The sequence below is a fragment of the Streptomyces sp. NPDC058872 genome, assembly GCF_042743065.1.
Classification (GTDB): domain Bacteria; phylum Actinomycetota; class Actinomycetes; order Streptomycetales; family Streptomycetaceae; genus Streptomyces.
In genome coordinates, this window is the sequence record NZ_JBHYMK010000025.1 from 1 (window position 1) to 56,032 (window position 56,032).

The 56,032-nt window shown below is 72.8% G+C and carries 53 protein-coding genes; 28 read left to right on the top strand and 25 right to left on the bottom strand.

What is annotated here, in order from left to right; genetic code table 11:
• Positions 1-599 precede the first annotated feature (599 nt).
• Positions 600-878 (top strand): response regulator transcription factor, encoded by a 279-nt coding sequence (locus ACFW22_RS17895; protein WP_386405006.1) that lies wholly within the window; start codon positions 600-602, stop codon positions 876-878.
• 17 nt (positions 879-895) lie between these two features.
• On the opposite strand, the gene ACFW22_RS17900 is transcribed toward ACFW22_RS17895, so the two are convergent.
• From ACFW22_RS17900 to ACFW22_RS17925, 6 genes are all read right to left on the bottom strand, one after another.
• Positions 896-2,182, bottom strand: coding sequence for a geranylgeranyl reductase family protein (locus tag ACFW22_RS17900; RefSeq protein ID WP_386405009.1), 1,287 nt, complete (start codon positions 2,180-2,182; stop codon positions 896-898).
• 68 nt (positions 2,183-2,250) lie between these two features.
• Positions 2,251-2,943 carry a demethylmenaquinone methyltransferase gene (locus ACFW22_RS17905; protein ID WP_386405012.1) on the bottom strand — a complete coding sequence of 231 codons (693 nt, stop codon included), beginning with the start codon at positions 2,941-2,943 and terminating at the stop codon, positions 2,251-2,253.
• Positions 2,944-3,019: 76 nt separating this feature from the next.
• Complete coding sequence (locus ACFW22_RS17910; protein WP_386405015.1) at positions 3,020-4,336, bottom strand: ABC transporter permease; 1,317 nt, start codon at positions 4,334-4,336, stop codon at positions 3,020-3,022.
• The gene (locus ACFW22_RS17915; RefSeq protein ID WP_386405019.1) at positions 4,333-5,085 is read right to left on the bottom strand and encodes an ABC transporter ATP-binding protein; all 753 of its coding nucleotides are present in this window, start codon (positions 5,083-5,085) and stop codon (positions 4,333-4,335) included. Before ACFW22_RS17915 ends, ACFW22_RS17910 begins: the two co-directional genes overlap by 4 nt.
• Positions 5,082-6,614 carry a peptidoglycan-binding protein gene (locus ACFW22_RS17920; RefSeq protein WP_386405022.1) on the bottom strand — a complete coding sequence of 511 codons (1,533 nt, stop codon included), beginning with the start codon at positions 6,612-6,614 and terminating at the stop codon, positions 5,082-5,084. The genes ACFW22_RS17915 and ACFW22_RS17920 overlap by 4 nt, the downstream gene beginning before the upstream one ends.
• Positions 6,611-6,925: a hypothetical protein gene (locus ACFW22_RS17925; protein ID WP_386405025.1), complete on the bottom strand. Its 315-nt coding sequence runs from the start codon at positions 6,923-6,925 to the stop codon at positions 6,611-6,613. Before ACFW22_RS17925 ends, ACFW22_RS17920 begins: the two co-directional genes overlap by 4 nt.
• Before the next feature lie 462 nt (positions 6,926-7,387).
• Between ACFW22_RS17925 and ACFW22_RS17930 the strand changes: the two genes are divergently transcribed.
• From ACFW22_RS17930 to ACFW22_RS17955, 6 genes are all read left to right on the top strand, one after another.
• Positions 7,388-7,780: a hypothetical protein gene (locus ACFW22_RS17930; RefSeq protein ID WP_386405028.1), complete on the top strand. Its 393-nt coding sequence runs from the start codon at positions 7,388-7,390 to the stop codon at positions 7,778-7,780.
• Positions 7,781-7,898: 118 nt separating this feature from the next.
• Positions 7,899-8,858 (top strand): hypothetical protein, encoded by a 960-nt coding sequence (locus ACFW22_RS17935; protein ID WP_386405031.1) that lies wholly within the window; start codon positions 7,899-7,901, stop codon positions 8,856-8,858.
• Between the two features lie 188 nt (positions 8,859-9,046).
• On the top strand, positions 9,047-9,835 hold the full coding sequence (locus ACFW22_RS17940; RefSeq protein WP_386405034.1) for a DUF3152 domain-containing protein: 789 nt from the start codon (positions 9,047-9,049) through the stop codon (positions 9,833-9,835).
• Positions 9,836-10,536: 701 nt separating this feature from the next.
• Positions 10,537-10,809, top strand: a complete 273-nt coding sequence (locus ACFW22_RS17945; RefSeq protein ID WP_386405037.1) for a helix-turn-helix transcriptional regulator — start codon at positions 10,537-10,539, stop codon at positions 10,807-10,809.
• 136 nt (positions 10,810-10,945) lie between these two features.
• A complete protein-coding gene (locus tag ACFW22_RS17950) occupies positions 10,946-11,491 on the top strand; it encodes a SigE family RNA polymerase sigma factor (RefSeq protein ID WP_386405040.1) in 546 nt (181 codons plus the stop codon).
• A gap of 8 nt (positions 11,492-11,499) precedes the next feature.
• Positions 11,500-12,336 (top strand): hypothetical protein, encoded by an 837-nt coding sequence (locus ACFW22_RS17955; protein ID WP_386405043.1) that lies wholly within the window; start codon positions 11,500-11,502, stop codon positions 12,334-12,336.
• A gap of 58 nt (positions 12,337-12,394) precedes the next feature.
• On the opposite strand, the gene ACFW22_RS17960 is transcribed toward ACFW22_RS17955, so the two are convergent.
• The 3 genes from ACFW22_RS17960 to ACFW22_RS17970 all read right to left on the bottom strand — a co-directional run bounded on the left by ACFW22_RS17960 (position 12,395) and on the right by ACFW22_RS17970 (position 15,356).
• The gene (locus ACFW22_RS17960) at positions 12,395-12,994 is read right to left on the bottom strand and encodes a hypothetical protein (RefSeq protein WP_386405046.1); all 600 of its coding nucleotides are present in this window, start codon (positions 12,992-12,994) and stop codon (positions 12,395-12,397) included.
• 7 nt (positions 12,995-13,001) lie between these two features.
• Positions 13,002-14,216, bottom strand: coding sequence for a cyclic dehypoxanthinyl futalosine synthase (mqnC, locus tag ACFW22_RS17965; protein ID WP_386405049.1), 1,215 nt, complete (start codon positions 14,214-14,216; stop codon positions 13,002-13,004).
• A 267-nt stretch (positions 14,217-14,483) separates the two neighbouring features.
• Complete coding sequence (locus ACFW22_RS17970; RefSeq protein WP_386405052.1) at positions 14,484-15,356, bottom strand: menaquinone biosynthetic enzyme MqnA/MqnD family protein; 873 nt, start codon at positions 15,354-15,356, stop codon at positions 14,484-14,486.
• A 260-nt stretch (positions 15,357-15,616) separates the two neighbouring features.
• Here ACFW22_RS17970 and ACFW22_RS17975 point away from each other — a divergent pair, with 260 nt between their 5' ends.
• The 6 genes from ACFW22_RS17975 to ACFW22_RS18000 all read left to right on the top strand — a co-directional run bounded on the left by ACFW22_RS17975 (position 15,617) and on the right by ACFW22_RS18000 (position 20,634).
• Positions 15,617-15,820 (top strand): cold-shock protein, encoded by a 204-nt coding sequence (locus ACFW22_RS17975; protein ID WP_030208785.1) that lies wholly within the window; start codon positions 15,617-15,619, stop codon positions 15,818-15,820.
• Positions 15,821-15,968: 148 nt separating this feature from the next.
• Positions 15,969-16,373 (top strand): DUF1992 domain-containing protein, encoded by a 405-nt coding sequence (locus tag ACFW22_RS17980; RefSeq protein ID WP_386405055.1) that lies wholly within the window; start codon positions 15,969-15,971, stop codon positions 16,371-16,373.
• Positions 16,370-16,876 carry a DUF664 domain-containing protein gene (locus tag ACFW22_RS17985; RefSeq protein ID WP_386405058.1) on the top strand — a complete coding sequence of 169 codons (507 nt, stop codon included), beginning with the start codon at positions 16,370-16,372 and terminating at the stop codon, positions 16,874-16,876. The genes ACFW22_RS17980 and ACFW22_RS17985 overlap by 4 nt, the downstream gene beginning before the upstream one ends.
• Positions 16,877-17,040: 164 nt before the next feature.
• Positions 17,041-19,314, top strand: a complete 2,274-nt coding sequence (locus tag ACFW22_RS17990) for an FG-GAP repeat domain-containing protein (RefSeq protein ID WP_386405061.1) — start codon at positions 17,041-17,043, stop codon at positions 19,312-19,314.
• A gap of 250 nt (positions 19,315-19,564) precedes the next feature.
• Positions 19,565-20,179, top strand: coding sequence for an HAD family hydrolase (locus tag ACFW22_RS17995; protein WP_386405251.1), 615 nt, complete (start codon positions 19,565-19,567; stop codon positions 20,177-20,179).
• Positions 20,180-20,370: 191 nt separating this feature from the next.
• Positions 20,371-20,634 (top strand): hypothetical protein, encoded by a 264-nt coding sequence (locus tag ACFW22_RS18000; protein ID WP_386405063.1) that lies wholly within the window; start codon positions 20,371-20,373, stop codon positions 20,632-20,634.
• 404 nt (positions 20,635-21,038) lie between these two features.
• Here the strand turns inward: ACFW22_RS18000 and ACFW22_RS18005 are convergent, their stop codons facing one another.
• Positions 21,039-21,623, bottom strand: a complete 585-nt coding sequence (locus ACFW22_RS18005) for a S1 RNA-binding domain-containing protein (protein WP_386405254.1) — start codon at positions 21,621-21,623, stop codon at positions 21,039-21,041.
• A 400-nt stretch (positions 21,624-22,023) separates the two neighbouring features.
• On the opposite strand from ACFW22_RS18005, the gene ACFW22_RS18010 reads away from it, so the two are divergent.
• A complete protein-coding gene (locus ACFW22_RS18010) occupies positions 22,024-24,117 on the top strand; it encodes a protein kinase (protein ID WP_386405066.1) in 2,094 nt (697 codons plus the stop codon).
• 120 nt (positions 24,118-24,237) lie between these two features.
• Positions 24,238-24,870, top strand: a complete 633-nt coding sequence (locus ACFW22_RS18015) for a hypothetical protein (protein ID WP_386405069.1) — start codon at positions 24,238-24,240, stop codon at positions 24,868-24,870.
• Positions 24,871-24,993: 123 nt separating this feature from the next.
• Here ACFW22_RS18015 and ACFW22_RS18020 read toward each other — a convergent pair whose 3' ends face one another.
• Positions 24,994-25,401, bottom strand: coding sequence for a Zn-ribbon domain-containing OB-fold protein (locus tag ACFW22_RS18020; protein ID WP_386405072.1), 408 nt, complete (start codon positions 25,399-25,401; stop codon positions 24,994-24,996).
• Entirely contained in the window at positions 25,401-25,850 is a 450-nt protein-coding gene (locus tag ACFW22_RS18025) for a DoxX family membrane protein (protein WP_386405074.1), read from the bottom strand. Before ACFW22_RS18025 ends, ACFW22_RS18020 begins: the two co-directional genes overlap by 1 nt.
• A gap of 171 nt (positions 25,851-26,021) precedes the next feature.
• Between ACFW22_RS18025 and ACFW22_RS18030 the strand changes: the two genes are divergently transcribed.
• The 4 genes from ACFW22_RS18030 to ACFW22_RS18045 all read left to right on the top strand — a co-directional run bounded on the left by ACFW22_RS18030 (position 26,022) and on the right by ACFW22_RS18045 (position 31,129).
• Positions 26,022-27,191 (top strand): flavin-containing monooxygenase, encoded by a 1,170-nt coding sequence (locus ACFW22_RS18030; RefSeq protein ID WP_386405077.1) that lies wholly within the window; start codon positions 26,022-26,024, stop codon positions 27,189-27,191.
• A gap of 191 nt (positions 27,192-27,382) precedes the next feature.
• Complete coding sequence (locus ACFW22_RS18035; RefSeq protein WP_386405080.1) at positions 27,383-29,605, top strand: acetate--CoA ligase family protein; 2,223 nt, start codon at positions 27,383-27,385, stop codon at positions 29,603-29,605.
• A 75-nt stretch (positions 29,606-29,680) separates the two neighbouring features.
• The gene (locus ACFW22_RS18040) at positions 29,681-30,400 is read left to right on the top strand and encodes an enoyl-CoA hydratase/isomerase family protein (RefSeq protein ID WP_386405257.1); all 720 of its coding nucleotides are present in this window, start codon (positions 29,681-29,683) and stop codon (positions 30,398-30,400) included.
• Positions 30,401-30,529: 129 nt separating this feature from the next.
• A complete protein-coding gene (locus ACFW22_RS18045; RefSeq protein ID WP_386405083.1) occupies positions 30,530-31,129 on the top strand; it encodes a flavin reductase family protein in 600 nt (199 codons plus the stop codon).
• Between the two features lie 51 nt (positions 31,130-31,180).
• Here the strand turns inward: ACFW22_RS18045 and ACFW22_RS18050 are convergent, their stop codons facing one another.
• A complete protein-coding gene (locus ACFW22_RS18050) occupies positions 31,181-32,485 on the bottom strand; it encodes an MFS transporter (RefSeq protein WP_386405086.1) in 1,305 nt (434 codons plus the stop codon).
• A gap of 296 nt (positions 32,486-32,781) precedes the next feature.
• Between ACFW22_RS18050 and ACFW22_RS18055 the strand changes: the two genes are divergently transcribed.
• Entirely contained in the window at positions 32,782-33,759 is a 978-nt protein-coding gene (locus ACFW22_RS18055; RefSeq protein ID WP_386405089.1) for a GlxA family transcriptional regulator, read from the top strand.
• On the opposite strand, the gene ACFW22_RS18060 is transcribed toward ACFW22_RS18055, so the two are convergent.
• The 3 genes from ACFW22_RS18060 to ACFW22_RS18070 all read right to left on the bottom strand — a co-directional run bounded on the left by ACFW22_RS18060 (position 33,723) and on the right by ACFW22_RS18070 (position 37,147).
• Complete coding sequence (locus ACFW22_RS18060; protein ID WP_386405092.1) at positions 33,723-35,036, bottom strand: MFS transporter; 1,314 nt, start codon at positions 35,034-35,036, stop codon at positions 33,723-33,725. The genes ACFW22_RS18055 and ACFW22_RS18060 overlap by 37 nt on opposite strands.
• A 132-nt stretch (positions 35,037-35,168) precedes the next feature.
• Positions 35,169-36,218 carry a Zn-dependent alcohol dehydrogenase gene (locus ACFW22_RS18065; protein WP_386405095.1) on the bottom strand — a complete coding sequence of 350 codons (1,050 nt, stop codon included), beginning with the start codon at positions 36,216-36,218 and terminating at the stop codon, positions 35,169-35,171.
• Positions 36,215-37,147, bottom strand: a complete 933-nt coding sequence (locus ACFW22_RS18070) for an SDR family NAD(P)-dependent oxidoreductase (RefSeq protein ID WP_386405098.1) — start codon at positions 37,145-37,147, stop codon at positions 36,215-36,217. Before ACFW22_RS18070 ends, ACFW22_RS18065 begins: the two co-directional genes overlap by 4 nt.
• Before the next feature lie 100 nt (positions 37,148-37,247).
• On the opposite strand from ACFW22_RS18070, the gene ACFW22_RS18075 reads away from it, so the two are divergent.
• On the top strand, positions 37,248-38,174 hold the full coding sequence (locus tag ACFW22_RS18075; protein WP_386405101.1) for a cyclase family protein: 927 nt from the start codon (positions 37,248-37,250) through the stop codon (positions 38,172-38,174).
• Positions 38,175-38,329: 155 nt separating this feature from the next.
• Here ACFW22_RS18075 and ACFW22_RS18080 read toward each other — a convergent pair whose 3' ends face one another.
• From ACFW22_RS18080 to ACFW22_RS18095, 4 genes are all read right to left on the bottom strand, one after another.
• Entirely contained in the window at positions 38,330-38,767 is a 438-nt protein-coding gene (locus tag ACFW22_RS18080) for an ATP-binding protein (RefSeq protein WP_386405104.1), read from the bottom strand.
• Between the two features lie 352 nt (positions 38,768-39,119).
• Complete coding sequence (locus tag ACFW22_RS18085; protein WP_386405107.1) at positions 39,120-39,995, bottom strand: acyl-CoA dehydrogenase family protein; 876 nt, start codon at positions 39,993-39,995, stop codon at positions 39,120-39,122.
• A 6-nt stretch (positions 39,996-40,001) separates the two neighbouring features.
• The gene (locus ACFW22_RS18090; RefSeq protein WP_386405110.1) at positions 40,002-41,135 is read right to left on the bottom strand and encodes an acyl-CoA dehydrogenase; all 1,134 of its coding nucleotides are present in this window, start codon (positions 41,133-41,135) and stop codon (positions 40,002-40,004) included.
• Positions 41,135-42,337, bottom strand: coding sequence for an amidohydrolase family protein (locus tag ACFW22_RS18095; RefSeq protein WP_386405113.1), 1,203 nt, complete (start codon positions 42,335-42,337; stop codon positions 41,135-41,137). The genes ACFW22_RS18090 and ACFW22_RS18095 overlap by 1 nt, the downstream gene beginning before the upstream one ends.
• Positions 42,338-42,497: 160 nt before the next feature.
• Here ACFW22_RS18095 and ACFW22_RS18100 point away from each other — a divergent pair, with 160 nt between their 5' ends.
• A complete protein-coding gene (locus ACFW22_RS18100) occupies positions 42,498-44,012 on the top strand; it encodes a class I adenylate-forming enzyme family protein (protein WP_386405260.1) in 1,515 nt (504 codons plus the stop codon).
• On the opposite strand, the gene ACFW22_RS18105 is transcribed toward ACFW22_RS18100, so the two are convergent.
• The gene (locus ACFW22_RS18105) at positions 43,984-44,358 is read right to left on the bottom strand and encodes an STAS domain-containing protein (protein WP_386405116.1); all 375 of its coding nucleotides are present in this window, start codon (positions 44,356-44,358) and stop codon (positions 43,984-43,986) included. The genes ACFW22_RS18100 and ACFW22_RS18105 overlap by 29 nt on opposite strands.
• Positions 44,359-44,543: 185 nt before the next feature.
• On the opposite strand from ACFW22_RS18105, the gene ACFW22_RS18110 reads away from it, so the two are divergent.
• Together ACFW22_RS18110 and ACFW22_RS18115 are read left to right on the top strand one after the other, a co-directional pair.
• On the top strand, positions 44,544-45,125 hold the full coding sequence (locus ACFW22_RS18110; RefSeq protein WP_386405119.1) for a sigma-70 family RNA polymerase sigma factor: 582 nt from the start codon (positions 44,544-44,546) through the stop codon (positions 45,123-45,125).
• Positions 45,122-46,423: a maleylpyruvate isomerase N-terminal domain-containing protein gene (locus tag ACFW22_RS18115; protein ID WP_386405122.1), complete on the top strand. Its 1,302-nt coding sequence runs from the start codon at positions 45,122-45,124 to the stop codon at positions 46,421-46,423. The genes ACFW22_RS18110 and ACFW22_RS18115 overlap by 4 nt, the downstream gene beginning before the upstream one ends.
• 73 nt (positions 46,424-46,496) lie before the next feature.
• Here ACFW22_RS18115 and purU read toward each other — a convergent pair whose 3' ends face one another.
• Together purU and ACFW22_RS18125 are read right to left on the bottom strand one after the other, a co-directional pair.
• Positions 46,497-47,348: a formyltetrahydrofolate deformylase gene (gene purU / locus ACFW22_RS18120; RefSeq protein WP_386405125.1), complete on the bottom strand. Its 852-nt coding sequence runs from the start codon at positions 47,346-47,348 to the stop codon at positions 46,497-46,499.
• A 60-nt stretch (positions 47,349-47,408) separates the two neighbouring features.
• On the bottom strand, positions 47,409-47,852 hold the full coding sequence (locus ACFW22_RS18125) for a hypothetical protein (protein ID WP_386405263.1): 444 nt from the start codon (positions 47,850-47,852) through the stop codon (positions 47,409-47,411).
• 224 nt (positions 47,853-48,076) lie between these two features.
• Between ACFW22_RS18125 and ACFW22_RS18130 the strand changes: the two genes are divergently transcribed.
• Positions 48,077-49,357 carry an ABC transporter substrate-binding protein gene (locus tag ACFW22_RS18130; RefSeq protein ID WP_386405128.1) on the top strand — a complete coding sequence of 427 codons (1,281 nt, stop codon included), beginning with the start codon at positions 48,077-48,079 and terminating at the stop codon, positions 49,355-49,357.
• Between the two features lie 15 nt (positions 49,358-49,372).
• Here ACFW22_RS18130 and ACFW22_RS18135 read toward each other — a convergent pair whose 3' ends face one another.
• A complete protein-coding gene (locus ACFW22_RS18135; protein WP_386405131.1) occupies positions 49,373-50,764 on the bottom strand; it encodes a hypothetical protein in 1,392 nt (463 codons plus the stop codon).
• Between the two features lie 276 nt (positions 50,765-51,040).
• Positions 51,041-52,423: a transcriptional regulator gene (locus ACFW22_RS18140; RefSeq protein ID WP_386405134.1), complete on the bottom strand. Its 1,383-nt coding sequence runs from the start codon at positions 52,421-52,423 to the stop codon at positions 51,041-51,043.
• Positions 52,424-52,701: 278 nt separating this feature from the next.
• On the opposite strand from ACFW22_RS18140, the gene ACFW22_RS18145 reads away from it, so the two are divergent.
• The 3 genes from ACFW22_RS18145 (at position 52,702) to ACFW22_RS18155 (ending at position 55,970) form a co-directional block, all read left to right on the top strand.
• A complete protein-coding gene (locus ACFW22_RS18145; RefSeq protein WP_386405137.1) occupies positions 52,702-53,367 on the top strand; it encodes a bifunctional DNA primase/polymerase in 666 nt (221 codons plus the stop codon).
• A 75-nt stretch (positions 53,368-53,442) separates the two neighbouring features.
• Positions 53,443-54,336: an ABC transporter ATP-binding protein gene (locus tag ACFW22_RS18150; RefSeq protein WP_386405140.1), complete on the top strand. Its 894-nt coding sequence runs from the start codon at positions 53,443-53,445 to the stop codon at positions 54,334-54,336.
• Positions 54,333-55,970 (top strand): transporter, encoded by a 1,638-nt coding sequence (locus ACFW22_RS18155; protein WP_386405143.1) that lies wholly within the window; start codon positions 54,333-54,335, stop codon positions 55,968-55,970. The genes ACFW22_RS18150 and ACFW22_RS18155 overlap by 4 nt, the downstream gene beginning before the upstream one ends.
• The last annotated feature ends 62 nt before the right edge of the window (positions 55,971-56,032 follow it).

Consider the following 56,032-nt stretch of genomic DNA (forward strand, 5'->3'; position numbering starts at 1 on the left):
CGCCCCGGGGGGGGGCGCGCCGGGCTGGGGTGGGGCCCCCCCCCGGGGGGCCCCCCCCCCCCCCCCCCCCCCCCCGGGGGGGGGGGGGGGGGGGGGGGGGGGGGGGGGGGGGGCCCCCCCCCCCCCACGGCAGGCGCACGGCCGGCGCCGAGAGAGCAACCGCGCCCGACCGGAGCGATCCGCGTGGGGGCCGGGGCCTCCCCCCTCCCCCCACCGGTCTCGACGGCCCGGACCCGACCGGCACGGACCAGCCAACCCCCGGGAGGTGCCGGCCACCCGTCCGAGCGGACTTCCGGCACCGAGCACCACTCCGCCCGTGCCCGCTCCTCCCCAGCTCAGTCCGCGGTCCATGACACCGGGGGCATCGGCACGGGCGGGCACGGCGGGCGCCGCCCGTGGAGTGCGCCCGTTCTCCCACGGTGCTTTTCTGCCAGTCCCGGGGGCCGACCGGGATTTCCCCGGGAATTCCTGCCCTGTTCGCGCCGTTTGGGCCTAGCGTCTTGCTGTCCTGGGGGGGGGAGACAAGCATGCTCCGACGTTGTCGGCTCTGCGCACCGGAACGAGAGTTCGAGGCCGCCAGGGAGGGGGCGGCGTGCCGAGTGAACCCGGTGATCGACGCCTGTCGGCGCCTCGGCACCCTCACCGAGCGGGAACGGGAGGTGCTCGCCGCCATGCCCGGCGGTGAGTCGAACGCCGACATGGCGCTCGCGCTCGGCATCTCCGAGCGCACCGTCAAGTTCCACGTGATGAACCTGCGGGAGAAGCTCGGCGGTCTCTCCCGGCTCCAGCTCCACCTGCTCGCCCTGCTCGCCGAGACGGTGATGCCCGCGATGTTACGGGTGCCCCACGGCGACTCCACCGCCGCGGGGCACCCGTGACCCGGCCCGGTCCGGGCTCAGGCCTTCGGGGCCACCTTCGACAGGCCGTTGATGATGCGGTCCATGGCGTCGCCGCCCGTCGGGTCCGTGAGGTTCGCCAACATCTTCAGGGTGAACTTCATCAGGAGCGGGTGGGTGAGGCCGCGCTGGGTCGCGATCTTCATGATCTTCGGGTTGCCGATGAGCTTCACGAACGCACGGCCCAGCGTGTAGTAGCCGCCGTAGGTGTCCTTCAGGACCTGCGGGTAGTTCCGCAGGGCCAGCTCCCGCTGCGCCGGGGTCGCGCGTGCGTGCGCCTGGACGATGACGTCGGCCGCGATCTGGCCCGACTCCATGGCGTAGGCGATGCCCTCGCCGTTGAACGGGTTGACCAGGCCGCCGGCGTCGCCGACGAGCAGCAGGCCCCTGGTGTAGTGCGGCTGGCGGTTGAAGGCCATCGGCAGGGCGGCACCGCGGATCGACGTCGTCATGTTGTCCGGGGTGAAGCCCCAGTCCTCCGGCATCGAGGCGCACCAGGCCTTGAGGACCTCGCGCCAGTCCAGCTCGCGGAAGGCCGAGGAGGAGTCGAGGATGCCCAGGCCGACGTTGGAGGTGCCGTCGCCCATGCCGAAGATCCAGCCGTAGCCGGGGAGCAGCCGGTCCTGCGGGCCGCGCCGGTCCCACAGCTCCAACCAGGACTCCAGGTAGTCGTCCTCGTGCCGCGGGGTGGTGAAGTACGTGCGGACGGCGACGCCCATCGGGCGGTCCTCGCGCCGGTGCAGGCCCATGGCGAGGGAGAGGCGGGTGGAGTTGCCGTCGGCGGCCACCACGAGCGGGGCGTGGAAGGTGACCTCGCGCTTCTCCTCGCCCAGCTTCGCGTGGACGCCGGTGATCCGACCCGTGCGGTCGTCGATGATCGGGGCGCCGACGTTGCAGCGCTCGTACAGCCGGGCGCCGGCCTTCTGCGCCTGGCGGGCGAGCTGCTCGTCGAAGTCGTCGCGCTTGCGGACGAGTCCGTAGTCCGGGTAGGAGGCGAGCTCCGGCCAGTCGAGTTCGAGCCGGACGCCGCCGCCGATGATCCGCAGGCCCTTGTTCCGCAGCCAGCCGGCCTCCTCGGAGATGTCGATCCCCATGGAGACCAGCTGCTTGGTGGCGCGCGGGGTGAGGCCGTCGCCGCAGACCTTCTCGCGGGGGAAGGCCGTCTTCTCCAGGAGCAGGACGTCCAGTCCGGCCTTCGCCAGGTAGTACGCGGTGGTGGAGCCGGCCGGGCCTGCCCCGACGACGATCACATCTGCGGTGTGCTCGGAGAGGGGCTGCTCGGTCACGGCGGATCTCCCGAAGGGGTCGAGGGAAGGACGGGGGGAAGTCTATGGGCGGCGGAACGGGGCGGGAGCTACGCCTTGAAGCCGCGGTGCAGGGCGACGATGCCGCCCGTCAGGTTGCGGTAGGCCACCTTCGACCAGCCGGCCTTCCGGAGCATGCCCGCCAGGGTCGGCTGGTCCGGCCAGGACTGGATCGACTCCGCGAGGTACACGTAGGCGTCGGGGTTGGAGGACACGGCACGGGCCACCGGCGGCAGCGCGCGCATCAGGTACTCCTCGTACACCGTGCGGAACGGCGCCCAGGTGGGGTGCGAGAACTCGGAGATGACGACCCGGCCGCCGGGCTTGGTCACCCGGTACATCTCGCGCAGGGCCCGTTCGGTGTCCTGGATGTTCCGCAGCCCGAAGGAGATGGTGACCGCGTCGAAGGCGTCGTCGCGGAAGGGCAGCTTCGTGCCGTCGCCGGCGGTGAACGGCATCCACGGGTGGCGCTTCTTGCCGACCTGGAGCATGCCGAGCGAGAAGTCGCAGGGGACGACGTACGCCCCGGCCCGCGCGAAGGGCTGTGAGGAGGTGGCCGTGCCGGCGGCCAGGTCGAGGATCTTCTGCGCCGGGCGGGCGTCGACGGCCTTCGCGACCTCCTTGCGCCAGCGGCGGTCCTGACCGAGCGAGAGCACGTCGTTGGTGAGGTCGTAGTTGGCCGCCACGTCGTCGAACATCGAGGCGACTTCGTGCGGCTGCTTGTCCAGGGATGCTCGGGTCACGTCCCCATTCAAGCAGCCCGGTCCCGGGCGGCTGCCGACGGCCGGCCCACGGGTCGTGCACGGCCTTCCGGGCCGCTCAGCGGCGCAGTGCCTCGGCGGGTTCGATGCGCGCGGCGCGCCAGGCGGGATAGAGGCCGGCCAGGACTCCGGTGACGAGCCCGACCACCGGGGCGGCGGCGACCGTCGTCGGGTGGACCACGGGCGTCCAGTCCCGCACCACCGCCACCGTCACCACGGTCAGGGTGCCCAGTGACGTGCCGATCAGACCGCCGAGCGCCCCCAGGACCCCCGATTCGGCGAGGAACTGCACGGTGACGTGCCGGCCCCGGGCACCCAGCGCGCGGCGCAGGCCGATCTCCCCCGTGCGTTCCAGGACGGCGACGAGGGTGGTGTTGGCGATGCCGACGGCCCCGATGACGAGACAGATGCCGGCCAGGACGAGGAAGAGCTGGTTGAGGTCGGAGGTGACGTTCGTGCGCAGGCTCTTCGGGTCCGGCGGTGCGACCGCCTTGAGGTACTCGGGGTGGTCGGGGCGCAGTGCCGTCGGGGCGAGCAGGGCCACCTGCTGCGCGGCCCCCAGGTCGGTGGCGATGAGCATGTGGGTTTCCGGGCGTCCGGGGACGTCGCTCCACACCTCGTCGGCCGTGGTCAGCGGCACGACCACGGACAGCAGCAGATCGGCCTTGCGCTCGACGTCGCCGATGATCCCGACGACGGTGAACGGCTCGTCGCCGATGAAGACGGCCGGCTGCGTCTCGAGGGTGGTGACGCCGAGCCGCGCCGCCGTGGACGCGCCGAGGACGGCCACCCGCTGCTTGCTGCGGGAGTGGTAGGCGTCGTACAGCCGCCCTTGGACGAGCGTCGGTACGGCGGCGCTCAGGACGCCGGGCGACGCGGCGACCACGTCGATGGCCTCGCCCCCGGCAGCCGCTCCGACCGGCGCGGCCCGGACGGCGTCCGCGGCGTCGAGGCGCACCTTGTAGTAGACGCCGGCGTGCCGGACGCCGCCGAGCCGTTCGACGCGCGCGTCGGCGTCCTCGGGGAAGCCCGGACCCGCGAACTCGTTCCGTTCGGTGGCGACGTCCTCGATCTCGACCTGGGTGGCACTGAGGACGTTGAAGCGCGCGTCGATCTGTGAGGAGGTGGTGGCGGTCAGGCCGAGGACGGCGACGAACGTCCCGACCCCCAGGACCGTGCCCAGGGTGGTGAGGGCGGACCGGGCCGGGCGTTGGAGGACTCCCGCGAGCGATTCGGCCAGGGCGTCGCGCGGGGCGAAGCGGGACGGTTCGACCGTACGGGCCCGGCGCCCGGTCGTACCGGCCCGGGCGCGACGGCCGGCGCGGAAGCGGTCGGCGAGGGAGCGCCGGGGGCGATCGGGACGCCGGGGGCTCATGCGACGGCCGTCCGCTCGTCCAGTCGGCCGTCGCGGATGGCGACCGTACGTCCCCCTCGGCGTGCCACGTCCGTGTCGTGGGTGATGACGAGCACGGTCATTCCGTCGCGGTGGAGTTCGTCCAGGAGTTCCAGCACGGTGTCGGCGTTGGCGGAGTCGAGGTTTCCGGTGGGCTCGTCGCAGAGGAGCAGCGAGGGGCGGGCCACCAGGGCCCTGGCGATGGCGACCCGCTGGCGTTCTCCGCCGGAGAGGCGGGTGGGCGCGGCGTGGACGCGATGGCCGAGGCCGACGCGTTCGAGGGCCTCGTGGGCGGGTCCGGTGCGCTCGCGACGGCGGAAGCCGTTGTAGACCATGGCCAGGGTCACGTTCTCCAGGGCCGAGCGGTGCGGCAACAGGTGGAAGGACTGGAACACGAAGCCGATGCGGCGGCCCCGCAGCGCGGTGCGGTCACCGTCCCGGAGCGTTCCCGTGTCGATGCCGTCGAGCAGGTAGGTGCCGGTCGTCGGGGCGTCGAGCAGTCCGGCGATGTTGAGGAAGGTGGACTTGCCCGATCCCGAGGGGCCGACGACGGTGACGAACTCCCCGCGTTCGATCCGGAGGTCACACGGGGCGAGGGCCGGCACGGGGGGCGGTCCGGGATAGGTCAGGCCGACCTGCCGGAACTCGATGACGGGCGGCTCGGGCACGGGTGCCGGCGGAGCGGTCGGGCGGCTCCGGCCGGTCGGGTCGGTGGGGGGTCGGGACGTCATGTGCCGGCCTTCCCGACGCCGCCCGACATCCCGGGGTTGATGCCGGTGATGACGTTGTCCCCCTCCTCGATGCGGCCGGAGCCGACCGGCTTGATCTCGACGAAGCCGTCCCCGGTGGTGCCCGGCCGCACCTCCACCCGGCGCCGCGTCGAGCCCTCGACCACGGTGACCGTGGTCCGTCCGTCCGCGCCGGCCGAGACCGCGCTGACCGGGACGACCAGCGCGTCCCCTCCGGTGGCCGCCGCCTCGATCGTCAGCCGCACGTCCTGTCCCGCCAGTTCGGGATCGAGCGGGCGTTCGGGCCGCACGGTCATGGCGTAGCCGCGCTCTCCGGCTCCCTGTCCGCCCTGTCCTCCTCCGGTGGCGTCGGACTGGCCGGGGGCCTGCAGCTGGGACATCGCGTCGGCGACCGACTGCACCTTCGCAGAGGCGGTCACGCCGCTCACCTCCGACCGGATCTCCACCTTCTGTCCGGCCCTGACCAGGCCCTTCTGGTGCTCCTGGAGCAGGGCGCGGACGACGAGGGCGCCGGCCGAGAGCGACATGACCGGGCCCGAGACCAGCGAGCCGGTGTGCGCCGAGATCGAGTCCACCCGGGCGGGGAAGCCCTCCAGGAAGACCACTTCGCCGGCGGGCAGCATGGGGCCCGTGACCGCACGCGCCCCGGCGAGGGCCGTCCGGGCCTTGGTGAGGTCCTCGCGCGCCCGCTGCACGGAGCGCGCGGCATCGGCGCCGGAGGCCCCGGTGCCCGTCGCGGTCTTGCCGCCGTCCGTGCCGACGCCCGTGCCCGCGCCACCGCCCGTGCCCGCTCCTTCGGCGGCGGGGCCGGCGTCGACGGCGTCCTGCGCCGCCCGCGCGTCCTCCAGCGCGCGCTCCGCCGCGGTGACCGCGTCCTCCGCCGCCGCGACGGATGCGCCGCCGTCGGCGACGGCCGGCAGGGGGTCGTAGCCGATGGAGGAGTAGAAGGCGGTGAGCGCCGCCTTGGTCCCGGCGCCGAACGTGCCCGAGGGGTCCGGTCCGGTGCCGTGGCCGCGCCGTGCGAGGGCCTTCTGCAGCTGCTCGACGTCCTCTCCGGTCGCCCCGGGTTTGAGGTCGCGGTACACCGGGAGCCTGCCGGGCAGGACGAAGACCGGGCGCCCGGAGACCTCCAGCAGCACGCGCCCCGCCGTCACCCGGTCCCCCACCGCGACCGGCAGTTTGGTGACCACGGGGCTCCCCCCGCCCTCGACCGACGTGACCGGAGCGACCTGCACCGTCTGGGCCGCCGTCGCCGTGCCGCGCACGATGACGGTGTCCCGCAGCACGCGCTTCTCCACCCGGGCGACCAGGAGGTCCATGGGCGGCGGTCCGGCCTCGGCCGCCGCTTGGGCCGGTGACTTGACCAGCCGCGACGCCCCGATGCCCAGGCCGGACAGCACCACGGCGCCGACCGCGACGATCGCGACCCAGCGGCGGCGGCGCGCGAGCCCGGACGCGGGGGCGGGGGCGACCGCGGGCTCGAGGAGGTGGGTGCTCTCCGGCTCGGTCATCCGCCGACCTTGCCGTCGGTCTTGCTGCGGTCCTCCAAGCCGCACTTCTTCATGGCGGCCACCGCCTCCGGGGAACCCTTCAGCCGGATCGACTCCAGGTCGTGGTCACCGGTCTTCGGGTCCGGGTCGGGGAACTCGGCGATGCCGTTGCGCCGCATGCACGCCGTGAGCTCCCGCGCCTCGGCCAGTTCCTCCGCGCCCGCCTCGGGGATCGCCAGTTCGTCGGCGCAGGCCGTCTCGGCCTCCTTCACCTCGGCGGGGTCCGCCCGGGCGGTGTCCACCACCGGTACGCCGGAGTCGGAGTCCGTCATCGGCAGCCCCCGTTCGGCGAGGCAGGAGAAGTACGCGGCTTGCTTCGGGTCCGCCTCGCCCTTCCTCGACGCCCCGTCCGCCGGGGCGGAGGCGGACGACGATCCCGTCGTACCGGTCGGGGCAGGACCCGCCGCACCGGTCGTACCGTTCGAACAACCCACCGTGAAAAGGGCGATCGACAGCAGAGCCGGGCAAAGCGCCGTCCGGACTCGTCGAAGAACCACAGGAGAACCCCTTCGAGGAAGCCCCCGGCGCAGAGCGGCACCGGGGCCCGGCGCGGACCGACGCCGCGCCTCGCAAGCACCGTAGGCCATCGCCGGATCTGCGGCCACTGTCCCAAAGGACAGTAGTAGAAGGCGAGTTGCTCGTGTTCACTGAACGGCGGCCCGGACCGGATCAGGTCGGACGATCCACCGGAGCCCGTCCGACGGTACGTCTTCCTCGACACCGAAAGGCACCCCATGAACAAGCTCCTCCGCGTCGCCGCCACCGCCGGCCTCCTCCTCGGGGCCGTCGCCGTCTCCACCGGCAGCGCCAACGCCGCCGGCAAGGACGGCTGGCTGACGAGCGGCGAGTTCGGCCTCTTCTGCCTGCAGAACCAGCAGAATTCGGTCTTCGACCTGTACGTCTCCGACACGAACTTCGCGGACGACTACTTCAAGGGCTCGCAGAGCTGCGCCGGACACACCACGAACGACTACACCGAGTCCTACCTGAACCTCGACAGCTACCAGTGGAGCGTGCACACCAACTCGGGCGGCGGCGGCAGCGACGGCTACATCCCGGCCGGCTACCGCGGCAACGCGAGCAGCACCTTCAAGAACACCATCTCCTCCTCCTACATCCAGTTCTGACGGCAGGGTGCTCGCCCCCTGAGCACCGCACGCGCCAGACGAGGAGTCACTGCTCCGCCCGTTCGCGCCGGGCGGAGCAGTGGCCGTGGATGTTATCCGAATTCACAACGGAGCCACCATGCCCCTGTTCCGCGTCCGCTCGACCGCCCACCCGCTCGCGCTCGCGACCGCCCTCGCGCTCGCCCTCGCCGGGTGCTCCTCCTCCGACGGGCAGACCGGAGCGGACCGGCCGGAACCGGCGATCGGTGACGTCCCGGCGCTCCTGGACAGCACGTCGATCCGGTTCCCGCTCGACGCGTACCTCCCTTCGGGAGAGCAGCGCAAGGCGCTCGGCGAGGCCCAGGACGTCCTGATCGACCAGTGCATGAAGCGCTACGGCTACCGGTTCCCGCTCCGCAGCAACCACCTGGGCGGCGGCGACAACGCACGGAAGTACGGGGTGAGCAGCATCGCGACGGCCACCCGGTACGGCTACGACAACCCGGAGGTGGCCGCCCTGCCCCCACGCCCTCCGGAGAAGGCCATGGGCCCCAACGAAAAGCTCGTGCTCAACGGCGAGGAGCAGGTCGACCCCTCGGTCCCGGTGCCGATGAGCCAGGAGGAGGCGGAGGACTCCGACCAGGGCGTGATCACGGTGGCCGGCAAGAAGGTGCCCGCCGGCGGCTGCATCCGCGAGGGCTTCCTCAAGCTCTACGCGCCGACCAGGGACTCCGTGGACATCATGGTCCCGCAGAACTTCGGCTTCGACGCCTACGGCCGCTCCCGCGAGGACAGCCGGGTCCGCAAGGCCATCGAGGCCTGGTCCGCCTGCATGGCGGAGGGCGGCTACCGGACGGAGGATCCGGTGAGCCCGCAGAACGACCTCGGCTTCGGCGACACGACGCTCAACAGCCCGAAGGCCGTGACCGCCGCCAAGCAGGACGTCACCTGCAAGGAGCGGACGAACCTGGTCGGCATCTGGTCCACCGTCGAGATCGCCTACCAGGAGCGGCTGATCGAGCAGAACGCCGAAACGCTGGCCGCCGTGAAGGAGCAGTTGGAAGCCCGACTGCGGCTCGCCGCCGAACTCACCTCCTGAGAGCCCCGCCCTCCCACCTCCCGAGCCCCGCCGCACCGACGAAGGACTCCCCCGTGCCCCTCCTCACGCCGGCGACGCCCGGCACGTCCCCGCACGCCCTCGACTGAACCGGACCCATGACGCACCGCGCCACCCGTAGGACACGCGCCGCCGCGAGACGACGGCGCCGACGACGGAGGAACGTGCTCGTGGCCGCCCTCGCCGCGCTCGGTCTCGGTGCGGGCGGCACGGCCGCACTGCTCCACGAGGACGGGAGCCCGGCCCGGGCCGCCGAAGACCGGGCGGCGACGCCCTCGCGGCCCGGGCCGGGCGAGGACCGCAGCACGCCTCCGCCGCCGGAGCCGACCTCCCCGACGACTCCCCCGACGGGCACCCCGCCCCCGGTGACCACACCTCCGACCCGCATCCGCGTGCCGCCGACCGGCCCGGGCACCTTCACCCGCTCCCGGGTCGACGGCGAACGCCAGGGCGGCGGGCCCGTGCGCACCTACCGGGTCGAGGTGGAGGACGGGATCGAGCTGGATCCGGACGATGCCGCCCGAACGGTCTCCGCGATCCTCGGCCATCCCCGGGGATGGACCAGGAACCCGCGGTACGGCTTCCGTCTGGTCGCGTCCGGACCGGTGGACTTCGTCATCCGGGTCGCCACTCCCGGCACGACCGACCGGCTCTGCTACGTCACCACCCCCAGCAGCAAGGGGAACGTGAACTGCAGGATCGACCACACCGTGGTGGTCAACCTGAAGCTGTGGACGGTCGGTTCGCCGCAGTTCGACGGCCCGATCGAGGAGTACCGCGCCCTGATCGTGAACCACGAGGTGGGGCACGAGATCGGCCGCGGCCATGAAACCTGCCCCGGGCCGAACCAACCCGCGCCCGCCATGATGCAGCAGATCAAGGGGCTGCTCGGCTGCGTGGCGAACGCCTGGCCGTACGACGCGAACGGCAGGTACCTGGCCGGTCCCCCGGTGTCCTGAGCCGCCCGGTGCGGCCGGCCGGCCGCCGGTGACGACCGTGCGGCACCGCTCGACGAGCCCCTCCGATCCCCTCGGACCGGCCGCACCGACCACCTGAATCGCGCCGATCCCGCGCCGCCGCACGGCCCCGTGCGCACCGGCGCGACGGCCCTGGCGCAGGTGGGGCGACGCCCCCCGGGCAGGCTCCGGGGGCCGGCGGGCGGGCACGGGGGCGCCACCCCGTGCGCCCCTCCATGCCACCGGCGCACACCGGACCGACCGGCGCCCCGGGGAGGCGATTGCTCCAGGGAATCCGACGGGGGGCCGCAGCGCCCGTCCCCGCGGACGGAGACCGCAGGCCACCCCCTTTTCCCAAAGCAAACAAAATGCATTCACATATGCATACATTCGTGATCTTCGGTTCGCCCCGGGACGCCTACCCGGCCTCGGCAGGACCACCCCCGCCCCCGACCGTTCGAGGCCGGTCGCCACGACGGGTCCCGCCGACCCACCCCCCGGAACGAAGCACCCTCCACGCCACGGCCACCCCCGCACCGCACGCCCCCGCGCTGGCCGATTCCCTCCCCCGGGACCGACCGGATCGCGTGCTAGATTCCGACGCCGAAGCCGGCACGCTGGGGGTACTCATGCGACTTCATTGTCTCGTCTGCGCTGATCACAGCCCTGTCATTCGACGAGAAGGCGCGAGGGGAACACCACTCGTGCATACGCCGCTCCACCACCTGACGGCCATGGAGCAACGGGTCTTCACCGCCCTGCGCGGCGGCCCGTCGACCGAGGACCTGGCACTGCAGTTGCGCGTCACCCCCCGCACCGCAAAGTTCCACGTGACCAACCTGCGCGCCAAGCTGGGCGGGCTGAGCCGTCTGCAACTGTGCCTGCTCGCGACCATGACCGGCATGCACATCCCCACCATTTGCCCTTCCTGCGCCTGCACCTTCGCAAAGTCACCCGGGTTCACCGGAACCAGATAGCAAGGGTTTGAGCCATCGGACCGGCAATCTCCGGCCAATCCCACTTTCCTTTCAACCTTTCCGCCGCGGACGCGCTCGGACTGGGTCGGAGGTCGTCTCCGGCACGCGGAACGATCTGGTCGAGAAGGGAGGGCAGATGTCGGAGGAGCCGTCGAAGCGGTCGTGGTCCGCGCGCCGCGATCACGGGAGCACCGGCTTCGAGGAGTACGCGGCGGTCGGTCAGCGCAGGCTCTACCGCACCGCCTACCTGCTCTGCGGGGACGTCGAGGCGGCCCGCGACCTGACCCAGACCGCGCTCGCCAAGCTGTTCCAGCACTGGCACAGGGCCAGCGCCGCGGACAACCTCGACGCCTATGCGAAGACCGTGCTGATCCGGACCTTCGTCACCGAACGCCGACGGTCCCTGCGGGACCTGCTCGCCCAGGTCCGCAGTGCGCCCCGGACCGAGGCGCAGGACGCCGTGCCCTCCGACCTCCGGGTCACGCTCCTGGCCCTGCTCGACGAGCTCCCGCCCCGGGCCAGGGCCATCGTCGTCCTGCGCTACTGGGAGGACCTCAGCGTCCAGAGCGTGGCCTCCCTGCTGCGCTGCAGCGAGTCCACGGTCAAGAGCCAGTGCTCGCGTTCCCTCGCCCGGCTGCGCGCCCAGCTGGGCGACGTCCACGTCTACACCGTCGGGAGCTGACCCCCACCATGCACCTCACCGATGCACCGGCGGACTCGCCCGAGGAGCGCGCCCTGCGGGGAGCCATGGCCGAGGCGACCGACACGCTGCCGCCGCTGCCCGACCTCGTCCCCACCGCCGTGCGCCTCGGCCGTCGCCGCCGGGCCAGGGCGAGGGCCGCCAAGGCCGGCGGGGTCTTCGGCCTGGTCACGGCCGTCGCCCTGGGCCTGACCCTGCTGAACTCCTGGCGCGGCGGCGAGCCGACCCTCCCTGCCGCGCCCGTGGGGCCGACCGTGACCAGCACGGGACCGGGTCGGGAACCCGTCCACGTCGAACCGAGGCCCGGGGAGACCTTCCCCCACGCCCGGCTCCCCGAGAAGCAGCGGGCGCGCCTCGACGCCTTCCAGCAGCAGGCGGCCGTCGTGCTGGACGAGGTGCTGCCGGCCGCCGTGGGCACGATCCGCCCGCTCGACAACGACGTCCGCTTCTACCGGGGGGAGCCCGGGGGCCTGCCGTACTCCGTGCAGTTCTCCGTGCGTCCGGCCGCCGACGGGGACCCCGACCGCTGCCGCGACGAAGCGGAGAAGCAGGTGAGCTGCCGGCCCGTGGAGCTGGCCGACGGCACCGCCGCCCGGGTGACGCTCGCGCCGTCGAACGCGCACGGGGCACTGGAGGTCTCCCTGGCCTTCCGGCACGGGGGGAGCGACGTGCTGCTCTCCGTGACGCCGGACGCCGCAGCGACCGCAGCGGCCCCCGTGTCCCCCACCGAGCTGGTGGGCGCGGCGGACGACGACCGCTTCATGGAGCTCGTGCGGTACGCGGACGAGCACCCGATCCTCGGGCAGTACGGGTACGGGGCCTCCTGATCGAGGGTGTGCGCGGGTGGGGCGTGCCCCCGTTGGCACGCCCGCCGCCGGTCCCGCCCTAGCGGGCCCGGAAGACCAGACGGCCCCCGATGACGGTGGCGACGCAGGTGCGGGCGCCGAGGCGGACCAGGGCCGCCCGGTCGGGCACGTCGAAGACGGCGAAGCGGGCGGGGCCCCCGACCGTCGGGCCGGGGAGCAGGACCAGCGGCACCGGGGAGAGGGCCGGGGTGCCGGGGAGCCGGTCCGGGCGGCGGCCGACGGCGAGGCCGGCCCGGCGCACGGCGTCCAGGGCGGCCCGCTCGCGCAGTTCGCCGGCGACGGCGACCGTCCCGTGCGCGAGGAGCCGCTGCACGCCGCGCCGCGCGGAGGCGCCGCGGCGGGCGGGGTCGGTGCGGAAGACCTCCCGCGCCCGCTCCCCGGTGATCGGCTCCGTGCCGAACTCGGCGGCCTCCCGGGGATCCGGGTGGTAGGCGGCCTCGAGGAGCTCGGGGGCGAACGGGTTGAGCAGCCCGCCCGTGAGGATGCCCGGCCACCGGCGCACCCGTGCCCCGGGGTGGGCGGCGGCCAGCTCCTCGTACGGCCCGACGGCGGCGATGACGGCGCCGTCGATCAGGACGGCGGTGCCGGGAGTGGCCTCGGCGACGTGGAGGGTGAGCACGGCGTCGTCAGTTCGCGTCGAGGAGCTTCAGCTCGGGGTGGGCGGTTCCGCCCTCGATCGCGACGGACGAGATGTGCGAGGCGACGCGCTCGTCGACCGGGTCGTTCGCCGGGTCCTCGTGGACGACCAGGTGCTCGTAGGTGGTCGCGCGCTGTGCCGGGACCCGTCCCGCCTTGCGGATCAGGTCGATGATCTCCATGCGGTTGGAGCGGTGCTTGGCGCCGGCGGAGGAGACCACGTTCTCCTCCAACATGATGGAGCCGAGGTCGTCGGCGCCGTAGTGCAGGGACAGCTGGCCGACCTCCTTGCCGGTGGTCAGCCAGGAGCCCTGGATGTGGGCGACGTTGTCCAGGAAGAGCCGGGCGATGGCGATCATGCGCAGGTACTCGAAGAGGGTGGCCTGCGTGCGGCCCTTGAGGTGGTTGTTCTCGGGCTGGTAGGTGTACGGGATGAAGGCCCGGAAGCCACCCGTCCGGTCCTGCACCTCGCGAATCATGCGGAGGTGCTCGATCCGCTCGGCGTTGGTCTCACCGGTGCCCATCAGCATGGTGGAGGTGGACTCGACGCCCAGCTTGTGGGCGATCTCCATGATCTCCAGCCAGCGCTCGCCGGACTCCTTCAGGGGCGCGATCGCCTTGCGGGGGCGCTCGGGGAGGAGCTCCGCACCGGCGCCGGCGAAGGAGTCGAGGCCGGCGGCGTGGATGCGGGTGATCGCCTCCTCGACGGAGACGCCGGAGATGCGGGCCATGTGCTCGACCTCGGAGGCGCCGAGGGAGTGGATGACCAGCTGCGGGAAGGCCTTCTTGATGGCGGCGAAGTGCTCCTCGTAGTACTCGACGCCGTAGTCGGGGTGGTGGCCGCCCTGGAACATGATCTGGGTGCCGCCGAGCTCCACGGTCTCCGCGCAGCGGCGCAGGATGTCGTCGAGGCTCCGGGTCCAGCCCTTCTTCGTGTCCTTCGGGGCGGCGTAGAACGCACAGAACTTGCACGCCGTCACGCAGACGTTCGTGTAGTTGATGTTCCGCTCGATGATGTACGTCGCGATGTGCTCGGTCCCCGCGTACCGGCGACGGCGCACCGCGTCGGCGGCGGCGCCCAGCGCGTGCAGGGGCGCCGAGCGGTAGAGGTCGAGCGCCTCCTCGGGGGTGATCCGTCCGCCCGCGGCGGCGCGGTCGAGAACGGCTGCGACATCAAGAGACGTGAGTTCGGCCTTCTCGGTCACCGGATGCGTCCCTTTCGGAGGGGTGTAAGACAGACCGACCCAGCGTACGCCAGCGCTCTTCGCGACTTCCGCAGGGTGCCGGCCCGGGGCCGGGGAGTACGCGGGGAGGGTGAGCGGGAAGCGTTCAACCGGCGAATGTCCGGTGAATTGCAGGTTGGCTGAATAGTGCCCCTCGGGAGCGCCCCGCATTCACCGGGGCGCCCGGAAAGGCGCCTCCGGAACGCCCCGCTGCATTTCCTCTTGCGCACCTTTCCCCGCGGTGTCGGACTATCGGATCGCGGCCGGCAGGAGTTCCACCGCCACGTCCGCCGGGAAGCCGGTCGTGGGACCGGTGCGACGGGCGAACTCCCTTACCCCCGCGAGCTGATCGGGGCCGAAACGGAAGTCGAGCGTGCGGAAGTAGCGCTCCAGGAGTTCGGCGTCGAAGGTCTCCCAGCGGGCGGCCTGTTCGGCGACCTTGGCGACCTCTTCGAGGGAGAGGTCGCGGGAGGCCAGGAACGCCCGGTGCACCTCGTGCACGGTTTCCGGCTCGCGCTCCAGGTAGTCCTTGCGCGCCGCCCACACGGCGAAGACGAACGGCAGGCCCGTCCATTCCTTCCACATCAGCCCCAGGTCGTGGACCTGCAGGCCCAGCCGGGGGGCGTCGTGCAGGGAGGCCCGGAGCGCGGCGTCGCCGATCAGGACGGCGGCCTCCGCCTCCTGCATCATCAGGCCCAGGTCAGGGGGGCAGGTGTAGTAGTCGGGTGCCACCCCGTACTGCTCGGCGAGGAGCAGCTGGGCGAGGCGCACCGAGGTGCGGGAGGTGGAGCCGAGGGCCACGCGTGCGCCGTCGAGCTCCTCCAGGGGGCGCTGGGAGACGATCACGCAGGACATGACGGGGCCGTCGCAGCCGACCGCGATGTCCGGGAGGGCGACCAGGTCACCGGCGTTGCGGAGGTACTCGACGAGGGTGATGGGCCCGATGTCGAGATCGCCCCGGACGAGTCGCTCGCTGAGCTTCTCCGGGGTGTCCTTGGTGAGCTCGAGGTCGAGGAGCGTCCCGGTCCTCGCCAGCCCCCAGTAGAGGGGGAGGCAGTTCAGGAACTGGATGTGCCCGACGCGGGGCCGGCTGCGCTGCTGCTCGTCGGTTGCTTTGTCCACATCGCGAGGCTAGACCCGTCTCACGGGTCGGGCATCGGCGGGGCGGACGCGTCAGCGCACGGAACGGAATCAAACGTGCGGGTGAAGTGATCTTTCCCTCTACCGCCGCGAGCATCCTGCGTGCTACGCTCAACGCAAGTTGCAGTTTGGTTTCCCTTGCAGTACAGAGCCTGCGGAGCATGTGACCCGCAGGCTTTTGTAGTTTTCAGACTTGTTTGCAGGTTCTGGAGCAGGGCAACCCTTTGGCCCAAGGAGGGCTTATGGCTACCGGAACCGTCAAGTGGTTCAACGCTGAAAAGGGCTTCGGCTTCATCGCCCAGGACGGCGGCGGCCCGGATGTCTTCGTCCACTACTCCGCGATCAACGCGAACGGCTTCCGTTCGCTCGAGGAGAACCAGCTCGTGACCTTCGACGTCACGCAGGGCCCGAAGGGCCCGCAGGCGGAGAACGTCACCCCGGCCTAAGTTGCCCGGGTCGGCGATCGTGCACGACTAGAGCAGTACCCAAGGAGCCCCGCTCCGTGCCTCGCGGCACGAGCGGGGCTCCTGCCTCTTTCCGGGGCCGCCCCGCGCGGGCCACGCGCGCTTCCCGGCGCGTACGTAGTCTGGAGGCATGACCGAACGCAAGCCGCCCGGAGTCAGCTTCGAGTCGTTCGTGGACCAGCAGATCCGCGAGGCCGCGGAGCGCGGCGAGTTCCGGAACCTGTCCGGCTTCGGCAAGCCGCTCCCGGACGACTCGGCGCCGTACGACGAGCTGTGGTGGGTCAAGGGGAAGATGCACCGCGAGGGGGCTTCCGTGCTCCCTCCCTCGCTCGCCCTGCGCAAGGAGGCCGAGGACGCCGAGGCGGCCGTGGCCCGGGCCGTCTCGGAGGAGCAGGTCCGCCGTGTCCTGGAAGAGGTCAACGCGAAGATCGCCGAGGCCCTCCGCCGCCCGCCCGCCGGGCCGCCGCTGCAGCTGAGGCCCTTCGACGTCGAGGCGGCGGTGGAGCGGTGGAGGGCGGAGAAGGAGCTCCCGTGAACGGCGCCGGACTGCTGGTCGACTCCTTCGGGCGGGTGCGCGAGGCCGTCCACGGTGCCGTGGAGGGGCTGACGGAGGAGGAGCTCGCCGTACGCGTCGATCCCGACGCCAACTCGATCGCCTGGCTCGTCTGGCACCTCACCCGGATCCAGGACGACCACCTCGCGGACGCGTTCGGCAGAGAACAACTGTGGACCTCGGAGGGCTGGGCGGCCCGCTTCGGGCTGCCGTTCCCGCAGCGGGCCACCGGCTACGGGCAGACGAGCGCCCAGGTCGGGGCGGTCCGGGCCGCGGCGGACCTGCTGCTCGGCTACCACGACGCCGTGCACTCCCGGACCGAGGCGCTGGTCGGCGCGGTCACGGAGGCGGACCTGGCACGGATCGTGGACACCGCCTGGGACCCGCCGGTCACCCTCGGGGTGCGCTTGGTGTCGGTGATCGCGGACGACCTCCAGCACGCGGGACAGGCGGCTTACGTGCGGGGCCTGGTCGAGCGGCGCTAGCGGCGCCCGGACGGCGCTGCGGCGCCGTTGTCGAGCGGCACCGTTGTCGAGCGTCCGCGGACAGCCGTCACGAGTGCGGGACTCCTGTACAACCCTCGGCCCCCATCAGGTGTCCAAACGGGCGTGGCGATCGCCACGCCCGTTTGGACGAGGGGGAGTTCAACTTGCAGCACCAGCCATCCGCCCGTCGAATCGCCGCCGCCCTGGCCGTCGTCCTCGCTGTCACCGGTACGGCCCTGACGTCCGTTCCGGCAACGGCCGCCCCCACCGCCGTGCGAGCCGCGACCGGGACGACCGGGGCCGCCGCGATCTCCGTCGGCGACGGCTTCGCCCACGAGTACGGCTGGACGAGCGGCAGCACCCAGGTCCTCGACGCCGACGCCGAGGTGGTCAGCGCGGGCCCGTCCGGTTACCTCACGTCGCGCAAGGACGAGGGCGGCGCCACGGTCCTGGAGTGGCACAAGGCCTCCGACGGATCGATCACACCGATGGGCTCCGGTCCCCGGGCCTACGACACCAACTCGGACATCGTGGTGACGGGCGACGGCACCGGCTTCTCGCTGCGCGACATGAAGGACGGGTCCGTCTGGTCCGCGTACCTCAACATCGCGTACGAGTTCAAGCCCGGGACGAAGCTCGTCGGCGTGGTCCGGGACGCCCTCTTCGTGAGCGTTCCGACCACCGAGGACTACGACGAGCTGTGGCAGCTCCGGAAGGTCAACGGGGTCAGCCAGAAGGTCAAGCTGTCCTCCCGCCCCAAGAACGTCGACTACAAGGTCGTCGCGTCCGCCGGCACCGACCTCATCGTCCTGGGCGCCACCCGGGAGCCGTACATACCCACCGACCGGATCGTGTACTGGTGGGCCAAGACGAACATCAACAACAACGCGGTCGTCGACTGGGGCGGCAGCTCGGGCACCCTCGCGTGGGACCAGTCGTCCACCGGCGCCCTCACCGGCACGTACCGGGCATGGGTCAACATGTCGCAGTTCGACGGGACCCCCGAGATCAGCGTCTCCGGCGGTGCTGACCGCCGGATCCCCCTGACCGGTGGACTGACCGGCGCCGTCGTCGCCGGCATCGTCGGCGACACGATCCTCTACGGCGTGCCGGGCACCGCCACCGGCGAGACGCCGCGCCCCCTGTACGCACAGAGCCTCACGGACTCCGCCTCGGCGCCCTACAAGGTCCTGGACAACTTCTCCACCACCGCCCACGACCCCGACGGGTCCTTGCTGGTGCGCGGCTTCGGCGCCGCGGGCGACGGCGTCTTCCGGATCTCCGACTCCGGTGGCGCCCGTCCGGCCGTCTCCCTGGAGGCGTCCACGGGCCGGTCCCTGGCCGTGCAGGTGACCGGGACGAAGGTCCCGACCTCGGCCAGCCTGGAGAAGCCGGGCAGCACGGTCCCGATGGAGTGGACGCTGTCGCGCAGCGCCACCGTCGACCTCACGCTCACCCACACGGCCACCGGCAAGAAGCTCACCCAGCGGCTGCAGCCCACCTCCGGCTACCGGTACGCCTTCGCCTGGAACGGCGTCCTGGGCGGCGCCAGCGCACCGAACGGCACCTACCTCTGGGAAGTCACCGCCACCCCGACCGACGGTGTGGGCGGCCCGGCGACCGCCAGCGGAAAGCTCCAGGTGACGCGCACGACCAACCCGCACGACTACGGCAACAACGGCTCGACCGATGTGCTGGCCCGGGACTCCTCCGGCGTGCTGTGGCGCGACGACCTGTACGACTGGCCGGTGAACGGCCAGGTCAAGACCGCCGGGCGCGCCAGGATCGGTGGGGGCTGGAACACCTACGACCAGGTGGAGGCCGTCGGCAACATCGGGGGCGCTGCGGTCGGTGACCTGGTCGCCCGTGACAAGGACGGCGTGTTGTGGGAGTACCTGGGCAAGGGTGACGGGACCTTCGCTCCCCGGACGAAGATCGGTGGCGGCTGGAACGCCTACCGACAGATCGCCGGCGGCTCCGACCTCGACGGCGACGGCAAGGCCGACCTGGTGGCCTTCGACGCCTCCGGCGACCTGTGGTTCTACCACGGCACCGGCGACTGGAAGTCGCCCTTCGCCCCCCGCAAGAAGGTCGGCTGGGGCTGGAACATCTACAACCAGATCACCGCGGTCGGCAACATCGCCGGCACCGGCGCCGGCGACCTCGTCGCCCGCGACAAGGACGGCGTCCTCTGGCTCTACCAAGGCACCGGAAACGGCACCTTCGCCACCCGCACCAGGATCGGCGGCGGCTGGAACGCCTTCACCCACCTCGTCGGCGCCGGCGACGCCGACGCCGACGGCCGCCCGGACCTGATCGCGTACGGGGCGGGCGGCACCTACGTCTACCACTCCACCGGTTCGACCAGCGCCCCCTTCACCCGCACCACGACGGACCTCTACGCGGGAGAGGGCACCGCATTCAGCTCGGTCTCCTGAGACCCGGCGACGAGGACGCCCCCGGTCCGACCGGGGGCGTCCTCGTCCTCAAGGAGGACCCCGAAGCATGCGCACCGGACGGCTTCAGGGGCACGGCCCTCGTCGGGACGGTCGCCCGGACGCCTCGCCGGCCCACCGGTCCCGCACCGCCACCGTCCGCGTCCGCGGACCGAGCACCCCGACGGGCCCGTCCGCGCCCTCCCCGCCTGCCCGGCCGCTCGCCGGACGTAGTCTCTGGCACGTGACCCCCATGAAGTTCGTCCTCTTCGACGTCGACGGCACGCTGATGGACGCCGTCGAGAACCAGCGGCGCGTCTGGCACGAGTGGGCCGCGCGGCACGGCCTCGACGGGGAGGAGGTGTACGCCGTCGCGCTGCGGACGCGGCCCGTGGAGACCTTTGCGACGGTCGCGCCCGACGCGGACCCGGACGAGTGCCTCGCCCTCCTCCACGCGCTGGAGGACGAGGACGTCCGCACCGGCTCGTACGCGGCCTTCGCCGGGGCGGCGGAGCTGCTCACCGGGCTCCCGGCGGACCGGTGGGCCCTGGTGACGTCGAACTACGAGCACCGGGTGCGGGGGCGGTTCGAGCGGACCGGCCTCCCGCTGCCGGCACTGGTGGTCGACGCCGCCTCGGTGGCGGAGGGGAAGCCGTCCCCCGTGCCGTACCTGACGGCTGCCGAGAAGCTGGGCGCGGACCCGGCGGAGTGCCTGGTGGTCGAGGACGCACCGTCCGGGGTCCGCTCGGGGCTGGCCGCCGGGATGACGGTCTGGACCGTGAACACCCCGGCCCCGCACCCGGACGCCCACGGCCACTTCCCGTCCCTCGCCGAGGCGGCCCCGCACATCCGGGCCGCACTGGGCTAGGTGTCCTGCCCGCTGCGGTGGGAAGCGCGGCCGGCGACCGGGCCCCGGGGAGGACCTGCCCACCGGCGCACCCGACGCCCCGGCCCGTGAGGCTTCCCGTCACCCAGGGTGCCGACGATCTCGATGAACCGACCGGCGACCGCGTCCGCCTAGGGCGTCCGGCCGATCATGCTGCTCGTTAGGGTGCTGGCGTGGCGAAGACGAGCGTGAGCAACGAGACGGACAGCATGCTCTGCCTGTGGGTGGAGCCGTGGGGAACCGATCACTGGATGCGTCCGGGGGAGGACTTCACCGTCGTGACGCGGACAGCGCCCGAGGAGTCCCCGTTCAATGTCGTCGTTCACAGCCAGGGCATCACGGTGTGGGTGAATTCGGCCGACGATGCCGAGGTCTTCGACAAAAACGGCAACCCGGCTCCGTGTGGGCATCAGCGGCCCGCGGGTGCGGGGTTCTGAGGATCCGCTCCGGCTCAGGCCTGGAGCCAGATGACGAGGGCTGCCGCTGTGGCCGTGCCGAGGAAGACGTACCCGTTTTTGTCAGCCGCCAGGCTGTCTGGCTTCCTGTGGGGCCTTCCCGGCCCGACGCGGGGAACGCAGATCTTCTCCAGGACGGGCATGAACTGGGTGCAGTCCGCCCGCTGTCCTGGCGTGACGATCAGGGACAGTGGGCGGCAGCGGCCGTCCGCGCTCAGGTAGAGCTGCTGGTGAACCCGCCCCGCGAGCGGCCCAGGCCCTCGCCTCCAGCACCACCTCCACCACGCGGGCGAGAAGGCTCTGTCGGGGTGTCCCGGTCTGGTGTTCTCCCCCTGAGGCCCTCTTTGATCCCGAGGCTGGCGGTGAGTCGGTGCGGACGCCGGCCGTCACGTGGCCGGCGCGACACCTTCGTTCCGACCGCCCTGCGGCCTGGAGAGGAGGACCCGGCGCGTCGGAGGATCGATCTTGGTGACGACGACCGTGGTCTCCTCTCCGACCTCGAATTCTTCCAGCGGACTTACCGCAGGCCGACCGTGGGCTTCTCTGGAGGGGAGCAGACCTACGATCCCGTTCCCGAGGTCGACGAAGGTGCCGATGGAAACCGTCTTCTCAACCGTCCCCCGGAGTTCCTGGCCCACCGCTGTGTGGTCGGCGAAAGCCTGGAGGGGGTCGGGATCCAGTGCCTTCAAGGAGAGCCTGGCCTCCGCGTTGTAGGTGTCGAACTGGAGGAACTCGCACGAGACCCGCTGGCCCACCTGAACGACATCGGTGGGAGCGTCGATGTGCCGCCAGGACAGTTCGGGAATGACGATGAACCCGACACCGGGGAAGAGGGGATGGGCGGGTCCGTCGTCCAGGGCCACGAAGACCCCGAAGCGTTCGATCGCCGCGACAGTGCCGGACAGGATGTCGCCGCGGTGCAGGGACTCAAGGAATGCCCAGAGTTCTGGGCACTCAGACTGCCAATCCATACCGCCAGCCTGGCACACGACATCGTGGGCCGACCATGCCCTCGACGAGCTGCAGCCCCCGCCATGGCTCAGTAGCCGAGACCATGATCGTCCGGGTAGCTCCTCGCTCCTGCACGGAGCGGGGTCCGTCTCATGGCGGGTGGTCGCCGGCACTCCTCCTTCCCCGGAGGGCGCAGCGGAGCCCCGCGCCCCGCCCCGGGCGGCCCCCCGTCTCCCTCACCCGAGGGGATGCCCACGGCGACCATCCGGCGAGGCCGTCGACCGTGCCCACCGGCCTCCCCTTCCATGCCCCAACCAGCCGTCCATCAAGAAGACTTGGCCTCCATTCAGTTTGCGGAGGAGCTCCGCTACTGTGTGGGCCATGCAGGGGGAACTGAAAAACTATTCTAGTTCAGATGGCTTGAGCGGCAGCGGGGCGATGCCGCTGGAACCGGGGGACCCCCGGCAGATCGGGGCGTTCAGGCTCCTCGGCGTGCTCGGTTCGGGCGGCATGGGACGGGTCTACCTCGGGGCGGTTCCGGGAAGGCTCGCGGCGGTGAAGCGGGTGCTTCCGGTGCTCGCCGAGGACGCCGACTTCCTCAACCACTTCGGGCACGAACTCGACAACCTGGCCCGGCTGCCCTCCGGGGCCAACACCAAGCTCCTCGCGAGCGACCGCACGGCGAAGCCGCCCTGGTTCGCGACCGAGTTCATCCCCGGGATCACCCTCAACGAGGCCATTCGCCTCAACGGCGGTCCGCTGTCCGGTGCCGCCCTGTGGCGCCTGCTCCACGGTGCGGCAACCGGACTCCGGGTGGTGCACGGCGCCGACATGGTGCACCGCGACCTCAAGCCGTCCAATGTGATGCTGACTGGTGACGGCCTCTCCCTCATCGACTTCGGCGTGGCCCGTGCGGCCGACCAGAGCCGGCTGACGAAGACCGGCATGGTCATCGGCACGCCCGCCTACATGGCTCCCGAACAGGCCGTGGCCGAGCCCGAACTGACCGGTGCCGCTGATGTGTTCGCGCTGGGCAGCCTGCTGTTGTACGCGGCGAACGGACGCCCTCCCTTCGGTGACGGGTCCGGGCTCGACCTGCTCTACCGGGTCGTCCACGGCGAGCCGGACTTCGGGTGCCTCGCCGAGACCGAGCCCGCCCTCGCGGAGCTCGTGCGGGAGTGCCTGGCCAAGGATCCTGCGGACCGGCCGACGGCCGAGGGGCTGGTCGCCCTGGCCGAGGAGCACGCGGTGGACGCCGCATGGCCGGAGGCCGTCGCCGAACGGATCGCCGAGCGGGCCGACTTCGCCGCCGAGGCGCCCACTGCCGAGCAGTTGGCGGAGCTGGACCGGCTCGACCCTCCCCCGGACGTGGCGACGGCCGCCCTGACCCCGCAGTCCGCTCAGCCCCCGCAGGAACCTTCGACCTCCACCCCCGCCCCCCTGGCCGTCACCGGGCAGGCCGTCCCCGACAAGCGGCCGTGGCGGCGCAACCGGCTCGTCATGGTCGCCGTGCCCGTCCTCGTCGCGACCGGCACCACCCTGATCGTCGCCCTCGGCCCGTACCAAGTGGGGCGTCTGGGCGCGGAGCCGAAGGCCCCGCCGTCCGTGGTGGTCCCGCAGCCCGCCTCCGCACCGCCGTCCACCGGGACGGCCCCCTCGACCGCGACCTCCGGCACGCCCTCGGCCACGGCGTCGACGTCCTTACCGACCGGAACGACGGCCGCTCCTCCACCCGCTGCCGGTGGCGGCGGCGCGGGGGGCACGGGCACCCTGCCCGGCGGCTCGGGGGCGGGATCCGGCGGCGGAACCTCGTCGGGCGGCGGCTCGGGCGGGTCCAGCACGTCCGGCGGCTCGGGCACGTCCGGTTCCTCCGGCGGCTCCGGCGGCTCGGGCGGGTCCAGCACCTCCGGCGGCTCGGGCACGTCCGGTTCCTCCGGCGGCTCCGGCGGCTCGGGCGGGTCCAGCACCTCCGGCGGGTCCAGCACCTCGGGCGGCTCGGGCACCTCCGGCGGGTCGAGCTCCTCCGGCGGGTCGACGACCGGGCCCGCCCCGAAGCCGACGACGGCCGCGCCCCCGCCGCCCCCGCCCTCCACCAGCGGCTCCGCCCCCTCGGGAACGTACTCCCTGGAGAGCGTCTCCAACGGTCAGTGCCTGGCCGAGAACGACCAGGGGTTCAACATCCTGGCCAGCACCGCCGAATGCGGTTCCGTGCCCAGCATCGGCACCGCCTCGTACGTCTGGACCTACTCTCCCGGCGCCAACGGAACCTTCCGGCTGGTGAACAAGAAGACCGGGCACTGCCTCCAGCCGGAAGGAACGCCCAGCTTCACCGCCGCCGTCTGCAACGGCTCCAGCCTCCAGTCGTGGCGGATCCACCGCAAGACGTCCGCCGGCCAGACCATCCAGAACGTGAACCGGGGCGAATGCATGGTCGCCGGGCCGCCGTTCGTCATGCTGTACCCCTGCGACTCCGGCACCACCAACCTGCTGTGGCGGAACGTCTCCCCCGTCTAGGGCGGCCCGGCCCCCGCACCGGCACCGCGGATCCCGGCGGATCGCCCCGGGGCGACGGCCCCGCGGATAGGGCCGCCGAGTAGCCTCTGGCGGGCGGATGTCGACGCGGAGGGGGACGCGATGGGCGGCGGACGGACGGACCAGCCCGCGGAGGGGACCGGTTCGGAGGTCGGGGCCGACGGGAGGGACGGTACGCCCGCGGCGGCGGGCGGGCACGGGACCGTCGTGCTGTCACGGGCCCCGGGAGGCGAGCGCGACCTCCTGCGCCGCTATGACGTGCGGATCGACGGCATCCGGATCGGCGGCATCCGGCAGGGGCGGACGATGCGCTTCGAGGTGCCGGCGGGGCTCCACCGCCTCGACCTGACGATCGACGGGGCCTGCAGTCGCTCCCTGAACGTCCTGGTCGAACCGGACGGCACGGCCTGCTTCGCCTGCGCGCCGAGCAACAGATCGGGACAGATAAAACTGGGCGGCGGTCTGCTCCCCTACGTCGACCTGTGGCCGGAGCCCGAACCGCCCGCCCCGGACGCCAGGTCCCTGGACTGGATCACGCGCCTGATGGCGGGTGCGGCCATGACCGCCCTCACCGCGGGCGCCGCCTTCTGCGGCACCCTGGTCTGGTACCTCACCGGCCTGGCGCCGGAAGCCCGCGAGGCGACGACCGAAGGAAGCCTGGCCGTCATCCTGGCCTCCGTGGTCCTCTACGAGCTCTTCCGGTACTGGAGGAAGCTGCGACTGCGCCGCGCCTGACCCGGCCGGGCCGTCCCCACCGCGCCTCCCGCGGCACGTCCGGCGCCCTGCGGGCGGGGCGGCGCCCCGAAGACGGGGGCCACCGGGTCCCGAAGACGGGGCTACCGGGTCCCGAAGACGGGGCTACCGGGTCCCGAAGACGGGGACGACCGGAGCCGCCGCTCCGTCGTCGCCCTCCCGCCGGAAGGCGACCCACAGCTCCATTCCGATCCGAAGCTCCTCCTCCGCCACGTCCACGACCTCCGTCATCATGCGCGGCCCCTCCGCGAGGTCGACGACGGCCGCGACGTACGGGACCCGGGCGCCGAAGGGCGGGAGGTCGTTCCGGTGGACGACCGACCAGGTGTAGAGGGTGGCCCGGCCGCTCGCGCGCTCCCAGTGGACGTCCTCGCTCCAGCAGTGCGGGCAGAACTCGCGCGGGTAGTGGTGGGCGCGGGTGCAGGTGGCACAGCGGCGCAGGAGGAGGTGGCCTTCGGCGGCTGCGTCCCAGTAGGGGCGGGTGAAGGCGTCGACGTCGGGGGTGGCCGTCATCAGAAGAGTCCGATCGCGTGGTCGAGGGACCAGGTCTGCCAGGACACCGCGAGGAGGGCGACGAGGGAGATCAGCGCCATCATCGCGTTCTGCCCCTGCTCGGCCCAGTCGTGGATCATCAGGACGAGGTAGAGGAGGTTGAGGAGGAGGCCGCCGACGAGGGCGACGGGGGTGAGGAAGCCGACGACCAGACCGAGGCCGAGGGCGAGTTCGGCGTAGACGACGACGTGCGCCATGAGCTTGGGCCGGGGGGCGACGACGGCGTCGAAGCCCTTCTTGACCTGCGGCCACCGGTGCTTGCCGGCGACGTCGGCGGCCCAGGCGATGCCGGTGCCGCGCTCGAACCAGCCCTTCTTGTCCTTGTGGCGCCAGCTCTCCAGCCACCAGAGGCCGAGGCCGATGCGGAGGACGGCGAGCCATTCGGCGCCGGTGAGCCAGACGGTCTGCATGCGGGGCCCTCCATCCACTGAATCTGACGATACGTCAGTTCAGCGCAGGGCGACGGAGGAGCGCAAGGGGCGGGAGCAGTCCCGCACGCCCGACCCGTGTGACCGATTCGCAACCAAAATCCCCCCGCGAACGAGACCCACTACGTGTACACGTCATTACGCTCAGCATTCATGGTCACCACCCCCCAAGCACCAACCCCCCAGGCCGTCCACCCCGTGTACGTCATCGGCGGCGGACCCGGCGGGCTCGCCGTCGCCGCCGCCCTGCGCGCGCGGGGCGTCCGGGCCGTCGTCCTGGAGAAGTCCGACGCGGTCGGCGCCTCCTGGCGCGCGCACTACGACCGGCTGCACCTCCACACCACCCGACGGCTCTCCGCCCTCCCCGGCCTCAGGATGCCCCGGTCCTTCGGCCGCTGGGTCTCCCGCGCCGACGTCGTGCGCTACCTGGAGGCGTACGCGGAGAAGCACGAGCTGGAGATCGTGACGGGCGTCGAGGTCCACCGGATCGAGCGGACCGGCACGGACTGGCTCCTGCACGCCACCGGCGGACGCCTGCTGACCGGGCGCGCAGTGGTGGTGGCCACCGGCTACAACCACACCCCCCGACTGCCCGACTGGCCCGGCCTCGACGCGTACCGGGAGCAGGACGGGCGCCTGGTCCACGCCCGCGGGTACCGCAATCCCGAGCCGTACGCGGGGAAGGACGTCCTCGTCGTGGGCGCCGGCAACACCGGCGCCGAGATAGCCGCCGACCTCGCCGGGGGCGGGGCGGCCCGGGTCCGGCTTGCGGTGCGGACGGCCCCGCACATCGTGCGCCGCAGCACCCTCGGCTGGCCCGCCCAACGCTCCGGCATCCTGGTGCGCCGACTGCCGGTGGCCCTGGTGGACCGCATGGGCACCCTGGCCACCCGCTTCGCCACCCCCGACCTCACGGCCCACGGACTGCCGCGGCCGGACCGGGGCCTCGCGACCCGGCAGCGGGAGGGGGCGGTCCCGGTGCAGGACGTCGGGCTGATCGACGCCGTGCGCACCGGGAAGGTCGAGGTCGTCGCCGCCGTGAAGGCCTTCGAGGGCGAGGAGGTGGTCCTCGCGGACGGCAGCCGGATCGCCCCGGACGCCGTGGTCGCGGCGACCGGGTACCGACGCGCACTGGAACCGCTCCTCGGACACCTGGGCGTGCTCGACGCGAACGGACTCCCGGTGGCGAGGGGGGCCCGGAGCCCGCGGGAGGCGCCCGGCCTGTACTTCACGGGCTTCACGAACCCGATCAGCGGGATGCTCCGGGAGCTGGCACGGGACGCGGAGAGGATCGCCCGGCGGATCGCCGCGTCGAACGCCTAGCGCGCGGGCCCCCGCCGGGGCCGAACGCCCAGCACGCGGACCCCTTCGCCGAGGTCGGACGCCCGGGCCCCGCAGCCGCCCGGGCGACACCGGGGACCGTCCCTGCGCGACCCATTCCTGACTTGCCGTCAGTTCTGTAATCTGACAGAGCGTCAGTTCTCTTGTCAGGGACGGAAGGGTGGAACGGAACGATGCTCGGATCGACCCACGGCACCTTCACCACCGACCTCCGCGCCCGCGTGGTCGCCTGCGGCGAACCGCCCAGGGCCGCCGTGCACGGCGTCACCGCCGCCGCCGGCGACCTGGACGTCAGCGGGCGCCCGCTGCACGCCCCCGTCCCCGACCTGGACCGGTTCTTCCGGCCCGGGTCCGTCGCGGTCGTCGGCGCCTCCGACACCGAGGGACGCCCCAACACCGGGATCACCCGACAGCTGTTCGGCTGGGCCGAGCGGGTCGGGGCCCGACTCGTCCCCGTGCACCCGACCCGCACCAGCGTGTTCGGGATCGACTGCGTGCCCTCCGTCCGTGCGCTCGCCGAACCGGTCGACCTCGCCGTCCTCCTCGTCGCCGACCCGCTCCCGGTGATCGAGGAACTCGCCGACACCAAGGTCAAGTTCGCGGTCGCCTTCGCCTCCGGCTTCGCGGAGACCGGCGAAGCCGGCGCCGCCGCACAGGAGCGCCTCGCCGCCGCCGTGCGCCGCTCGGGGCTCCGCCTGCTCGGGCCCAACACCAACCTCAACGCCTTCGAGCGCTTCCGCGACGACCTCGAAGGACCGGCCGTCGCCCTGATCACCCAGTCCGGCCACCAGGGGCGGCCCGTCTTCACCCTCCAGGAGCTCGGCGTCCGCCTCTCCCACTGGGCGCCCACCGGAAACGAAGCCGACCTGGAGACGGCCGACTTCCTCTCGTACTTCGCCGGGCGCCCCGAGGTCGGGGCCGTCGCCTGCTACCTCGAAGGGCTCAAGGACGGTCGCTCCTTCCTGCTCGCCGCCGACCGGGCCGCGCGCCGGGGCGTGCCGGTGGTCGCCGTGAAGGTCGGCCGGACCGAGACCGGCGCCCGGACCGCCGCTTCCCACACCGGCAAGCTGACCGGCGCCGACCGGGTCGTCGACGCGGCCATGCGCCAGTTCGGGGTGATCCGGGTCGACGGACTCGACCAGCTCCAGGACACCGCCACCCTCCTCGCCCGGGCCCGGCGTCCCGTCGCCGAGGGCGTGGTCGTCTACTCGATCTCCGGCGGCACCGGAGCCCACTTCGCCGACCTCGCCACCGGGGCCGGCCTCGGCCTGCCGCCCCTGTCCCGGGCCAAGCAGGACGAGCTGCACCAGTGGATCCCGGAGTACCTCAACGTCGCCAACCCCGTCGACAACGGCGGTCACCCGGTGGGCGACTGGCGCGGCCGGAAGATCATCGACGCGATCCTCGCCGACCCGTCGGTCGGGGTGCTGATCTGCCCCATCACCGGCCCCTTCCCGCCCATGAGCGACAGACTGGCGCAGGACCTGGTCGACGCGGCCGAGGCGACCGACAAGCTGGTGTGCGTGGTCTGGGGTTCGCCCGTGGGCACCGAGGACGCCTACCGCACGACCCTCCTCGGTTCCTCCCGCGTCGCCACCTTCCGCACCTTCGCCAACTGCATCGGGGCCGTGAAGTCCTACCTGGACCACCACCGCTTCACGGCCGCCTACCGCTCCCCCTTCGACGAGGCCCCCCGCACCCCTTCCCCCTCGCTCCGCAAGGCACGGGCCCTCGTCCGCCCCGGCCAGCGGCTCAGCGAGCACGCGGCGAAGCAACTGCTCAGGGCGTACGGGATACGGGTGCCGCGCGAGCAGCTCGTCACCAGTGCGGCGGCGGCCGTCCGGGCCGCCGGACTCGTCGGCTACCCGGTCGTGATGAAGGCATCCGGCACGCGGCTCGCCCACAAGACGGAGCTGGGACTGGTGAAGGTGGGGCTGACCTCGGCCAGCCAGGTGCGGGACGCGTATCGCGAACTGACGGACATCGCCCGGTACGAGTCGATCGAGCTCGACGGCGTCCTCGTCTGCCAGATGGTCGGCCGGGGGGTCGAGATGGTGGTGGGGGTGACCCGTGACGAGTCGTTCGGCCCGACGGTCACCGTCGGGCTCGGCGGCGTCCTCGTCGAGGTCCTGGACGACACCGCCGTCCGGGTTCCGCCCTTCGGCGAGCCGGAGGCCCGCTCGATGCTCGCCGAGCTGCGCGGCCGGGCCCTGCTGGACGGGGTCCGGGGCGCCCCGCCGGCCGATGTCGACGCGCTCGTCGAGGTCGTGCTGAGGGTGCAGCGGATGGCCCTCGAACTCGACGGCGACCTGGCCGAACTGGACATCAACCCGCTGATGGTGCTGCCGCGCGGGCAGGGGGCGGTGGCCCTGGACGCGCTGGCGGTCTGTCGATAGGAGCCCACCGTGGACGAGATCCTGCACACCGTCGAGAACGGCGTCTCCTGGATCACGCTCAACCGCCCCGAGGTGATGAACGCGGTCACCCGGGACCAGCGGGAACGGATCGTCGCCCTGCTGGAAGGCGCCTCCGCCGAGCCGGAGGTCCGGGCGGTGGTGCTCACCGCCACCGGGCGGGGCTTCTGTGCCGGCGCCGACCTGCGGGGGGCACCGACCGCCGGCGAGCGGGTGGCCGGGGACGTGGCCCGGATGATCCGCCTCGGCGCACAGCGGTTCATCGGTTCCGTACTGGACTGCGAGAAGCCGGTGATCGCCGCGGTCAACGGCACCGCGGCCGGGATCGGCGCGCACCTCGCCTTCGCGTGCGACCTGGTGCTCGCGGCGGACTCGGCCCGCTTCGTCGAGGTGTTCGTGCGACGGGGACTCGTCCCGGACGGAGGCGGCGCCTATCTGCTGCCCCGGCTGATCGGGCCGCAGCGGGCGAAGGAACTGATGTTCTTCGGCGACGCGGTGCCGGCGGCGGAGGCGCGGGCCATGGGCCTGGTGAACCGGGTGGTGCCCGCCGAGGCCCTGGAGGAGACGGCCCGGGAATGGGCGGAGCGCCTGGCCCGGGGCCCCACCCGGGCCCTGGCCCTCACGAAGCAGTTGGTGAACGCCTCCTTGGACACGGACCGCTCGACCGCCTTCGCGGCGGAGGCGGTGGCCCAGGAGCTCAACATGACGACGCGGGACGCCCAGGAGGGCGTCGCGAGCTTCGTGGAGCGGCGGGCGGCACGGTACGAGGGCCGTTAGCGCGCACTCCGGAAGCGGCTCCGCCCCCGGCCGGCTCCTCCGGACGGCTCCCCCCGGGGGGAGCCTGGGGTTCCCGGGTGTCCCCGGGGGTTCTCATCTGACGGATCGTCAGTTTCAATGGGGGGTGTGATGGGACATGCGGGGATGGCGGCCACCGCCGTCCGACACCTGAGAGCGGCCGGTTCGCCGACGGCCGTGGAACCACTGCCCCGACCGGCGCTGCGCGCGGTGCGGGAGGACGAGCGGGCTCCCGTCGAGCCCGGCGAGTTCCGCCGCGTGCTGGGGCACTTCGCGAGCGGGGTCACGGTCGTGACGGCCCTCGACGCGGACGGACCGGCCGGCTTCGCCTGCCAGTCCTTCGCCTCGCTCTCCCTCGACCCGCCCCTGGTCGCCTTCATGGTCGCCCGGACGTCGACCACCTGGCCGCGGATCGCGGCGGCCGGGACGTTCTGCGTGAACGTCCTGGGCGCCGATCAGGACGGGTTGTGCCGGTCGTTCGCGGTGAGCGGCGCCGACAAGTTCGCGGGGGTGGACTGGGCCCCGGCCCCCGCGACGGGCTCCCCGCGGCTGAACGGCGCGCCCGCCTGGATCGACTGCGCGATCACCACCGTCCACACGGGCGGCGACCACCTGATCGTGGTGGGCCGGGTCGCGGCCCTGGGCGCGGAGGAGGACGGTGGCGGGCCGCTGCTCTTCCACCGGGGCCGGTTCGGGCGGTTCACCGGTTAGCCGGTCCGGCCCGTGCGCGGCAGGCGGGCCCGTCCCCCGCCCGGAGCGGCGTCACGCTCCCGTCAGGAGCTGCGGCTCCGGGCGGGGCTGGCTGATCACCAGCGCCATCAGGGCCGCCGCCGCGCACAGTGCGCCCGAGGCGTACCAGACGACGTCGTAGCTCCCGAAGACGTCCCGCGCCACACCGCCCGCGAAGGCGACGACGGCCGCGCCGACCTGGTGGGAGGCGAGGACCCAGCCGAAGACGATCGCCGAGTCCTCCCCGTAGTGCTCCCGGCAGAGGGCGATGGTCGGCGGGACGGTGGCGACCCAGTCAAGGCCGTAGAAGACGATGAAGAAGAGCATCGGCGGGTGCACGGCGGGCGCCAGCAGCATCGGCAGGAAGAGCAGGGAGATCCCGCGGAGCGCGTAGTAGACGGCGAGCAGCCGGCGCGGGGAGAAGCGGTCGGTGAACCAACCCGAGGCGATCGTGCCGACGACGTCGAAGACGCCGATGACGGCGAGCAGACCGGCAGCCGCGGTGACCGGCATGCCGTGGTCGTGGGCGGCGGGCACGAAGTGCGTCTTGACGAGGCCGTTGGTGGAGGCGCCGCAGATCGCGAAGGACCCGGCGAGGAGCCAGAAGGGGCCGGTGCGGGCGGCCTTGAACAGGACGGTGACGGCGCGGCGCGCGGCGCCGGTGACGGGGGCGGGCTTCTCGGCGTACTCCCCGCCGTACGGGGCGAGCCGGACGTCCGCCGGGTGGTCGCGGAGCAGCAGCCACACGAGGGGGACGACGGCGAGGGCGACGAGCGCCACGGTGACGGCGGCGGGGCGCCAGCCGTGGTGCGCGACCAGCCAGGAGAGCAGCGGCAGGAAGATCAGCTGGCCGGAGGCGCCGGCGGCGGTGAGGATGCCGGTCACCAGTCCGCGCCGGGCGACGAACCAGCGGTTGGTGACGGTCGCGGCGAAGGCGAGGGCCATGGAGCCGCTGCCGAGGCCGACGAGGACCCCCCAGTAGAGGACGAGTTGCCAGGTCGTCGTCATCCACACGGTCAGGAGGGATCCGACGGAGATGGTCGCGAGGGCGACCGCGACGACCCGACGGATGCCGAAGCGGTCCATGAGGGCGGCGGCGAAGGGGGCGGTGAGGCCGTAGAGGGCGAGGTTCACCGAGACGGCGAAGCCGATCGCACCCCGCGACCAGTGGAACTCCTGGTGCAGGGGCTCGATCAGCAGGCCCGGCAGGGAGGCGAAGGCCGCGGCGCCGATGATCGTGACGAAGGTGACCGCCGCGACGAACCAGGCGCGGTGGATGCGGGGGGTGCGGACCGGTCCTGCGGGTGCGGGAGTGCGGGTCTCGGTTGTCTGGGCCATGCCACTGAGCATCCTGGCCCGCGCCCCTTCCCGGCCATTGGCCCGAATGACAGCTTTCTCTAGGATCGGGCCATCCCCACCGGGTCAGGCCCTCGGCAGCGTCCTGGTCGGCCGCACGCACGGCGACCCCCGGGCGACGGAGAACAGTCGGAAGGTGCGGTTCCAGAGTGCGGGCGGCACGACCCGCGCGGGAATCCACGCGGCGGCCTCAGACTTGTAGGTGTTGTCCGTCACGGACACGTACACGTACCGGCCTCGTGGTCTGGACCACCAGTGATTTACGGAGGGGGGTCGCCGTGCAGCAACCGCACCGCGTCGCCGTTCTCGCCCTGCCCGGTCTCCTCCCCTTCGAGCTGGGCATCCCGCACCGCATCTTCGGCCGCGCCCTGGACCGCGGGGGCCAGCCGCTGTACGAGATCGTGACCTGCGCCCCGGCCGTCGGGCCGGTGCGGACGGACGCCGACTTCGCGATCCACGTCGAACACGGGCCGGAGGCCCTCGCCACCGCCGACACCGTGGTCGTGCCCGCCTCGTACGAGTTCGGTCCCGTCCACGAGGAGGGCAGGCTCCCCGAGGAGTTGGCCGCCGCGCTCGCGCACATCCGGCCCGGGACCCGGCTCGTCGCCATCTGCACCGGCGGCTACGTGCTCGCCGCCGCCGGTTTCCTCGACGGACGCCCGGCGACCACGCACTGGGCCTCCGCCGAGCACTTCCAGCAGCTCTTCCCCCGCGTGCGGGTCGACGCGGACGTCCTGTTCGTCGACGACGGCGACGTCCTCACCTCGGCGGGCGTGGCCGCCGGGATCGACCTGTGCCTGCACATCGTGCGCCGGGACCACGGCACGGCCGTGGCCAACCAGGTCGCACGCAGGACCGTCACGCCGCCGCACCGGGACGGCGGCCAGGCCCAGTACGTCGAGCGCCCCCTGCCGGAGGGCGGCACCCACACGACCACCGCCGCGCGGGCCTGGGCGCTCGCCCACCTCCACGAGCCGATCCAGCTGCGGGACCTGGCGGAGAAGGAGGCGATGAGCGTGCGCACGTTCACCCGGCGCTTCCGCGACGAGGTCGGCCTCAGCCCCGGCCAGTGGCTGACCCGGCAGCGCGTCGAACGCGCCCGACACCTCCTGGAGTCCACCGCGCTGCCCGTCGACCGGATCGCCCGGGACGCCGGCTTCGGCACGCCCCAGTCGCTGCGGGTGCACCTGATGAGCGCGATCGGCGTGACGCCGACGGCCTACCGGCGGACCTTCCGCGCGGGGAGCTCCGTCTGACCGTCCGGCGCCCCGGGCACGTCCCCGGGCGCCCGGCCGCCCCGCGTGCCCCCGCCGTCCTCCCGGGCGCGTCCGCCCCCCGCGCCCGCGGCTCCCACCGGCGCCCCGGCCCCGGAGCGGCGCGCCAGCCGCCGCTCCCCGACCGCGCCGACCGCCGTGAGCAGGACCGTCAGGCCCACCCCGCAGAGGATCGCCGTCGAAGGGGCCACCACGGCGAGGAGCACACCGGCGAGGACGCCGCTGAGCGCGTACCCGGCCCCCACGGCCGCGTACATGAGCGCGTACCCGGCGGCGAGCGCCCCCGGTGGCAGGACCTGCCGCAGCGCGAGGTTCCGGGTGAGGCTCGCCGGCGCCTGGAGGAGCCCCGCGGCCACCAGGGCGACCGCGATCGCCGCCGTCCCGGGGAGTACGGCGACCAGGGCGACGCCCGAAGCCACTCCGAGCACCAGGGCCAGGGACTGGGCGACCAGCGGACCGGGCCAGCGCTCCCGGAGGCCGTACCCGAAGGCGCCGACCGCCGCGCCGGCGGAGAAGCCGGCGAGCAGCGGTCCGGCCCGGCCGACGTCGATGCCGCGCTGTTCGAGGAGGGCGGGCAGGACCAGTTCGGCGAGGGCCAGCAGCGTGAGGCCGGCGGCGCCCAGGACGTACACCGGCCAGGCCCGCACCAGCGCGCCCCGGGGGGAGGCCCCGTCCTCCTCCGCGTCCTGCTGCCACCCGGCCGGCAGCATCCACAGCCCGGCGGCGGCCCCTCCCAGCAGGGCGCCCTGGAGCAGCAGCGGTGCGGCGGGGCCCGCACCGAGCGCCAGGCCGGTGGTGAGCGCGGGCGCGGCTGCCCAGACGGCGAAGGTCAGCACCGACTCCATGCTCAGCGCCCGGGTGACGGCCCGCTCCGGGACCAGGCTGGTGAGCAGGGCCCGCAGCCCACCGGGCAGGGCGGCGGGGCCGGCGCCCGCCGCCGTCGCGAGGACGGCGAGGACGACGGGGTGGGCGCCGGACGCGCACCCGAGCCCGACGAACCCGGCGGCGCCGACCGCGAGCCCCGCGACGAGCTGCGGCCGGGCCCGCCGGGCGTCCAGCCGGATGCCGAGGACGGGCGCGCCGACGATCCCCCCGAGGACGTACGCGGCGGCGAGGACGGCCCCGAGCGGGTAGCCGCCGGGCCGCTCCCGCACGAGGAAGACGAGTGCGAGCGGTGCCATGGCGACGGGCAGCCGGCTGGCGACGGCGACCGCCGACCAGGCGAGGACGGGACGGGTGACGAGCGCGCGGTAGCTCACGCCGAGGACCGTAGCGGCGTACGGCCCCGGGGCCCACCGCGCTTCCCGGTCCGGTGGCGGGCGGGCGGCCGTCGCCGCCCCGGTCGACGGCCGCCGGACCGGGCCCTCGGGCGGCGCCCCGCGCGCGCCCGTTCAGAACGTGAGCACGGCCCGGGCCACCGCGCCCCGCCCGGCGTCCTCGACGGCCCGTGCGAACTCCTCCACGGGATAGGTCCGGGTGACCAGTTCGTCGAGGAGCAGGCTTCCGGAGCGGTACAGCTCCGCGTAGAGGGCGATGTCCTTCTGCGGGCGGGAGGAACCGTACCGGCAGCCCAGGATCGACTTGTCCAGGAACATCGCGGCCGGCAGGAAACCGGCCTCGGCCTTCGGTGCGGTCACCCCGAGCAGGACGGCCTGGCCGCGCCGGTCGAGCAGGTCGATCGCGGCCCGGACGAGCCCGGTGTGGCCGACGCACTCGAAGACGTGGTCGGCACCGGTGGGAAGGACGCTCCGCACGTCGTCGGTGGAGGCGAGGAAGTGCGTGGCGCCGAACCGCCGGGCGACCGCCTCCTTCGCCGGATTCGTGTCGACGGCCACGATCGTCAGTGCGCCCGCGAGCCGGGCGCCCTGGAGGACGTTGAGGCCGATGCCGCCGGTGCCGAGGACGACGACGGTCTCGCCCCGGCCGACCCGGGCGCGGTTCAGCACGGCCCCCACTCCGGTGAGGACGCCGCACCCCAGGAGGGCGGCGGAGGCCAGCGGGACGTCCTCGGGGATCTTGACGGCCTGGACGGCCTTGACGACGGTCCGCTCCGCGAAGGAGGAGTTCGAGGCGAACTGGAAGAGCGGCTGGCCGCCGCGGGAGAACGGCTGCCCGGGCATGCCGATCGTCTTCCGGCACATGGTCGGTCGCCCCCGGTCGCAGTCGGCGCAGGCCCCGCAGTTCGCGAGGGTGGACAGGGCGACGTGGTCACCGGGGCCGACGTGGACCACACCGGGGCCGACGGCCTCGACGACGCCGGCCCCCTCGTGCCCCAGGACGACGGGCGGGGGGAAGGGGATGGTGCCGTCGATGACGGACAGGTCGCTGTGGCAGAGCCCGGCGGCGGCGATCCGGACGAGCACCTCGCCCGGGCCCGGGTCCCGCACCTCCAGGTCGTCGACGACCCGGACCTGCTCCCCGTCGAAGACGATCCCCCTCATGACCCGCTCCTCCCGCCGTCGTTGGGCCGCTCGCCGGCTGCGGCGGCCCGTGCCATCTCCTCCAACCGCGCCAGCATCGGCATGGGATCCGTGCCGACCGTTCCCGGCAGGAAGTCCGCGATGCGTTCGGGGGTCCAGGCGCCGCCTTCGGCGTACCCGGCCCGCAACTCCCTCGGCTGGGCCCAGACCGCGATCTTGGGTCCGGCGACCGTGTAGACCTGGCCGGTGATCCGCTCCTCCCGGGCGCGGTCGCTCAGCAGGTAGACGACGAGTGCGGCCACGTCCTCCGGTTCGCCGATCTCCTTCAGCTCCACGGGGACGTTGGCGGACATCCGGGTCCGTGCGACCGGCGCGACCGCATTGGCGGTGACGCCGTACTTGTGGAGCCCCAGGGCCGCGCTCCGCACCAGCGAGATGACCCCTCCCTTGGCGGCGGAGTAGTTGGCCTGGGCCACGGACCCCTGGTGGTTGCCGCTGGTGAAGCCGATCAGCGTCCCGGTGCCCTGCTTGCGCATGACGGCGGAGGCCGCGCGGAAGACCGTGAAGGTGCCCTTCAGGTGCGTGGCGACGACCGGGTCCCACTCCTCCTCGGACATGTTGAAGAGCATCCGCTCGCGCAGGATGCCGGCGACGCAGACGACCCCGTCGATCCGCCCGTACGCGGTGAGGGCGGCCTCGACCACCCGTGCCCCGCCCGCCATGGTGGAGATGTCGTCGGCGACGGCGAGGGCCGTGCCGCCGGCCGCCTCGATCTCCTTGACCACCGATGCCGCGACCTCGGAGGTCGGCTCGCCCCCCTCGATGGACACCCCGTAGTCGTTGACGACGACCTTCGCCCCCTCCGCCGCGCACGCGAGGGCGACCGCACGGCCGATGCCGCGCCCCGCCCCCGTCACGGCGACGACCTTCCCAGCCAAGAAGTTCCCCACGCCGGCCCCTTCCCGCATTTTCTGACGGTCCGTTAGATTTGTTCGTCGTCAGGATTCTACGGTCCGTCAGATACCGGAAAACAAGACCCCGGAGGCCTCGATGTCCCTCCCCGCCGCCTTCCACGAGATCGCCAAGCACCTCAACAACTGGGGCCGCTGGGGCCGGGACGACGAGATCGGCACCCTCAACCTGATCACCGACGGGGTCGTGCGGGAGGCCGTCGCCACCGTCCGCAGCGGGCACCGCATCCCGCTCGCCGTCGACCTGAAGCAGGACGGGGTGCAGACCGGCATGATCCCCGGCCGGGTCAACCCGCTCCACGTCATGGTCCAGATCAACCAGGAACTCTTCGGCCCCGGCACGGTCGCCACCAGCGACGACGTCGTGACCCTCGGCCTCCAGGCCGGCACCCACTGGGACGCGCTGACCCACGCCTCCCATTCGGGCCGCATCTACAACGGCCGGCCCGCCGCCACCATCACGCCCCACGGCCGGTCCGAGTTCAGCGGCATCCACACCGCACGCCACCTCGTCTCGCGCGGGGTGCTGCTCGACGTGGCCGCCGCCAAGGGCGTCGACCGACTGCCCGGCGGCCACGCGGTCACCCCCGAAGACCTGGACGAGGCGGCCGAGTTCGGCCGGGTGACGGTACGGGCCGGTGACGTCGTCCTGGTGCGGACCGGCCAGATCCAGCTGTACCTGGCCGGGGACCGCCACGGGTACGCCTTTCCGTCACCCGGCCTGTCCGTGCGGACGCCCGCCTGGTTCCACGCCCGGGACGTGGCGGCCGTCGCCAACGACACGCTCACCTTCGAGATCTTCCCACCGGAGATCGACGACCTCTGGCTGCCCGTGCACGCCCTCGACCTGGTCGAGATGGGGATGCTCCAAGGGCAGAACTGGAATCTGGAACACCTGTCCAGGGCCTGTGCACACGAAGGGCGCTACGCCTTCCTGCTCTCCGCGATGCCCGAGCCCTTCGTCGGCGGAACGGGCACACCGGTGGCCCCGGTCGCCGTCCTCTAGGACCCACGGGCGGCGGCGCGCTCGCACGCGCCCCGAGCACGGCACGGCCCGCCGCCACCCGACAGCGACCCGCACACGCCGAGGACCCACGGCCCTCGGCTCCCCTCGCTCGCCACGAATCGCTCACCCCAGGGTGGGCAAAACGGAACGAACCGTCAACAGTGCACCCGTCCGGGCGACAAGGAGGGCACGGGGGGCTCGGGCACCACTCGGTCCACCTCGCACCAGATGCTCTTGCCGACGCCCTCCACCTGCCAACCCCAGCGGTCCGCGAGCCCGTCCACCAACTCCAGGCCCCGCCCATTGGTGTCACTGCCCGCCGCGTGGCGCGGCCGCGGCGGACGGTCGCTCGCATCGGCGACCTCGACCCGCACCCCGCCCTCCGCGGCGAACAACATCCGCAGCACGGCCGGGCAGCCCGTGTGCACCACGGCGTTGGTCACGAGCTCGGAGATGAGCAGCACCAACGTCTCGATGAGCGACTCGTCGTCCTCTATGCCCGATCCGGCGAGCCGTGACCGGGCCCACCTCCGAGCTCGTCCCACCTCTGCCGGGTCCGGCCCGACCTCCAACTGAACCTGAAGTACCTGCACCGCTCACACCATCCGAACCGGCGGACACACCTTCACGGAACGTGATTTCCTTGTGGGACAGCATGGTTGACGTACAGTCACCGCAACAAGCGCTTCAGGCATATTCCAGCGCGAAGGAGTACGCATGGTCCATACTGTGCGACGCACGCGGCGGGTGGTCGAACGTCGGGTGCGAGCGGCGGGCATTCCCGGCCACGGAGTCACCCCAGGGGCGACACCGGGACGCTCCGGGCCGACACGCACTCGCACCTCACGGAGAGTACCGGAACCGGAGGTCGACTCCGGGCCGTGACGGCCGCGTCGGAGGACACAACCCGATATCGACACTCCGTGAGCATCCGGGAGCAGAACGCTACAGCCCGGCGGCCGCCTCCTCCTCGGCCCGCGCCGCGGGCATCCACAGCTCGGCCCGCACCCAGGCCCGCTTCAGGTGCAGATGGACGTCGGCCTCCCAGGTGAAGCCCATGCCGCCGTGCACCTGGAGGCAGTCCCGGGCGTTCTCGACCGCCGCCCGGTCGGCGAGGAGCTTGGCGCCGGCGATCTCGACCGGATCGCCGGTGACGGCCGCCGCGTAGACGGCGGCGCGCGCCAGTTCGGTCCGCACGAGCATCCCGGCGCACAGGTGCTTCACCGCCTGGAAGCCCCCGATGGCCCGCCCGAACTGCTCTCGCTGCCGCGCGTGGGAGACGGCGGCCCCGGTGGTGGCCCCGGCGCTCCCGACCTGTTCCGCAGCGGTGAGCAGCACTTCCACTGCTCCCGGACTTCCCGCGCCCCCACCGCCCCCTGCGCCGGGCACCCGGTGCAGGGGGGTCAGCGGATCCACCGAGCGCACCGGTACGGCCCCCGTCACGTCACCCCGCACCACATCGGCCGCGTCCAGCCAGGGCACCAGCCCCTCCGACGCCCCGGTGACCACGACGGTGCCCTCCGCCGCCCCCGGCACGGAACCGGCCGCCGCGTGCGTGGCGACCAGCGGCCCGGGCAGCAGCACCCTCCCGGCCTCCTCGAAGACGAGCACCGCCTCCGGCAGGCCGAGCCCCACGCCCCCGTCCGCCTCCGGGAGCCGGAGCGCGAAGAAGCCGGCCGCGCCGAGCTCGCGCCACCGTTTCCGGTCGAGGTCCGGGGAGTCCACGGCGGCCCGCAGCGCCTCCCGGTCGAAGAGCCGGGCGAGGAGTTCCCGCACGCCCCGGCGCAGCGCCCGCTGGTCCTCGGTGAGTCGGAAGTCCACGGCGGTTCACCGCCCCTTCGGCAGGCCGAGGATGCGCTCGGCGACGATGTTGCGCTGGATCTGGGAGGTGCCCGCGGCGATCGTGTACGAGAGCGAGGAGAGCCGGTCGAGGGTCCAGTCGCGGCCGAGGTCGAGCGCGTCGGGCCCGAGGACGGCGGCGGCCGCGTCGTACAGCTCCTGACGGGCGTGCGAGTAGTGCAGCTTGAAGACCGAGCCGCCCGCACCGGGGACCCCACCGGTCGCCTGGGCCTCGCTGACGTTGGCCTGGACGAGTCTCCACAGGGCCCGGAACTCGGCGGAGAGGCGACCGAGCCTGCGGCGCAGCACGGGGTCGTCCCAGGTGCCGTTCCCGCGGGCGGTGCGGGCGAGTTCGCCGAGGAGGCGACGGCAGGCGACGACCTCTCCGACGAAGGCGGTGCCGCGCTCGAAGGAGAGGGTCACCAGGGTGACCCGCCAGCCGTCGTTCTCCTCGCCGACGCGGTTCTCGACCGGTACCCGGACCTCGTCGAGGAAGAGTTCGGCGAACTCGGTCGAGCCGGCGAGGGTCCGCAGCGGCCGTACGGTGACGCCGGGTGCGTCCATGGGGAGGGCGAGCCAGGTGATGCCGCGGTGCTTGGGCGCGTCGGGGTCCGTCCGCACGAGCAGTTCGCACCAGTCGGCGACCTCGGCGTGCGAGGTCCAGGTCTTCTGCCCGCTGACGACGTACGCGTCCCCGTCCCGGACGGCCCTGGTGCGGAGGGAGGCGAGGTCCGAGCCGGCGTCGGGTTCGCTGAACCCCTGGCACCAGACCTCGTCGCCGCGCAGGATCGGCGGCAGCCACCGCGCGCGCTGGGCGGGGGTGCCCTCGGCGGCGATCGTCGGGCCGGCGTGGAGGAGGCCGACGAAGTTGGCCCCGACGTAGGGCGCTCCGGCGAGCTCGGTCTCCTCCAGGAAGACGAGCCGTTGGGTCGGGGAGGCGTCCCAGTGGGTGTCGGCGTATCCGGCGTCGTGCAGGCGGCGTTGCCATCCGCAGTCGTAGGCCCGGCGGGCCGGCCAGTCGAGCGGATCGGGCCGTTCGGGGAGGTCGGGCAGGGTGGCGGCGAGCCATGCGCGCAGTCGGGCGCGGAACTCCTCCTCCTCGTCGGTCAGGGAGAGGTCCATCAGGCGGTGCCCCGGTCGAGGTCGAGGTCGAGCATGCGGATGGCGTTGCCCCGCATGAGCTTGTAGACGGTCTCGTCGTCGAGGCCCCGGACGTGGTCGAGGGCGACCTGTTTGGTGTGCGGGAAGGTCGAGTCCACGTGCGGGTAGTCGGTTTCGAAGGTGGCGTTGTCGCGGCCGACGACGTCGAGGGACGCGATGCCGTGCTTGTCGCGGAAGAAGCAGCAGAAGATCTGCCGGTAGTAGTACGTGGAGGGGGGCTCGGGGACGAGGTCGCGCACCCCGCCCCAGGCGCGGTGTTCCTCCCACACGTCGTCGGCGCGTTCGAGGGCGTACGGGATCCAGCCCATCTGGCCCTCGCTGTAGGCGAGCGTGAGCCGCGGGAACTTCACCAGCACCCCGGAGAAGAGGAAGTCCATCATCGAGGCCATGGCGTTGTTGAAGCTCAGCGAGGCCTGGACGGCGGGCGGGGCGTCGGGGGAGGCCGCGGGCATCTGGGAGCTCGACCCGATGTGCATGTTGACCACCGTGCCGGTCTCCTGGCAGACGGCGAAGAACGGGTCCCAGTGGCCGGAGTGGATCGACGGCAGGCCGAGGTGGGTGGGGATCTCGGAGAAGGTGACCGCCTTGACCCCGCGGGCGGCGTTGCGCCGGATCTCGGCGACGGCGAGGTCGACGTCCCAGAGCGGGATGATGCAGAGCGGGATGAGTCGGCCGCCGCTGTCGCCGCACCACTCCTCGACCATCCAGTCGTTGTAGGCGCGGACGCAGGCGAGGGCGACCTCCTTGTCGTGGGCCTCGGCGAAGGTCTGGCCGCAGAAGCGCGGGAAGGTCGGGAAGCAGAGGGACGCCTCGACGTGGTTGAGGTCCATGTCCTGGAGGCGGGCGGCCGGGTCCCAGCAGCCGCGGCGCATCTCCTCGCGGGTGATGCCCTCCAGGGTCATGTCGTCGCGGTCGAAGCCGACGGCGGCGATGTTGCGCTTGTACGGGAACATCAGGTCCTCGTAGATCCACCAGTCGGCGGGCGGCCCTTCGGGGTCCATGGTGATCCGGTACGTGCCTCCGACGTAGGCGAGCTCGCCGATGCCGGCCGTGAGGGGCCGGGGCCCGCGGTCGCGGTACTTCTTCGGGAGCCAGGTCTCGAAGAGGTGGGCCGGCTCGATCACGTGGTCGTCGACGCTGATGATGCGGGGCAGTTCCGTCATGGAGCCTTCTCCCGGACTCGATGGCCTTTTCTGATGACCCGTCAGATGTGACGGAATCAGGCTAGCCCCGCACCCCTGGACCGACAAGCGTCGGCCGCCTACGCTCACCGCACGATCTGACGGAACGTCAGCCAAGAGGAGTACGGCCATGGACACGGCTCTGGACCAGACCGCGCACGCCCTCGGCGAGTCCCGCACGCTCTGGGAACTCGTCGAGCGCCGCGCCGCCCTCACCCCCGACCGGCCCGTCCTCCTCCAGGGCGACCGGGTCCTCACCTTCGACGGGCTGCGCGAGCGCGCCGAGCGCTGCGCCGCGGGCCTCCACGAGAGGGGGGTGCGTCCCGGCACGGTCGTCGCCTGGCAACTGCCCACCCGCATCGAGACCGCCGTGCTCTCCTTCGCACTCGCCCGCATCGGCGCCGTGCAGACCCCGGTGATCCCCTTCTACCGGGACAAGGAGGTCGGCTTCGCGCTGCGCGAGTCCCGGGCCGCGCACTTCGCCGTCCCCGGAAAATGGCGGGGATTCGACCACACCGAAATGGCCCGACGGCTCGGCGCGCCCGGGATCTTCGAGGCGTACTCCCCCGAGGACCTCCCGGACGGCGACCCGTCGGTCCTGCCTCCCCCGCCCGTCTCCGGGACGGACGTCCGCTGGATCTACTGGACCTCGGGCACCACCTCCGACCCCAAGGGGGTCCTGCACACCGACCGCTCGCTCCTCGCGGGCGGCTCCTGCCTGGCCCACACCCTGCGCCTGACCGCCGAGGACGTCGGCTCGATGGCCTTCCCCTACGCGCACATCGCCGGGCCCGACTACACGGTGATGCTCCTGCTGTACGGGTTCCCCGCGGTGATGTTCGAGCAGTTCTCCCTGCCGGAGGCCCTCGACGAGTACAACCGGCACGGCGTCACGATCGCCGGCGGCTCCACCGCCTTCTACGCGATGTTCCTCGCCGAGCAGCGCAAACAACCCGGGAAGCCCGTCATCCCCACCCTCCGACTGCTCGCCGGCGGGGGCGCGCCGAAGCCGCCCGAGATCTACCACGCGGTGCGCAGGGAGATGGGCTGCCAGCTCACCCACGGGTACGGCATGACCGAGGTGCCCATGATCACGATGGGCTCCCCCGACGACACCGTCGAGGACCTCGCCGGCACCGAGGGCCGCCCGCCCGCCGGCATGGAGATCAGGATCGCCGGGGACGGCGGGGTGCGACTGCGCGGCGAAGCCGTCTGCCGGGGCTACCTCGACCCGGCACAGACGGCCACCGCCTTCGACGAGGACGGCTTCCTCGTCACCGGTGACCTCGGCCGCCTCACCCCCAGCGGCCACCTCGTCCTCACGGGCCGGACCAAGGACATCATCATTCGAAAGGGCGAGAACATCTCGGCCAAGGAGATCGAGGACCTCCTCCACCGGCACCCGGACGTGGGCGACACCGCCGTCATAGGCCTTCCGGACGCCGAGCGCGGCGAACGCGTCTGCGCCGTCGTCGAGCAGCCCCCGGGCGCGGCGCCGCTGGCCCTGCCGCAGGTCACCGAGTTCCTGCGGGAGGCCGGGCTCTCCGTCCACAAGCTGCCGGAACAGCTGGAGGTGGTGGAGGCGCTCCCCCGCAACGAGACCTTGCGCAAGGTCCTCAAGTACAAGCTCAGGGAACGCTTCGGTCCGACTCCGTGAGCGCCTCCGACACGTCCTCGTAGACCTCGAAGAGGCGGCGGACGCCGAGTGTGGAGAGCACCCGTCCGACGTGGCCGTCCCCGGCCCCGGCGTCCTCGGGCAGGATCAGGCGGAGCCGGCCGCCGCAGGAGCGGAGCAGCCGGCGGGCCGCGATCAGCACGCCGACGCCGCTGGAATCGCAGAACCGCACGGCCGACAGGTCGATCACCAGGTCGTGCCGGCCGCCCGCGACGGCGTCGTGGACGCGGCGGCGTATCCCGGGGGAGGTGACCAGGTCCAGCTCCCCCTGGACACGGAGAACCGTCCAGGGGCCGTACTCGTCCTCGTCGAGCTCGATCGTCGTCACGGACGGCGCCTGCCCCACCGGGGCACGCCGAAACCCCCGCCACGAGGGATGACGCTTTCCTTACCATCACCATCCGCGTCAAGGGCGCACTTGCAGCAAACAGGAGTGCGTTGGCGCACGGGCGCACTACTTTTGAGCAGGAACGGGAAGCAGAAGGTCGGGATCCAGGAGGGGCGGAGGGCCACATGGCGATGGACACACCACCGCGCTGGGACCGCAAGATGCAGCAGCGGCTGGCGCGCGGGGAGGCCGCCGCCCTGGGCGAGTTCTACGACCGGTTCGCCGCCCTGGTGCACACGCTCGCCCACCGGGTGCTGGCCGACGACACGGCAGCCGACCAGGTCACCCGCGAGGTCTTCGGCTACGTCTGGGAGAACCCCGACGCCTACGACCCGAAGCAGGGCAGCATGCGCGCCTGGGTCGCCGGTCTGACGCAGCGGCAGGCGGTGCACCGACTCCGCCAGGCCGAGGTCAGCGCGTACGCGGAGACGGGCATCGGTTCCACCGAGGAGCTGGAGCAGAAGGTCCACCGGGCCGCCGTCGCCGCCCGCGCCGACTACATCGTCACCTCCATGCCCGCGCCGCTGCGGGCCGCGCTCGAACTGGCCTACTTCCAGCGGCGGGACTACCGGCAGACCGCAGCGGACCTCGGCGTCACCGAGGACGAGGCCCGTCGCCGCCTCCGGCTCGGCCTCCAGCTGCTCTCCTCCGCGCACACCCGGGCATTCGAGGGTGCCGCACCGCCCGGCTACGGAAGGTCGTCGTGACCGCGACGGACGGCGACGGGGAAGACGTCGCACGCGCCCCTTGGATACCGGGGCCGCGGCGGGCCGCCGACGACCACGCGGACCTGACGGCACGACCGCCGGCCGAACCGGAATCCGCGGTGGAGGCGCCACCGGAACCGGAAGCCGCGCCGGAGGCCGCGCCCGAGGACCCGGTCGAGGAGGAGCCGGACGTACCGGTCCTCACCCACAACGTGCTCAAGTCCCTCCTCGGGGCCTGGGCACTTTCCGCGTGCTCCGGAGGCGAGAGCAGGGCCGTCGAGGACCACCTCACCGTGTGCGCGCCGTGCGCCGACGAGGCCCTCCGGCTCCGTGACGCCGTCGCCCTCCTCCACGAGGACCGCGACCTGGACCTCGACCCGCTGCTCCGCTCCCGGGTCCTGGAGAACTGCCTGGGGCGCCGCCCGGCCCGCATACCCGTGCCCGACTGGGCCGCGCCGTACGACGCGGAGACCGCCCGGCTCGACGCACTGCTCCGGGACATCGGCGAGGCCGAGTGGCACGCACCGGTACGGCTCAAGTGGTACGAGGAGGACCGCCCGGTGCGGCGGAAGGCCACCGTGGCCGCGGTCATCGGGCACCTGATGGCGGTGGACGGCATGGTGTCGGCGGCCCTGGGCCTGGAGGACCCCTTGGGCAAGGGGGTGCCGGAGCTCTCTCCGACGGAGCGGACCGAAGCGTTCTGGGCGAAGCTGGGCCACCCTCCCCACCGCGCCCTCCGGGGTCCGTGGCGGAGCCAGTCGCACACCCTGGTCCGCACGGTCTCGTTCGCGGGCCGAGGGGTGGGGGACCTGACCGTGCCGTACAAGGGCTTCGCCCTCCCGCTCCGGGACTCGCTCCTGGAACGGGCCTTCGAATGCTGGCGGCACGCGGACGACATCGCGCACGCGGTGGCCTATCCGTACGACCCGCCGAGCGGGCCGCACCTCCACGGGATGATCGACCTGGCGGCCCGCCTGCTGCCGGTGGCCCTCGCGAACCGCCGTCGCGCCGGACGCGCGTCTCCGGCCCGGCACCTCATCGCGGCGGGGCGCCCCGGCCGTTCGCTGCACCTGGAGATCGAGGGAGCGGGCGGCGGGCACTGGTACATCGCGCTCGACTCCCCCGCGGCGGTCGGCTCCGCCGATCGCACCGTCGCCCAGGTGGCGATGGACGGGGTGGAGTTCTGCCAGCTGGTGGCCGGCCACATCTCGCCGCAGGAGGCCGCCGCGGGCCAGGACGGCGACCGGGAAGCGATCCGGGACGTGCTCGGGGCCGCGGCGTCCCTGAGCCGGCTGTAGGCCGCCGGGACCGCGGGCCACGCGGTCCCGGGAGGCCAGGCGCGCCCCGGGGAGGCCACGCGGTCCCGGGAGGCTACGCGAAGACGATCGTGCGGTGGCCGTTCAGGAGGATGCGGCGCTCCGCGTGCCACTTGACCGCCCGGGCGAGCGCCTGGCACTCCACGTCGCGCCCGACGGCCACCAGCTGCTCCGGCGTCACCTCGTGTCCCACCCGCTCGACCTCCTGCTCGATGATCGGGCCCTCGTCGAGGTCGGCCGTCACGTAGTGGGCCGTCGCGCCGATCAGCTTCACGCCCCGGGCGTGTGCCTGGTGGTACGGCTTGGCGCCCTTGAAGCTGGGGAGGAAGGAGTGGTGGATGTTGATGATCCGCCCGGAGAGCTGCTTGCACAGGTCGTCGGAGAGGACCTGCATGTAGCGGGCGAGGACGACGAGTTCGACGTCCTCCTCGTCGACGAGCGCGAGCAGCTCCGCCTCCGCCTCCGCCTTGGTGTCCTTCGTGACCGGAATGTGGCGGAACGGGACGCCGTAGGACCCCACCAACTCCTCGAAGTCCCGGTGGTTGGAGACGACCGCGACGATCTCCACCGGCAGCGCCCCGATCCGCGACCGGAACAACAGGTCGTTCAGGCAGTGGCCGAACTTCGACACCATCAGCACGACCCGCATGCGCTCGTCGGCCCGGTTGATCTGCCAGTCCATCGAGAAGGAGTCGCCGACGGCGGCGAAGCTCGCCCGCAGCTTGTCCACGGTCACCGGCGCCTCGGCCGAGAAGTGGACCCGCATGAAGAAGAGACCCGTGTCGCGGTCTCCGAACTGCTGACTGTCCTCGATGTTGCAGCCCGTGATGAAGAGGTAGCTCGACACGGCATGCACGATGCCCTGCTTGTCGGGGCACGAGAGGGTGAGGACGTACTGGTCGGTCATCCCGTCAGCCTGCCACACCCGGGACGGGCCCGGAACGCACCGTCCGTCAGGCGGAACGCCTCAGGACCGGGTCACGATGCGGAGCACGTCGAGGGAGCACGGGGGTGCATCGGGGTCCTCTCCGTCGGCCCGGGCGAGGCGGACGTGGGCCTCGCGGGCGGCGCGCACGGCCTCCGGCCAGCCCGGGTGCTCCAGGTAGGCCGTGACGGGGGCGTCCGGACCGACCTGGTGCAGGATCCTCAGCACGCGCAGGACGGCGAGGTCGACGAGGGCGGCCTCGCCGGAGTCCCGGAAGATCGAGCCCACGTACTTCTCGGCGGACCAGTTGTCGAGCCAGGTGTCCTCGACCAGGCGGTAGACGGCGTCGGTGACGTCGCCGTACCCCTCCCGGCCGGCCAGCCAGGTCGTCTCGTGGAACCCGGGGTCGGAGAGCATGTGCAGCGCCGAACGCACGTTGATGCGCCAGCGCCACCACGGCATGTCATTGAGCGGCATGCCGCCCATGGTGGAGGAGCGACGGCCGCGACGGGAAGGGCTGGCCGAAGTCGAGGGGGAAGCGGAGGCCGGATCGGTGGCTTGATGGGTGGGGGTACTGGGCACGTTTCGATCGTACGTTTCCCGTACGACAAGCGGACTCGCCCCCTCCTCATAGCGCCCGCCCCCGTAATTCACCTTCACGTCACCCATCGTTGAACCATGCTCACTGCCGCGTTACCCCTGGGGCGGAAATGTGCATGCCCATGACCGGTAGGCGAATGACCTCACTCCTCGCATACGTCACGACTGCAGCGACCGGCGCATCGCTGCTCACCGGATGCGGCGTGCTCCCTGGAGCCACGGGGGGCTCCAGGGAGCCCGTCACCGTAATGACCTGGGCTCCTGAGCAGACCCGAGCCACCAACATGCCCGGCATGCCCGCCATGGCACAGACCTACGCCCGATGGGTGAACTCCCAGGGCGGCATCGACGGACACGAACTGCGCGTCCTCACCTGCAACGAACAGAACACCGCCACCGGCGCCGCCGCCTGCGCCCGCCGGGCCGTCCAGGAGAACGCGGTGGCCGTCGTCGGCTCGTACAGCCAGAACGGCCGCGCCTTCATGGCCCCGCTGGAAGCCGCCGGCATCCCGTACATCGGCGGCTACGGCATCGCGGAGGAGGAATTCAACAACCCGCTGTCGTACCCCGTGAACGGCGGGGTGGCCTCCCTCGTGGCCGGACACGGCATGCAGCTCGCCGACTCCTGCGACAAGGTCTCCCTGGTCCGGCCCGACACCCTCGCCGGCGACAGGCTGCCCGAGCTCCTCAACTCCGGCCTGCGCAAGGCGAGCCACCGGGGCGCCGTGGACATCCCCGCCGTCGAGGACGCCGCCGAGTACACCCAGCAGGCCGACCGGGCCCGCAACCGGGCCGGCGACGAGAAGGGCTGCGTGACCGCGGTCCTCGGCGAGCGCACCCAGACCTTCTTCGACTCCTTCCGGCGCCTCCCGAAGCCGACGGAGGAGAAGCAGGACCGGGACCCCGTCCGGATCTCCTCGGTGCTCGGCAGCGTCGGCCAGCCCGTCATCGACCGCACCGGCGGTGCGCACAGCCCCTTCGAGGGAGCGTTCGTCACGGGCTGGTACCCGGAGGCCTCCGACAAGAGCTGGGACCCGATGCGCAAGGTCATCCGGGCGCACGCCTTCGCCGACAACCGGGTCGACCCGGCCGATCCCGGCGTGCAGACCACCTGGATCGCCTACACGGTCCTGAAGGAGGTCATCGAGGGCATCGACCAGGACAGCATCACGGCCGAGCGGATCACCCACGCCCTCACCCAGGGGGAGCGCATCGACACCGGCGGCCTCACCCCCGCCCTGCGCTGGCGGTTCGAGGACCTGCTGGGCGCCCCCGGCTTCCCCCGGATCGTCAACCACGAGGTGACCTTCCAGGTGGTGCGCCAGGGGCAGCTGGTGGCGCAGCGGCCCGGCTTCGTCGACGTCGGCGAGACCGTCCTGAGCGCACCCTGACCGGCTGCTGCCCGGCTACAGCTGGGAGTAGGAGCGCTTCTCCAGTCCGTACTTCGCGGCGGTCGGGTTCCACAACCCGGCCGCCTCTCGCTTGGCCGTGGTGGCCTCGCCGCTCTTCGCGTCGGCCGCGGCCCGCTGGTCCGTCGAGCGGGCCTTGCCGCCCTTGCACAGGGCCTTCTTGTTCTTCGCGAGCTGGTCGGCCCAGGCCGCGTACTGGTCGTCGGCGGCGGCCGACGCCCGCCAGGCCTTGGTGAGGGCCGAGGCCAACGCCGCGCTGTCCGGGAGCTTGTCGATCGAGAGCGACTCCAGCTTGGTGACCAGATTGCGGCGCTGGTCGGCGGCGCCCCGCAGATCGCTCGCGGCCTGGTCGAGGTTCTTGCACTGCTTGATGGACTCGACCGAGCTGATCACCGTGTCACGGCTGTTGCTGCTGGTCGCGAGGAGCTTGCTGAGCTCCTGCGCCTGCGGCTCCGCCGGATCGGTCTGCTTCTCCGTGGGCTCCGCGCTCGGGGAGGGCGCGGCGGAGCTCGCCGCCACGTTCTGCCCGCCGGTCTGGGGGTCCTTCTTGTCGCCCCCACCGCTGAGCAGCGCCCCGGCGCCGAGGCCGACGACCGCACAGCCCGCGACGACGACGGCGATCAGCGCGAGCGGAGACTTGCGGCGCGGCGCGGGCTCGTCATCGTCGTAGTAGGCGTCCTGATAGGCGTACTGCCCGCCCGGGCCCTGCGGTCCGGCCGGTGCCCCCTGCTGCGGCTGGTGGTGCTGGGGCTGCTGGTACGGGGCGGGACCCGGCTGCTGGTAGCCCTGCGGCGCGTACGGCTGCTGGGGCGGACGCGGCGCCTCCGTACGGAAGAGGTTGTCGAACTCGGCGGGCGGCTGCCGCTCGCCCGGCACCTGCGTCGGCACGGGGGCGATGTACTGGGTCGCGTCCGAGGCACCGGCCGGCCCCTGGGGCGCGTACGGGCCCGCGCCCGGGAACTGGCCGCCGGGGCCCCCGCCCTGCTGCGGCGGCACGGGGGCGATGTGCTGGGTGGCCTGCAGGTCGGCGGCGGCCGGGGCGCCGGGCCCGGGGTAGCCGTACCCCGGCTGCGGCACCTGCTGCTGCGGCGGCACCGGCGGCAGGTACTGGGTGGACTGCGCGTCGGCGGCCGGGGCGCCGGGTCCCGGGTAGCCGTACCCCGGCTGCGGCACCTGCTGCTGCGGCGGCACCGGCGGCAGGTACTGGGTGGACTGCGCGTCGGCGGCCCCCGGGGGCGCCTCCGGAGGCAGCGGCTGCGCGGGCGGCAGCGGCTGCCCGCCCGGCTGGCCACCGGCGGGGCCCCAGGCGCCGCCCCACGGCTGCGCTCCCCCCTGCGCGGGGGGCACCGGCGGGTACTGCGACTCCGGACCCTGTCCGTTCTGCGTCACCGGGAGCTCCTACTGATGGACCTATGGAATCGTCGGTCACGCTACCGGGTGCGTACGGGGGTCCGCACACACGTGTGAGACCGGTTACACAACCGGTGCGCGAAACCGGGGCCCGGGGGCGTCCCGCGATCCGCGGTGGATCGGCACGCGGCGTCAGCCGCGGTGCACCGCACGGCGGAAGGGCATCCCCGCACCGGGCGCACGCGGGTGGTCCGACGGCACGGCGAGGTGCCGTGGCCGTCGTCGTGCGCCCGCCGGGGGCGGCGGAACGGCCCTTCAAGCCGCGTGGAGCTCCATCCGTGCGTCGAACTCCCGCACCACCGCTTCCTCCGCATAGGGCTGCAGGCGCTCCCGCAGGTCGTCCAGGTACCCCGCGCCCCGCGACGAGCGGAGCGTTCCGAGGAGTTCGAGCGCCTGGACGCCCGTCCGGCAGGCCTGCTCCACCTCCCGCTGCTGGACCCGCGCCGAGGCGAGCAGGGCGAGGCCGATCGCGCGCCGCCGCACCCGCGGCTCCGGATGTCCGGCGACCGCCTCCTCGGCCGCCCGCACCGCGGCCTCCGCCCGCCCCAGGTCCCGGTGGCAGTGGGCCATTTCGTCCGCGAGGTAGGCCGCGTCGAAGTGGACGATCCACTCCGGGTCCTCGTCCACTTCCGGATCGGCCCGCTCCAGGGCGCGCTCGGCACGGCCCGCCGCCGACTCGAAGGCCCCGGAGTCGCCCGTCAGGGCGTGTCCGCGCGCCTCCGCCGCGAAGAACATCGCCTCCGCGCGCGGCGGCACCTTCCCGCGCGTGCCCTCCTGGGCCGCCCGTGCCAACTGGGCGATTTCCCGGGGGTTTCCGAGCTGCGCGGCGAGGTGACTCATCGAAGCGGCGAGGACGTAGCCGCCGTACCCCCGGTCCCCGGCAGCCTGGGCGAGCCGCAGGGCCTGGATGTAGTACCGCTGGGCGAGGCCCGGTTCACCGGTGTCCACCGCCATGTATCCGGCGAGCTCGGTCAGTCGGGCCACCGCGGCGAAGAGCCGTCGGCCGACCTCCTCGCGGTACGAGCCGGTCAGCATCACCGACACCACGCTGTCGAGGTAGTGCACCACCACCGGCCGCACGTGCCCGCTGCCGAAGCGCCGGTCGAGGTCGACGAGTGCGGTGGTCAGCTCCCGCACCGCCGTCACGTCCGCGATCCCGACGCGGGCACCGCTCGTCCGGGCCACGTGCGCGTCCGGCCCGGTGATCAACCAGTCCCTGCTGGGTTCGACGAGCGCGGAGGCCGCGACCGCCGCACCGCTCAGGAAGTCCCGGTGCCCCACGTCGCTGCGCCACAGCTCGCAGGCCTGCTCGATCGCCGCGGGGACGGTCGGCGCGAACTGCAGCCCCACTCCGGCGGCGAGGTTCCGGCCGTTGGCCATGCCGACCTCGTCGATCGTGATCGTTCGCCCCAGCTTGCGGCCCAGTGCCTCGGCGATGATCCCGGGCGCCCGACCGCGCGGCTGCTGGCCGCGCAGCCAGCGGGCCACCGAGGTCTTGTCGTACCGAAGGTCGAGGCCGCGCTCCGCACCGACCAGGTTGACCCTGCGGGCGAGACCGGCGTTCGAACAACCGGCTTCCTGAATGAGCGCCTGGAGCCGTTCGTTGAGCTGACGCGGAACGAGTGGCCTGGCTGCCATGGATTACCCCCTGAGGCCGTGCGGTGATCAACAGAGAAGGGATCATTGCCCGGTGAATATGCACTCAATGCAGATGTGAACAAGCGAAACCGGACACGTCAGCCGCGACACCGACACCGCGCCCCCCGGGTCCGTACCCACCCCCGCTTCCCGACCTTTCGCGCGCCCCCATCAGTGCACCCATGCGCCCCACGTGCAGGATCGATGCGTCAACACACCCTCCGCCCCGCCCGTAACCCCAGGTGGCGGGTGAAGTTGTGCTGTGCGTGGAAGAGACCATGGGAGTCACGGACGCCGCACAGATCCCCAAGCAGCGGGGCGAGCAGCTGCTGGACAGCGCCGTGCGGTACGCGGAAGAGCGGCACTGGGACGTGTTTCCCGGGACCTGGCTGGAAGTCGTCGAAGGCAAGGAACGCTGCTCGTGCGGAGCGGAGGCGTGCGCCGCGCCCGGTGCCCACGCCGTCCGGCCCGACTGGTCGACCCAGGCGACCGGCAGCGGCGTCGGCGCCCGCCGGATGTGGTCCAAGACCCCGAAGGCGTCGATCCTGCTGCCGACCGGCCGCACCTTCGACGCGATCGAGGTGCCGGAGACGGCCGGCTTCCTGGCACTCGCCCGCATGGAGCGGATGGAGCTGACGCTCGGACCCGTGACCTGCACCCCGGACCGCCGGATGTACTTCTTCGTCCTGCCCGGAGCCGCCACCAAGGTGCCCGACCTGGTGCGCAAGTTGGGCTGGGTCCCGGCCTCCATCGACCTGGTCACGCGCGGCGAGGGGTACTACGTGGCCGCCCCGCCCACCCGGATCGGCGGCTCCGGTGCGGTGCAGTGGGCGCGCCGCCCCACCCCGGCGAACCGCTGGCTGCCGGACGCCGAAGAGCTGATCAGCGCCCTCGCGTACGCCTGCGGCCGGGAAGCAGCGGAGGCGAGGAGCCGGGCCCAGTGACCCCGGGGGCCGAAGGCCCCGCCTTTAGGGTGTCCCCGTAACGCTTTACGGGGACAACCGAAAGGTTGACATAACATGCCTGACCAGGCATTCAACGGAACGATCGACACGGCGGGGGCTGCGCGGGGGGAAAACCGCGTCCCCGCGGTGCGGGTCGAGGGGCTGTGGAAGCGCTTCGGCGAACAGATCGCGGTGAACGGGATCGATCTCGTCCTGCCCGCCGGACGGTTCATCGGGCTCGTGGGGCCCAACGGGGCGGGCAAGACCACCACCCTGTCCATGATCACGGGACTGCTGCGCCCCGACCACGGTCGCATCCTCGTCGCCGGGCACGACGTGTGGGCCGACCCGGAATCGGTCGCCCGGGTCAAGACCCGCATCGGCAACCTGCCGGAGGGGCTGCGGCTCTTCGAGCGCCTCTCGGGGCGCGAACTCCTCTCCTACACCGGTCGACTGCGGGGCCTTCCCGGCGTCGAGGTCGACAAGCGGGCGGCACAGCTCCTCGACGTGCTGGACCTGACCGCCTCGCAGAACAAACTGGTCGTCGACTACTCGACCGGCATGCGGAAGAAGATCGGCCTCGCCGCCGCGCTCCTCCACAACCCGGAGGTCCTCTTCCTCGACGAACCCTTCGAGGGCGTCGACCCGGTCTCGGCCCAGACCATCCGCGGGGTCCTGGAGCGCTACACCGCCTCCGGCGCGACCGTCATCTTCTCCAGCCACGTCATGGAACTCGTGGAGTCGCTCTGCGACTGGGTCGCCGTCATGGCGGGCGGCCGGATCCGGGCCCAGGGCCCGCTGGCCGAGGTCAAGGGCTCGGCGCCCTCGCTCCAGGAGGCGTTCCTGGAGCTGGTGGGCGCGAACGGCCGTGCGCCGAGCGGGGATTCGCTGGACTGGCTGGGCAGCGGAGCGGTCGGCACCGGCACGGACCCGCACGCCACGGGCGGTGCGGGCGGTGCCCAGCGATGAGCACCGTCGCCTCCCCCACCACGACCGACGCCCCGGCGACACCGTCCCTCACCCCGGTCTTCGTCCGGCTGAAGCTGTCGCTGCTGCGGAACGGGCTGCGGCAGTCGGGCGGGCGGACCGCCGCGTACGTCCTGTCGTCCGTCTCCGGCATCGTCCTCTCCGCCGTGCTGGTCCTCGTCTTCGTGCTGCTGCGGGGCGGGTCCCACGCCTATCCGGTCGCGGTGCTCGTCGTCGGGGTGACCGCGCTGTCCTGGGCGGTGATGCCGCTGTTCGTCCCCAGCGGGGACGAGACCCTCGACCCGACGCGGCTGGTGATGCTGCCGCTGCACCCCCGGCCGCTGGTCCGGGCCCTGCTCGTGGCCTCCCTCGTCGGCATCGGCCCGGTCCTCACCTTCCTGCTCTCGGTGGGCGCGGCGCTGTCCCTCGCGCACGGCGCGGCCGGCACCCTCGTTGCCGTCCTCGCCGTCCCGCTCACGACCTTGACGTGCGTCGCGCTGTCCCGGGCCGTGGCCGCCGCCAACGTCCGGCTCCTCACCTCGCGCAGGGGTCGGGACCTGGCGCTCCTGAGCGGTCTGGTCATCGCGGTCGGCATGCAGGTCGTGAACTTCGGCGCCCAACGCCTCAGCCGGGCCGGTGGTCTGGAGTCGCTCGAACCGGCGGCGAAGGTCGTCGGCTGGCTGCCACCGGCCGCGGCGCTCGGCGCCGTCGACTCCGCGAGTGCCGGTGACCACGCGGTGGCGGCGGCCCGGCTGTTGCTCACGGCCGCGGCGCTCGCGGCCCTCGTGTACTGGTGGCGGCGGAGCCTGGTCCGGCTGATGGTCGAGCCGGACGGCTCCACGATCGGCGCGGCCGGGGACGCCGGAGCCGGCGAGAAGGACGGCGGCGGCCGGCTCGGCCGGATCCTGCCCGACGGGCGCACCGGCGCGATCATGGAGCGCAGCCTGCGCTACGCCTGGCGCGATCCGAAGACGAAGGCGGCCTGGGTGTCCTCGCTCGCCATCGGTCTGATCGTCCCGCTGTTCAACGTCTACCAGGGCGTGGGCTCGGTCTACTGGGCGTGCTTCGCCTCCGGCATGCTCGGCGTCCTGATGTACAACCAGTTCGGCCAGGACGCCTCGGCGTTCTGGATGGTGGCGCAGACCATCTCGACGGCGGCCGACGCCTTCGTCGAGCTCCGGGCCCGGACCCTGGCCGTGCTCTCCGTCACCGTTCCGTACACGGTCCTGGTCACGGTGCTGACGGCAGCGGTCCTCGGGGCCTGGTCCCGGTTGCCCGGTGCCCTCGGCCTGGCGCTCGGGCTGCTCGGCGCCATGGTCGGGACGGGCGCGGTCACCTCGGCGAGCTTCCCGTACTCGATCCCCCAGGACAGCGGCTACAAGAACGTGGTCCCGGGGCAGGTCGGCCTGGCCTGGATCTCGATCTTCGGCGGGATGTTCTCGGGGGCGGTGCTGTGTTCCCCGCTCATCGCCGTGACGCTCTACCTGCACTTCTCCGACCGGCAGTCGCTGCTCTGGGTCCTCCTGCCGGCAGGTGGGCTCTACGGCGCGCTCCTCGTCCTGGCGGGCCTCAAGCTGGCGGCCCCGCGCACGGCGAAGCGACTGCCGGAGATCCTGGCGGCGGTCAGCAAGGGGTAGTCGGTTTCCCGACGTCCGGGAACGCCGATGGCCCGCTCCCTTCCCGAGCGGGCCATCGGCGT

What these genes read in the sequence shown, in the direction of transcription:
- ACFW22_RS18145 (WP_386405137.1), top strand. Translation starts at nt 52,702, where the DNA reads ATGGGAGTCACGGACGCCGCACAGATCCCCAAGCAGCGGGGCGAGCAG.
- ACFW22_RS18030 (WP_386405077.1), top strand. Translation starts at nt 26,022, where the DNA reads ATGGTCACCACCCCCCAAGCACCAACCCCCCAGGCCGTCCACCCCGTG.
- ACFW22_RS18110 (WP_386405119.1), top strand. Translation starts at nt 44,544, where the DNA reads ATGGCGATGGACACACCACCGCGCTGGGACCGCAAGATGCAGCAGCGG.
- ACFW22_RS18050 (WP_386405086.1), bottom strand. Translation starts at nt 32,485, where the DNA reads ATGGCCCAGACAACCGAGACCCGCACTCCCGCACCCGCAGGACCGGTC.
- ACFW22_RS17980 (WP_386405055.1), top strand. Translation starts at nt 15,969, where the DNA reads ATGACCGAACGCAAGCCGCCCGGAGTCAGCTTCGAGTCGTTCGTGGAC.
- ACFW22_RS18015 (WP_386405069.1), top strand. Translation starts at nt 24,238, where the DNA reads ATGGGCGGCGGACGGACGGACCAGCCCGCGGAGGGGACCGGTTCGGAG.
- ACFW22_RS17975 (WP_030208785.1), top strand. Translation starts at nt 15,617, where the DNA reads ATGGCTACCGGAACCGTCAAGTGGTTCAACGCTGAAAAGGGCTTCGGC.
- ACFW22_RS18005 (WP_386405254.1), bottom strand. Translation starts at nt 21,623, where the DNA reads ATGGATTGGCAGTCTGAGTGCCCAGAACTCTGGGCATTCCTTGAGTCC.
- ACFW22_RS17935 (WP_386405031.1), top strand. Translation starts at nt 7,899, where the DNA reads ATGCCCCTGTTCCGCGTCCGCTCGACCGCCCACCCGCTCGCGCTCGCG.
- ACFW22_RS18155 (WP_386405143.1), top strand. Translation starts at nt 54,333, where the DNA reads ATGAGCACCGTCGCCTCCCCCACCACGACCGACGCCCCGGCGACACCG.
- ACFW22_RS18130 (WP_386405128.1), top strand. Translation starts at nt 48,077, where the DNA reads ATGTGCATGCCCATGACCGGTAGGCGAATGACCTCACTCCTCGCATAC.
- ACFW22_RS18020 (WP_386405072.1), bottom strand. Translation starts at nt 25,401, where the DNA reads ATGACGGCCACCCCCGACGTCGACGCCTTCACCCGCCCCTACTGGGAC.
- purU (WP_386405125.1), bottom strand. Translation starts at nt 47,348, where the DNA reads ATGACCGACCAGTACGTCCTCACCCTCTCGTGCCCCGACAAGCAGGGC.
- ACFW22_RS17925 (WP_386405025.1), bottom strand. Translation starts at nt 6,925, where the DNA reads ATGACGGACTCCGACTCCGGCGTACCGGTGGTGGACACCGCCCGGGCG.
- ACFW22_RS18045 (WP_386405083.1), top strand. Translation starts at nt 30,530, where the DNA reads ATGGGACATGCGGGGATGGCGGCCACCGCCGTCCGACACCTGAGAGCG.
- ACFW22_RS18075 (WP_386405101.1), top strand. Translation starts at nt 37,248, where the DNA reads ATGTCCCTCCCCGCCGCCTTCCACGAGATCGCCAAGCACCTCAACAAC.
- ACFW22_RS17910 (WP_386405015.1), bottom strand. Translation starts at nt 4,336, where the DNA reads ATGAGCCCCCGGCGTCCCGATCGCCCCCGGCGCTCCCTCGCCGACCGC.
- ACFW22_RS18065 (WP_386405095.1), bottom strand. Translation starts at nt 36,218, where the DNA reads ATGAGGGGGATCGTCTTCGACGGGGAGCAGGTCCGGGTCGTCGACGAC.
- ACFW22_RS17950 (WP_386405040.1), top strand. Translation starts at nt 10,946, where the DNA reads ATGTCGGAGGAGCCGTCGAAGCGGTCGTGGTCCGCGCGCCGCGATCAC.
- ACFW22_RS18040 (WP_386405257.1), top strand. Translation starts at nt 29,681, where the DNA reads ATGAACGCGGTCACCCGGGACCAGCGGGAACGGATCGTCGCCCTGCTG.
- ACFW22_RS17930 (WP_386405028.1), top strand. Translation starts at nt 7,388, where the DNA reads ATGAACAAGCTCCTCCGCGTCGCCGCCACCGCCGGCCTCCTCCTCGGG.
- ACFW22_RS18090 (WP_386405110.1), bottom strand. Translation starts at nt 41,135, where the DNA reads ATGGACCTCTCCCTGACCGACGAGGAGGAGGAGTTCCGCGCCCGACTG.
- ACFW22_RS17920 (WP_386405022.1), bottom strand. Translation starts at nt 6,614, where the DNA reads ATGACCGAGCCGGAGAGCACCCACCTCCTCGAGCCCGCGGTCGCCCCC.
- ACFW22_RS18095 (WP_386405113.1), bottom strand. Translation starts at nt 42,337, where the DNA reads ATGACGGAACTGCCCCGCATCATCAGCGTCGACGACCACGTGATCGAG.
- ACFW22_RS18125 (WP_386405263.1), bottom strand. Translation starts at nt 47,852, where the DNA reads ATGGGCGGCATGCCGCTCAATGACATGCCGTGGTGGCGCTGGCGCATC.
- ACFW22_RS18150 (WP_386405140.1), top strand. Translation starts at nt 53,443, where the DNA reads ATGCCTGACCAGGCATTCAACGGAACGATCGACACGGCGGGGGCTGCG.
- ACFW22_RS18035 (WP_386405080.1), top strand. Translation starts at nt 27,383, where the DNA reads ATGCTCGGATCGACCCACGGCACCTTCACCACCGACCTCCGCGCCCGC.
- ACFW22_RS17955 (WP_386405043.1), top strand. Translation starts at nt 11,500, where the DNA reads ATGCACCTCACCGATGCACCGGCGGACTCGCCCGAGGAGCGCGCCCTG.
- ACFW22_RS17915 (WP_386405019.1), bottom strand. Translation starts at nt 5,085, where the DNA reads ATGACGTCCCGACCCCCCACCGACCCGACCGGCCGGAGCCGCCCGACC.
- ACFW22_RS18140 (WP_386405134.1), bottom strand. Translation starts at nt 52,423, where the DNA reads ATGGCAGCCAGGCCACTCGTTCCGCGTCAGCTCAACGAACGGCTCCAG.
- ACFW22_RS17995 (WP_386405251.1), top strand. Translation starts at nt 19,565, where the DNA reads ATGAAGTTCGTCCTCTTCGACGTCGACGGCACGCTGATGGACGCCGTC.
- ACFW22_RS18025 (WP_386405074.1), bottom strand. Translation starts at nt 25,850, where the DNA reads ATGCAGACCGTCTGGCTCACCGGCGCCGAATGGCTCGCCGTCCTCCGC.